The sequence below is a fragment of the Salipiger sp. ABF4_146 genome (assembly GCF_056161345.1).
This window is the reverse complement of record NZ_JBSWYX010000021.1, coordinates 1-57,671: the sequence shown is the minus strand read 5'-3', so window position 1 is coordinate 57,671 and position 57,671 is coordinate 1. Positions and strand designations below refer to the sequence as shown.

Annotated in this window: 48 protein-coding genes (1 of these 48 running past the window's edge); 26 read left to right on the top strand and 22 right to left on the bottom strand. The window is 66.5% G+C overall.

The window, feature by feature from the left end:
- The 8 genes from ACXAJT_RS22360 to ACXAJT_RS22325 form a co-directional block, all read right to left on the bottom strand.
- A protein-coding gene (locus ACXAJT_RS22360) for a TRAP transporter substrate-binding protein (protein WP_475239291.1) crosses the window boundary here: on the bottom strand, positions 1–737 show its 5' portion. 265 nt of this gene lie to the left of the window's left edge; the window shows 737 of its 1,002 coding nt (coding positions 1–737); the start codon lies at positions 735–737; the stop codon falls past the left edge of the window.
- A gap of 64 nt (positions 738–801) precedes the next feature.
- Entirely contained in the window at positions 802–1,611 is an 810-nt protein-coding gene (locus ACXAJT_RS22355) for a creatininase family protein (RefSeq protein ID WP_475239288.1), read from the bottom strand.
- A 300-nt stretch (positions 1,612–1,911) separates the two neighbouring features.
- On the bottom strand, positions 1,912–2,919 hold the full coding sequence (locus ACXAJT_RS22350; RefSeq protein WP_475239284.1) for an ABC transporter ATP-binding protein: 1,008 nt from the start codon (positions 2,917–2,919) through the stop codon (positions 1,912–1,914).
- The gene (locus ACXAJT_RS22345; protein WP_475239280.1) at positions 2,916–4,769 is read right to left on the bottom strand and encodes a dipeptide/oligopeptide/nickel ABC transporter permease/ATP-binding protein; all 1,854 of its coding nucleotides are present in this window, start codon (positions 4,767–4,769) and stop codon (positions 2,916–2,918) included. Before ACXAJT_RS22345 ends, ACXAJT_RS22350 begins: the two co-directional genes overlap by 4 nt.
- A complete protein-coding gene (locus ACXAJT_RS22340; protein ID WP_475239276.1) occupies positions 4,769–5,725 on the bottom strand; it encodes an ABC transporter permease in 957 nt (318 codons plus the stop codon). Before ACXAJT_RS22340 ends, ACXAJT_RS22345 begins: the two co-directional genes overlap by 1 nt.
- A gap of 10 nt (positions 5,726–5,735) precedes the next feature.
- Entirely contained in the window at positions 5,736–7,265 is a 1,530-nt protein-coding gene (locus ACXAJT_RS22335; RefSeq protein WP_475239273.1) for an ABC transporter substrate-binding protein, read from the bottom strand.
- 68 nt (positions 7,266–7,333) lie between these two features.
- Entirely contained in the window at positions 7,334–8,941 is a 1,608-nt protein-coding gene (locus ACXAJT_RS22330) for a hydantoinase B/oxoprolinase family protein (RefSeq protein ID WP_475239270.1), read from the bottom strand.
- Complete coding sequence (locus ACXAJT_RS22325) at positions 8,938–11,037, bottom strand: hydantoinase/oxoprolinase family protein (RefSeq protein WP_475239266.1); 2,100 nt, start codon at positions 11,035–11,037, stop codon at positions 8,938–8,940. Before ACXAJT_RS22325 ends, ACXAJT_RS22330 begins: the two co-directional genes overlap by 4 nt.
- Positions 11,038–11,156: 119 nt before the next feature.
- On the opposite strand from ACXAJT_RS22325, the gene ACXAJT_RS22320 reads away from it, so the two are divergent.
- The 7 genes from ACXAJT_RS22320 (at position 11,157) to ACXAJT_RS22290 (ending at position 20,162) form a co-directional block, all read left to right on the top strand.
- Positions 11,157–11,834 (top strand): GntR family transcriptional regulator, encoded by a 678-nt coding sequence (locus ACXAJT_RS22320; protein WP_475239264.1) that lies wholly within the window; start codon positions 11,157–11,159, stop codon positions 11,832–11,834.
- Positions 11,835–12,382: 548 nt separating this feature from the next.
- Complete coding sequence (locus ACXAJT_RS22315) at positions 12,383–13,495, top strand: NAD(P)/FAD-dependent oxidoreductase (RefSeq protein WP_475239261.1); 1,113 nt, start codon at positions 12,383–12,385, stop codon at positions 13,493–13,495.
- A gap of 28 nt (positions 13,496–13,523) precedes the next feature.
- Positions 13,524–14,519 carry a TRAP transporter substrate-binding protein gene (locus ACXAJT_RS22310; RefSeq protein WP_475239259.1) on the top strand — a complete coding sequence of 332 codons (996 nt, stop codon included), beginning with the start codon at positions 13,524–13,526 and terminating at the stop codon, positions 14,517–14,519.
- A 70-nt stretch (positions 14,520–14,589) separates the two neighbouring features.
- Positions 14,590–15,087, top strand: a complete 498-nt coding sequence (locus ACXAJT_RS22305) for a TRAP transporter small permease (protein ID WP_475239257.1) — start codon at positions 14,590–14,592, stop codon at positions 15,085–15,087.
- Positions 15,084–16,373, top strand: coding sequence for a TRAP transporter large permease (locus tag ACXAJT_RS22300; protein ID WP_475239255.1), 1,290 nt, complete (start codon positions 15,084–15,086; stop codon positions 16,371–16,373). Before ACXAJT_RS22305 ends, ACXAJT_RS22300 begins: the two co-directional genes overlap by 4 nt.
- A 27-nt stretch (positions 16,374–16,400) precedes the next feature.
- Positions 16,401–18,425: a hydantoinase/oxoprolinase family protein gene (locus tag ACXAJT_RS22295; protein ID WP_475239252.1), complete on the top strand. Its 2,025-nt coding sequence runs from the start codon at positions 16,401–16,403 to the stop codon at positions 18,423–18,425.
- A gap of 3 nt (positions 18,426–18,428) precedes the next feature.
- Positions 18,429–20,162 carry a hydantoinase B/oxoprolinase family protein gene (locus ACXAJT_RS22290; RefSeq protein WP_475239249.1) on the top strand — a complete coding sequence of 578 codons (1,734 nt, stop codon included), beginning with the start codon at positions 18,429–18,431 and terminating at the stop codon, positions 20,160–20,162.
- A 164-nt stretch (positions 20,163–20,326) separates the two neighbouring features.
- Here ACXAJT_RS22290 and ACXAJT_RS22285 read toward each other — a convergent pair whose 3' ends face one another.
- The 4 genes from ACXAJT_RS22285 to ACXAJT_RS22270 are packed head-to-tail and all read right to left on the bottom strand — an operon-like array spanning position 20,327 to position 23,473.
- Positions 20,327–20,671: a RidA family protein gene (locus tag ACXAJT_RS22285; RefSeq protein WP_475239247.1), complete on the bottom strand. Its 345-nt coding sequence runs from the start codon at positions 20,669–20,671 to the stop codon at positions 20,327–20,329.
- Positions 20,668–21,819, bottom strand: a complete 1,152-nt coding sequence (locus tag ACXAJT_RS22280; protein ID WP_475239245.1) for an NAD(P)/FAD-dependent oxidoreductase — start codon at positions 21,817–21,819, stop codon at positions 20,668–20,670. Before ACXAJT_RS22280 ends, ACXAJT_RS22285 begins: the two co-directional genes overlap by 4 nt.
- Positions 21,816–23,195, bottom strand: a complete 1,380-nt coding sequence (locus tag ACXAJT_RS22275; protein WP_475239242.1) for an FAD-dependent oxidoreductase — start codon at positions 23,193–23,195, stop codon at positions 21,816–21,818. Before ACXAJT_RS22275 ends, ACXAJT_RS22280 begins: the two co-directional genes overlap by 4 nt.
- Positions 23,192–23,473 carry a (2Fe-2S)-binding protein gene (locus tag ACXAJT_RS22270; protein ID WP_475239239.1) on the bottom strand — a complete coding sequence of 94 codons (282 nt, stop codon included), beginning with the start codon at positions 23,471–23,473 and terminating at the stop codon, positions 23,192–23,194. Before ACXAJT_RS22270 ends, ACXAJT_RS22275 begins: the two co-directional genes overlap by 4 nt.
- A 118-nt stretch (positions 23,474–23,591) precedes the next feature.
- Between ACXAJT_RS22270 and ACXAJT_RS22265 the strand changes: the two genes are divergently transcribed.
- Positions 23,592–24,485 (top strand): LysR substrate-binding domain-containing protein, encoded by an 894-nt coding sequence (locus ACXAJT_RS22265; RefSeq protein WP_475239237.1) that lies wholly within the window; start codon positions 23,592–23,594, stop codon positions 24,483–24,485.
- A 25-nt stretch (positions 24,486–24,510) separates the two neighbouring features.
- On the opposite strand, the gene ACXAJT_RS22260 is transcribed toward ACXAJT_RS22265, so the two are convergent.
- From ACXAJT_RS22260 to ACXAJT_RS22235, 6 genes are all read right to left on the bottom strand, one after another.
- Positions 24,511–24,747, bottom strand: coding sequence for a hypothetical protein (locus tag ACXAJT_RS22260; protein ID WP_475239342.1), 237 nt, complete (start codon positions 24,745–24,747; stop codon positions 24,511–24,513).
- A 30-nt stretch (positions 24,748–24,777) separates the two neighbouring features.
- Positions 24,778–25,800 carry an ABC transporter ATP-binding protein gene (locus tag ACXAJT_RS22255; RefSeq protein ID WP_475239235.1) on the bottom strand — a complete coding sequence of 341 codons (1,023 nt, stop codon included), beginning with the start codon at positions 25,798–25,800 and terminating at the stop codon, positions 24,778–24,780.
- Positions 25,797–26,762 (bottom strand): ABC transporter ATP-binding protein, encoded by a 966-nt coding sequence (locus ACXAJT_RS22250; protein WP_475239233.1) that lies wholly within the window; start codon positions 26,760–26,762, stop codon positions 25,797–25,799. The genes ACXAJT_RS22255 and ACXAJT_RS22250 overlap by 4 nt, the downstream gene beginning before the upstream one ends.
- The gene (locus ACXAJT_RS22245) at positions 26,759–27,697 is read right to left on the bottom strand and encodes an ABC transporter permease (RefSeq protein WP_475239231.1); all 939 of its coding nucleotides are present in this window, start codon (positions 27,695–27,697) and stop codon (positions 26,759–26,761) included. The genes ACXAJT_RS22250 and ACXAJT_RS22245 overlap by 4 nt, the downstream gene beginning before the upstream one ends.
- Positions 27,697–28,671, bottom strand: coding sequence for an ABC transporter permease (locus tag ACXAJT_RS22240; protein WP_475239228.1), 975 nt, complete (start codon positions 28,669–28,671; stop codon positions 27,697–27,699). The genes ACXAJT_RS22245 and ACXAJT_RS22240 overlap by 1 nt, the downstream gene beginning before the upstream one ends.
- Before the next feature lie 88 nt (positions 28,672–28,759).
- Positions 28,760–30,331, bottom strand: a complete 1,572-nt coding sequence (locus ACXAJT_RS22235) for an ABC transporter substrate-binding protein (protein ID WP_475239226.1) — start codon at positions 30,329–30,331, stop codon at positions 28,760–28,762.
- A gap of 169 nt (positions 30,332–30,500) precedes the next feature.
- Between ACXAJT_RS22235 and ACXAJT_RS22230 the strand changes: the two genes are divergently transcribed.
- From ACXAJT_RS22230 to ACXAJT_RS22205, 6 genes are read left to right on the top strand one after another with little or no spacing between them, the layout of a single operon-like run.
- Complete coding sequence (locus tag ACXAJT_RS22230) at positions 30,501–31,496, top strand: GntR family transcriptional regulator (RefSeq protein ID WP_475239222.1); 996 nt, start codon at positions 30,501–30,503, stop codon at positions 31,494–31,496.
- Between the two features lies 1 nt (position 31,497).
- Positions 31,498–32,199, top strand: a complete 702-nt coding sequence (locus ACXAJT_RS22225; RefSeq protein ID WP_475239220.1) for a creatininase family protein — start codon at positions 31,498–31,500, stop codon at positions 32,197–32,199.
- Positions 32,196–33,215 carry a ketopantoate reductase family protein gene (locus tag ACXAJT_RS22220; protein WP_475239217.1) on the top strand — a complete coding sequence of 340 codons (1,020 nt, stop codon included), beginning with the start codon at positions 32,196–32,198 and terminating at the stop codon, positions 33,213–33,215. The genes ACXAJT_RS22225 and ACXAJT_RS22220 overlap by 4 nt, the downstream gene beginning before the upstream one ends.
- The gene (locus tag ACXAJT_RS22215; protein ID WP_475239214.1) at positions 33,206–33,958 is read left to right on the top strand and encodes an SDR family NAD(P)-dependent oxidoreductase; all 753 of its coding nucleotides are present in this window, start codon (positions 33,206–33,208) and stop codon (positions 33,956–33,958) included. Before ACXAJT_RS22220 ends, ACXAJT_RS22215 begins: the two co-directional genes overlap by 10 nt.
- On the top strand, positions 33,955–34,854 hold the full coding sequence (locus ACXAJT_RS22210; RefSeq protein ID WP_475239211.1) for a polysaccharide deacetylase family protein: 900 nt from the start codon (positions 33,955–33,957) through the stop codon (positions 34,852–34,854). The genes ACXAJT_RS22215 and ACXAJT_RS22210 overlap by 4 nt, the downstream gene beginning before the upstream one ends.
- Positions 34,851–35,783 carry an isoaspartyl peptidase/L-asparaginase family protein gene (locus ACXAJT_RS22205; protein ID WP_475239209.1) on the top strand — a complete coding sequence of 311 codons (933 nt, stop codon included), beginning with the start codon at positions 34,851–34,853 and terminating at the stop codon, positions 35,781–35,783. The genes ACXAJT_RS22210 and ACXAJT_RS22205 overlap by 4 nt, the downstream gene beginning before the upstream one ends.
- Before the next feature lie 253 nt (positions 35,784–36,036).
- Here the strand turns inward: ACXAJT_RS22205 and ACXAJT_RS22200 are convergent, their stop codons facing one another.
- Positions 36,037–37,224, bottom strand: coding sequence for an APC family permease (locus ACXAJT_RS22200; protein ID WP_475239207.1), 1,188 nt, complete (start codon positions 37,222–37,224; stop codon positions 36,037–36,039).
- 126 nt (positions 37,225–37,350) lie between these two features.
- Between ACXAJT_RS22200 and ybgC the strand changes: the two genes are divergently transcribed.
- Positions 37,351–37,740 (top strand): tol-pal system-associated acyl-CoA thioesterase, encoded by a 390-nt coding sequence (gene ybgC / locus ACXAJT_RS22195; protein ID WP_475239204.1) that lies wholly within the window; start codon positions 37,351–37,353, stop codon positions 37,738–37,740.
- A gap of 223 nt (positions 37,741–37,963) precedes the next feature.
- A complete protein-coding gene (locus ACXAJT_RS22190) occupies positions 37,964–38,170 on the top strand; it encodes a SlyX family protein (protein ID WP_475239202.1) in 207 nt (68 codons plus the stop codon).
- Positions 38,171–38,189: 19 nt separating this feature from the next.
- Here ACXAJT_RS22190 and ACXAJT_RS22185 read toward each other — a convergent pair whose 3' ends face one another.
- Positions 38,190–38,963: a hypothetical protein gene (locus ACXAJT_RS22185; protein WP_475239199.1), complete on the bottom strand. Its 774-nt coding sequence runs from the start codon at positions 38,961–38,963 to the stop codon at positions 38,190–38,192.
- Positions 38,964–39,104: 141 nt separating this feature from the next.
- Positions 39,105–42,602, bottom strand: coding sequence for a DNA polymerase III subunit alpha (dnaE, locus tag ACXAJT_RS22180; RefSeq protein WP_475239198.1), 3,498 nt, complete (start codon positions 42,600–42,602; stop codon positions 39,105–39,107).
- A 242-nt stretch (positions 42,603–42,844) separates the two neighbouring features.
- Between dnaE and ACXAJT_RS22175 the strand changes: the two genes are divergently transcribed.
- From ACXAJT_RS22175 to ACXAJT_RS22135, 9 genes are all read left to right on the top strand, one after another.
- Entirely contained in the window at positions 42,845–43,747 is a 903-nt protein-coding gene (locus ACXAJT_RS22175; RefSeq protein ID WP_475239196.1) for an alpha/beta fold hydrolase, read from the top strand.
- 237 nt (positions 43,748–43,984) lie between these two features.
- Positions 43,985–45,397 carry a xanthine dehydrogenase small subunit gene (gene xdhA, locus ACXAJT_RS22170; protein WP_475239194.1) on the top strand — a complete coding sequence of 471 codons (1,413 nt, stop codon included), beginning with the start codon at positions 43,985–43,987 and terminating at the stop codon, positions 45,395–45,397.
- Positions 45,394–47,820 carry a xanthine dehydrogenase molybdopterin binding subunit gene (gene xdhB / locus ACXAJT_RS22165; protein ID WP_475239192.1) on the top strand — a complete coding sequence of 809 codons (2,427 nt, stop codon included), beginning with the start codon at positions 45,394–45,396 and terminating at the stop codon, positions 47,818–47,820. The genes xdhA and xdhB overlap by 4 nt, the downstream gene beginning before the upstream one ends.
- Complete coding sequence (xdhC, locus tag ACXAJT_RS22160) at positions 47,810–48,760, top strand: xanthine dehydrogenase accessory protein XdhC (RefSeq protein ID WP_475239190.1); 951 nt, start codon at positions 47,810–47,812, stop codon at positions 48,758–48,760. The genes xdhB and xdhC overlap by 11 nt, the downstream gene beginning before the upstream one ends.
- Positions 48,727–50,250 carry an ABC transporter ATP-binding protein gene (locus ACXAJT_RS22155; protein ID WP_475239188.1) on the top strand — a complete coding sequence of 508 codons (1,524 nt, stop codon included), beginning with the start codon at positions 48,727–48,729 and terminating at the stop codon, positions 50,248–50,250. Before xdhC ends, ACXAJT_RS22155 begins: the two co-directional genes overlap by 34 nt.
- Positions 50,251–50,409: 159 nt before the next feature.
- Entirely contained in the window at positions 50,410–51,495 is a 1,086-nt protein-coding gene (locus ACXAJT_RS22150) for an ABC transporter permease (RefSeq protein ID WP_475239186.1), read from the top strand.
- Positions 51,495–52,403: an ABC transporter permease gene (locus ACXAJT_RS22145; RefSeq protein ID WP_475239184.1), complete on the top strand. Its 909-nt coding sequence runs from the start codon at positions 51,495–51,497 to the stop codon at positions 52,401–52,403. Before ACXAJT_RS22150 ends, ACXAJT_RS22145 begins: the two co-directional genes overlap by 1 nt.
- Positions 52,404–52,475: 72 nt before the next feature.
- A complete protein-coding gene (locus ACXAJT_RS22140; RefSeq protein WP_475239182.1) occupies positions 52,476–53,549 on the top strand; it encodes a BMP family ABC transporter substrate-binding protein in 1,074 nt (357 codons plus the stop codon).
- Positions 53,550–53,711: 162 nt separating this feature from the next.
- Positions 53,712–54,215 (top strand): YdcF family protein, encoded by a 504-nt coding sequence (locus ACXAJT_RS22135; RefSeq protein ID WP_475239179.1) that lies wholly within the window; start codon positions 53,712–53,714, stop codon positions 54,213–54,215.
- A 4-nt stretch (positions 54,216–54,219) separates the two neighbouring features.
- Here ACXAJT_RS22135 and ACXAJT_RS22130 read toward each other — a convergent pair whose 3' ends face one another.
- Positions 54,220–54,651, bottom strand: coding sequence for a DUF1489 family protein (locus ACXAJT_RS22130; protein WP_475239177.1), 432 nt, complete (start codon positions 54,649–54,651; stop codon positions 54,220–54,222).
- Between the two features lie 222 nt (positions 54,652–54,873).
- Between ACXAJT_RS22130 and ACXAJT_RS22125 the strand changes: the two genes are divergently transcribed.
- Positions 54,874–57,162, top strand: coding sequence for an adenosylcobalamin-dependent ribonucleoside-diphosphate reductase (locus tag ACXAJT_RS22125; RefSeq protein WP_475239175.1), 2,289 nt, complete (start codon positions 54,874–54,876; stop codon positions 57,160–57,162).
- The last annotated feature ends 509 nt before the right edge of the window (positions 57,163–57,671 follow it).

Here is a 57,671-nt window from a genome sequence, read left to right as displayed (position 1 = left end):
CTTTCGTTGACCATGAACCCGACCGACTGCCAGTATTCATCCATCCGCGCGATATAGGGGGCGACCTCGTTGAAGCGCATGGATTCGACCAGCGCGATGGGCGAGTTCACCGCCTGCACGATGCCCTTCGAGATACTCTGGTAGACTTCGGTCCAGGGCAGGGTGATCACCTCGGCACCAAGACGGTCCCAGGTGTCGATTGCCACCTTGTTCTCGTGCATGCGCATTTTGAGGCCTTCGTAGTCGGCGGCGGTCTCGACCGGGGTGTTCGACACGGTCACCCGGAACGGGCCGCGCAGCACGAGGGTCGGATCGCCCAGCGGGCGCACACCGGATTGCGCAGCGGCATTGTCGAACCAGCCGGTCACGGTGTCGGAGTTCATGAAGCGCTGCCAGTGGGCAAAATCGTCAAAGGCGTAGGGACCGGCCAGCCAGCCAAGCGCGGGCTCCCACTTCTTCATGTAGCCAAAGCCTTCGGCGTAGATTTGCACGATGTTGGCCTGAAGCTGCTCGAGAACGGCGTTCTCTTTGCCGAGCTGCTCGTTGGGGTAAACGGTGATCTTCAGTTCGCCGTCCGTGTATTCTTCGGTCAGTTCAGCGAATTTCTGAAAGACCTGACCTTCGGGGCTGTCCACCGGCATCTTGGTGGCCATTTTCCAAGTGGTTTCGGCATAGGCGGAGGAGCCGAGCACCAGCGCGAGGCCGGTGGCGAGGCCGAGGAAGGTTCTTTTTTTCATGGATCATTCTCCGTGTTGGGGGAAATGGCCGGGTTGTCCCGGCTCATTGTTTTGAATGCGGGGATCAGTCGTGCAGGCCCTTGGCGACATGGTCACGCACGAGGCCAGCGCCAATCTCGGCCAGCCGCGCCACAAGCACATCGCCGGTTTCAGCCGAGCACAGGGTCGGGTCGCAGGCGTAGGCGCCGGTCTCGGTGGCTTCCAGCGCTTCGATCGGCGCTTGGATTTTGGCGCCGTCGTAGACCACCGACGAGAAGCCGCCGATGTCCATGCCCTTGATGGTGCTGCCGGTGGGCGCTTCGCGGACAAGGTCCTTGCGGATCAGGTCGGGGTAGAAATGCAGGCCGACCGAGGTCAGCGGGTCGCCGCCGTGACCGGAGGACGCCTTGGCTTTTTCTGCGCCGATCAGCGCCGGCAACTGGCCGTAGGCGACCTGCCACAGATACATCGACGGCACGAACATTCCGGCCTTCTGGCGCCAGCGCAGCGCGACCTCGGTGATCGCGGGGACGTTGCCGCCGTGGCCGTTGACGATCATCAGCTTGCGGATGCCGTGACGGTTCAGGCAGGCGAACATGTCATCGAGGATGCCGCAGAGCGTCGCATGGCTGATCGAGATGCCGCCGTGGCTCGACTCGAAGTAGTCCTTGCCGCCAAATGGGATCACCGGGGCCACGAAGGTCGGCACTCCGTCGGCGCGCGCGGCCTTGGCGATCTCCATCGCCATCAGGTCGGCGGCAAGGTAATCGCCCATCGGCGCGTGGATGCCTTGGTCTTCCAGCGAGCCCATGGGCAGCAGCACCACGGCCTCGGAGGTCAGTTCCTGGCGGGCCTCTTCCGAAGTCAGCTCGGCAATGCGGATCTTCTCGATCATTTGGGGAGGTTCCTGTCGTTTAGGTCTCGTTTGACGTAGATGAAGCCGTGTCTGGCCGGAGGCGTCCAATTCATTCGGATTGCCTGCCCATAGAGAAAATTTTTCAATTTTCGCATGGTCTTGGGTGCGGTTTGGCACGGCTCCGCCACAGCGGTCACGCAGGGCGCGCCGCAGCGGTTGATGGGGCGTTGCCCGGCCCCTTCGACGGATCGGATCAGGGCCGGAAAACGCGGTCGCGTTGAGTTTTGGCGGTGGGGCGAAGGCGTTGAAGTCTCTCCGCCCCGGTGCCGGGGTGCGGGCTTAGCCCGTGGTCGTCTGGGGCAGGGGCCCCGCTTTGATACAGGCGGCGCGCCAGCCGGTGCCCACGGGCTCCAGCGGGGGCACCGCTGCGGCGCAGGCCTCTTCGGCCATCGGGCACCGCGTGCGGAACGGACAGCCGGAGGGCGGGTTCGCCGGGCTCGGCAGTTCGCCTTCCAGCACCTTGTCGCGCTCTTCCTCGCCGCGTGCTTCGAGCGAGGGCGTCGCCGCCAGCAGGGCGCGGGTGTAGGGATGCGCGGGGGTGCCGAACACCTTCTCTGCCGGGCCTTCCTCGACGATCCGGCCGAGGTACATCACCACGATGCGGTTGCACAGGTGGCGCACCACGTGCAGGTCGTGGCTGATGAACAGCATCGCAAGGTCGAGATCGCGGCGCAGGTCCATCAGCAGGTTCACCACCTGCGCCTGGATCGACACGTCGAGCGCCGAGACCGGCTCGTCGGCGACGATGAAATCGGGACGGGTCGACAACGCTCGGGCCACGGCGATGCGCTGCCGCTGTCCGCCCGAGAACTGATGCGGACGACGCTGCGCCGCCGAGGCTGGCAGGCCGACCTGTTCGAGCAGGCGCCCGACCTCGGCGTCGACCTCTTGCGCCGGCACGATATTGTGGGTGCGCAGCCCATCGGCGATCTGCGCGCCGACGGAGCGACGCGGATCGAGCGAGCCGAAGGGATCCTGAAACACCATTTGCATGCGCCGCGACAGGCGGCGGCGGTCCGCACCGCTGATGCCCGAGAGGTCGCGGCCATCGAAGGTCACCGCACCTGTCGTCGGCGCATCGAGCCCCAGCATCATTCGGCCCAGGGTGGATTTCCCGCAGCCAGACTCGCCGACCACGCCGACGGTTTCGCCGGGCGAGACGGTCAGGCTGACGCCGTTGGCCGCCCAGACGTCCTTTTTCTGTCCCAGCAGGCCCTTGCGCGTCGGGAAGTTGCGGCCAAGGTCCTTTGCCTCGACCAGCGGTGCGGTGGGTACGTCATGGATCAAGAGACATCCTCCCAGCGGAAGCAGCGTGTCAGCCGGTCTGCAGTGGGCTCTGCAGCCGTCGGTGCGTGGTCGATGCAGCTGGGCAGCGCATAAGAGCAGCGCGGTGCAAAGCGGCAGCCAGTGGGCATGGCGCGGGGCGAGGGCACGGCGCCGGGGATGGCGACGAGCCGTTCGGACCCACCCTCGGGAACCGAGGCGATCAGCGCCTGCGTGTAAGGGTGCTTGGGTGCGGCGAAGACCTCGGCGACCGGGCCTTCCTCGACCACTTCGCCGGCGTACATCACGGTCACCCGGTCGGCGATCTCGGCCACCACGGCAAGGTCGTGCGTGACAAAGATCATCCCCATCTCGGGCGTCTCTTCCTTGAGCCGCGCAAACAGCTGCAGGATCTGCGCCTGGATCGTCGGATCGAGTGCCGTGGTCGGTTCGTCGGCGATCAGCAGCCGCGGGTTGTTGGCCACGGCAACGGCGATCATCGCGCGCTGCCGCTGTCCGCCCGACAGTTCGTGCGGATAGGCCGAGGCGCGGCTTTCCGGATCGGGGATGCCGACATGGCGCAGCAGTTCAACCACACGGGTTTTCAACGCGGCATCGTCGATGTCGTGATGCGCCCGGATCGCCTCGCCCACCTGTTCGCCAACGCGCAGCACCGGGTTGAGCGCCGCGGCGGCGTCTTGGAAGACCATCGAAATGTCCTCTCCGCGCAGGGCGCGGAAGCCGTCTTCGTCCAGCCCGGTCAGATCGATCGCGTCGCCGTTGCGTGCGCGGTAGACCGCAGAGCCGCCGGTGATGCGCAGCGTGTCGGCCAGCAGCCCGGTCATCGCAAGCCCGGTCAGGGTCTTGCCCGAGCCGCTCTCGCCGACCAGCGCCACGGTTTCGCCGGGGCGCACGGTCAGACCGACGCGGCGGACCAGTTCGAGGTTGTGCGCGGCAATGGACAGATCCTTGATCTCCAGCAGCGGCGCGTCATCCTTGAGCGTTTTGGCGGGCGTCTTGGCCTTGTGCTTGTTGCGCGGACGCAGCCAGAGGGCGCCACCTGCGGTAAAGCTGCGCGGATCGAGCGCCGACTGCAGCCGGTCGCAGAGCAGGTTGAAGGTCAGAATCGTGCCAGCCAGCGCAAGCGACGGCCAGACCAGCAGCAGCGGGGCCACCTCCATGGCGCCACGCGCCGAGCGGATCATCAGGCCCCAAGACGGGGTGGGGGGCACCACGCCGAGGCCAAGGAAGCTCAGCCCGCTTTCGATGACGATGGCTGAGGCGACGACCAGCGACATCTGTACCAGCAGCGGCGGCAGCACGTTGGGCAGGATGGTCCGCACGAGAATGCGCAGCGGATGCGTGCCCATGGCGCGCTGTGCGGTGACAAAGTCGAGACCCCGCACCTGCTGCGTGGCGGCATAGACCACACGGGCGTAATTGGGCGTGTAGAGGATGGTCAGCGCGATGATCAGCGGCCATGTCCCGGCGCCGAGGATCGCCACCACCAGCAGAGCAAGCAGCAACGGCGGCAGGCACAGGATGATCTCGGCGGCGCGCACGGTCAGCAGTTCGACGACGCCGCGGAAATAGCCGCCGAGCAGGCCCAGCGTGGTGCCGATGGCTGCGGCGAAGAGCGCCGAGCCGACGGCGATGAAGAGCGAAGCGCGGGCACCCCAGATGAGGCGCGAGAGCACATCGCGGCCGAAGTCGTCCTGTCCCAGCCAGTGCTCGGCTGAAGGCGGTGAGAAACGGTTCGGGATGTCCATGCCGCGCACGTCCTGCAGCGGCAGCACGGGGGCCAGCAGCACCGTCGCGACGATCAGCGCGATGATGGTGCCGGGCAGGATAAGTTTGCGTGTTGTCCGGCTCATCAGCGCACCAGTGAAATACGGGGGTCCAGCATGGCGTTCACCACGTCGACCACGAGATTGAGAAGGACGAAGAGCACCGAGATCGTCATCACGATCCCCACCACTTCGGGATAGTCGCGCGCGTCGACGGCGGTCACGAGGTAGCCCGATAGCCCGGGCCAGTTGAAGACGAATTCCACCAAGACGGTGCCTCCGATCAGCGTGCCCAGCTCGAGGCCGAGGATGGTCAGCACCGGGATCAGCGCGTTGCGCACCACGTGGCGGCGCAGGATACGCGCGCGGCTGACACCCTTGGCCCGCGCGGTGCGCACGTAGTCACGCTCGAGCACCTCGAGCACGGAGGCGCGGCTCATGCGGGTGATCACCGCAAGCAGCGACAGCGCCACGGTGCCGGCGGGCAACAGGAGTAGTTTCAGATGTTCGACCGGATCTTCGGTGAAGGGCACGAAGCCCCCTGCCGGCAGCCATTGCAGCTGCTGCGCGAAGATCAGGATGACCACCGAGCCGACCACGAAGACAGGCGTGGAGAGCGCGGCGGAGGCAAAGAACGAGATCACGGCGTCGGCCCGGCCATCGGCGCGGATTGCCGCGAAGGTGCCCAGCGGGACGCCGATCGCAGAAGCGATCAGCGCGGCCGCCACGATGACCTCAAGGGTCCGGGGCAGGCGCAGCCCGATCTGTTCGATCACCGGCGCGCCGTCGCGGAACGACGCGCCGAGATCTCCGGTGAAGATACCGGTGACATGGTCAAGATACTGCTGCCAGAGCGGGGCGTTGAGCCCCATCTTCTCGCGCAGGGCGAGGACCGCGTTGGGATCGGCCGGAATATTGCCCTGACTCAGCAGAAGTTCCGCGGGATCACCGGGGATCAGGTGCAGGAGCAAGAAGACGACGGTAACCACGATCCAGACGAGGAACAGGGCCACCAGGCTACGGAAGGCGATGTATCTCAACATGGGTCTGCGATCAGCCGAGCATCGCTTCTTCCAGCGTGAAGCCGGAGTGGAAGGTCAGCTGTCCGGGCAGGTTGCTGAAGCCCGAAACATTGGCGGCCATACCGTAGCCCTGTTCGCGCCAGCACAGGCCCATGATCGGCGCGGTCTCGATGGCGACGCGCTCAAGTTCCTTGTAGATCGCCTTGCGCTCTTCGATGTCGAAGCTGGCGCGGCCTTTGGAGAACGCCTCGGTGATCTCGGGGGTTTCCATGCCGAAGCTGCGGGCATAGCTCGGGCTCAGCGAGCCGTCGAGCACGGTGGCCAGACCATCGGGGTCGTTGTTCGACGCTGCGGTGCCCATGACGGCGAGGTCGTAGGTGCCCTCGTTGCCCTTCTGCACGCGGGTCGACCATTCCGGCAGGTCGAGCGTGACGTTGACGCCGATCATCGACAGGTAGGCCTGACAGACCTCGGCGGTGGACTGGTGCATGCCGTACTGCGCGGTCGACAGCATGGTGCAGTCGAAGCCGTCGGGGTAGCCCGCCTCGGCGAGCAGCGCTTGGGCCTTCTCGGGATCGTAGTTCCATTCGTTGGCCAGCTCGGGGTTGTAGAACTCCGACGCATCCGGCAGCGGCAGGTGCTCGAGCGGCGCGCCGCGCTCGTAGAAGGCCGCTGCCGCGATGTCCTCGCGCTTGATCGCGTGGCCGATGGCGCGGCGCACCAGCGGGTTGTCGAACGGCGGCTTGGTGGCGTTGAAGGTCAGATACATGAACGGGCCGAAAGTGGTGTCGAGTTGCAGCGCGTCGTTTTCAGCGACCTGCTCCATCGCCTGCCACGGCACGTATTCCACGATGTCCACGTCACCGGCTTCCAGCGCCGCGACACGCAGGTTCTCGTCAGCGTAGACGATTGCCTCGATGGTGCTGACCTTGGGCAGACCTTCTTTGTAGTAATCGGGATTGGCCTCGACGGTGACCGACACACCACGGTCCATCGACACGATCTTGAACGGGCCAGCGCCCATCAGGCTGTCGCGTTCCGAGCCTTTTTTCATGATCGACATGTTGTAGTTGGCGAACCAGCCCGGCAGCACGGCCTGCGGCTCGTCGGTCTTCATCACCACGGTTTTCTCGTCGGGGGTTTCGACGGTGGTGATGGTCGCGAGGCTGGACTGCATGTAGGCGGCCGAGTCCGGCTTTTGTGCCTCGGTCACGGTCCATGCCACGTCTTCTGCGGTGACCGGGGTGCCGTCATGCCACAGCGCGTCGCGCAGCTTGAAAGTCCAGGTGCCGTCTTCGGCCACGTCCCAGCTTTCTGCCAGTTCGCCGCGGATGGCGCCGTCTTTATCGTAGCTCAGCAGGCCGCGGTGGCAGAGCACCTTGATGGTGCCGGCCGATGTGCCGTTCGAAGTCCAGACGTCGAAGCTGGGCGGGTAGGTCGACAGACCGAAGCGCAGCGTGCCGTTGTCCTGCGCGCGCAGCACCTTCGGGCCGAGGAAAGTCAGTGCGCCCGCGGCGCCCGTGGTGGCCAGAAAGCCCCGGCGGTTCATTTGGTTCTTCATCGTGTGGACTCCATGTTGAGGAAGATGGGCTCTTGTCGGCCCTTGAATGAGGTTTGGTGTCTGCCGCGTCATTCTGCGGCAAGATGCGCGGTATCGGTCCCGCTGTCTTCTTCGGGCGTGCCGTAGCCGCCGCCGCCCGGGGTCACGACCTCGAGCCACTCGCCCGCGCGCAGTACGCCGCTGCCGCGGTCGAAGGCTTCGGTCTCGGGGCTGGTGACATAGCTGCCGTGGCCGCCTTCACCGCCGCCCTGCAGGCCCCACGAGCGGGACTGGTTGCGCGAGATGTCGACGCGCACCATGCAGTCTTCGGTGGCGCGGTAGACCCGGCGCAGGCCCATGCCGCCGCGATGCTTGCCGGCTCCTGCCGAGCCGTCGACCAGTTCGTAACGCTCCAGAAGCAGGGGATATTCCAGCTCCAGCGCCTCGACCGGCAGGTTCGAGGTGTTGGTGGCATGCACGTGGATGCCGTCGAGCCCTTCGGCGTGCGGACGGGCACCGCCGCCGCCGCCGATGGTTTCAAGATAGACCCAGTAGTTGCCCGCCTCGGGGCCGGACTGCCGGGTGCCCGAGAACAGCGCGACGGTGCAACTGGAGTTGGTGCAGGCCGAGACGCGCTCGGGCACCGCCTGTGCGAAGGCGCCGATGATCAGGTCTGCGACGCGCTGGCAGGTCTGCACGCGGCCGTTCACCGCGGCGGGGTGGGCGCAGTTGAGCACCGAGCCATGCGGCGCGTTGACGGTGATCGGACGGGCGAGACCGGCGTTGGGCAGCACCGTCGGATCGATCACCGATTTCACGATGTAATAGACCGTGGCGAGCAGCGCCGTGCGCGTCATGTTGATCCCGGCGCGCAGTTGCGGCGGCGTCTCGAAATCCAGCGTGATCTCGTCGCCCGCGACGGTGACGGTGACCGCCAGCGGCAGCGGCGCGTCCAGATCAAGGTTGTCGAAGACGTCCTCGAACCGCCAGCTGCCGTCGGGCAGCGCGGCAATGCCGGCGCGCATCTTGCGTTCGGCGTAATCCAGCAGCGCCTCGCCCGAGGCCAGCACCGTGTCCACGCTATGACGCTCGCAAAGTTCCTGAAAACGCTGCACGCCGACGCGGTTGGCCGCCATCTGTGCGCGCAGGTCCGACAGGCGTTCGCGCGGGACCTGACAATTGAGCAAGATCAGCTCCTGCACGTCCTTTTGCAGTTTGCCAGCGCGGTATAGGCGGATCGGCGGGATGCGCAGACCCTCTTGATAGATGTGCGCATGTGCCCGGTCGACGAAATCCGAATGATGCGCAAGGTTGACTGTCCACGCGACCAGTTCGCCGGCAACAAAGATCGGCTCGGCCAGCACGATGTCGGGCAGGTGGGTGCCGCCACCGCGGTAGGCGTCGTTGCCGACGAACACATCGCCAGGCTGCATCTCGTCCGGGTCGTGATCGGCCAGCACCATCGGGATGAAGTCGAGGAAGCTGCCCAGGTGCACGGGGATGTGCTCGGCCTGACACAGCGTGCGCCCCTCGCGGTCGAAGAGGGCGGTGGAACAGTCGCGGCGCTCCTTGATGTTGGTCGAGTAGGAGGCGCGCACCAGCGCCTCGCCGGTCTCTTCCACGATCGAAGAAAGCGCCGCACCGATGACCTCGACCGTGATCGGATCGAGTGTGTGAGTGGTGGCGTTCTGGGTCATCGGGTTACCTCCAGAATGAGGTTTTCGGTTTTGTCCACCTTGGCGCGTACCCCCGGGGGGACCAGCGTCGTGGTGTCCATCTGCTCGACGATCGCCGGGCCCTCGAAGGTCATGCCGGGGGCGAGGCGGTCGCGGGCGTAGAGTGTTGTCTTGGTGAAGTCGCGGGTCTCGGGGTACCAGACATCGCGGCTGCCGATGATGGCGCCCGAGGCATCGGCGTCGCCGAGCGGGCGCTCGGGCAGGGCGGCCTTTTGCACAAGCCCCAGCGCCTCGGCGCGGAAGGTGACGCAGAGAATGCGCTCGCCCTCGACGGCAAAACCGTAGAGCCGGGTATGAGCCTCGGTGAAGCGCTCTTCGAGAAGCTTCAGTGCCGCCGCGTCGAGCGGACCTTCGGGCACCGGGATCGACAGCTCGTAGTTCTGGCCTTCGTAGCGCATGTCGATGCGGCGGGTGCTGCGGCGCTTGTCGGCTGCGATCGCCTCTCCCTCGAACCATGCGCCAGCTTCCGCCTCGACCTCGGCGAGCGCCTCGGCGATTGGCGCGAGGCTGGCGTCCTCAAGCGGAAGAATGCGGGTGGACGAAAAGTCGGCGCGCAGATCGGTCAGCAGCAGGCCCATGGCGCAGAGCGTTCCGGGCGTGCGCGGAATGATCACGCGCGCCATGCCCAGTTCCTGCGCCAGACGCACCGCATGCAGCGGCCCTGCGCCGCCGAAGGCCATCAGGGCATAGCCGCGCGGATCGTGCCCGCGCTGCACCGAAATCACCCGGATCGCCTTGGCCATATTGGCGGTGACCACCGAGATGATACCCTGCGCCACGTCCATGGTTTCCATGCCAAGCTGGTCAGCCATGCGGCCAAGCGCCTCGACGGCCAGATCGCGGCGCACCTCCATACGACCGTCGAGCAGATGGGTGGGGTTGAGCACCTGCAGCACGATGTTGGCATCGGTGACCGTGGGCTCGGTGGCGCCGCGGCCATAGCACACCGGGCCGGGATCGGCGCCCGCGCTTTCCGGGCCAACTTTCAGCAGGCCGCCGCTGTCGATCGCGGCGATGGACCCGCCACCCGCGCCGACGGTGTGGATGTCGAGCATCGGTGCCTTGATCGGATAGCCGTGCACGATGCTTTCGTTGGTCTGGGTGGTCTGCCCCGCGGCCATCAGCGCCACGTCGGACGAGGTGCCGCCCATGTCGAAGGTGATGATGTCGTCATACCCGGCGCTGCTGCCGATCACTTGCGCTGCGACAACGCCGGTGGACGGGCCCGACAGCACGGCACGCACCGGCGTCAGGGCGGCAGCCTCGAAGCGGACCACACCGCCGTTGGACTGCGTGAGGTGCGGCGGGATCGGCAGCCCAAGGTCCTTCAGGCGCGGCGACAGGCGGCTGATGTAACGGTGCATGATCGGCCCGAGGTAGGCATTGACCGTGGCGGTCGAGAGGCGCTCGAACTCGCGGAATTCCGGCGCGATCTCGTGGCTGGCGCAGATGAAGGCGTCGGGCAGTTCTTCCTCGACGATGCGCCGGGCGATGCGCTCGTGCTCGGGGTTCACAAAGGCATAGAGGAAGCTGATCGCCACGGCCTCGACGCCTGCTGCCTTCAGCGCTTGCGCGGCCTTGCGGACGGCGGTCTCATCAAGCGGCTTGTGCACTTCGCCGGTGTGCAGCATGCGCTCGGGCAATTCAAAGCGCAACTCGCGCGGCACCAGCGTCTGCGGCTTTTCCGCGAAGAGATCATAAAGGTCTGGCCGCTTTTGGCGGCCGATTTCCAGCAGATCGCGGAAGCCTTCGGTGGTCAGCAGACCGACGCGGGCACCGCGGTGGGTGATCAGCGCATTGGTTGCCACGGTGGTGCCATGGCCAAGATACGCGATCGCCGACGCGGGGTCGGCCCCGCCACCGGCGCGCTCGCGCATACCTTCCTCGACGCCTTGGGCAATGCCGCGCGACGGGTCATCGGGCGTGGACGAGACCTTCCAGATGGCGATCTCGCCGCTGCCCTCGTTGAACATGCACACGTCGGTGAAGGTGCCCCCCGAGTCGACCCCGACCCGCCACGTTGCGTCGGTTCCAGAATCTGCCGCTACGTCCTTCATGACTGGGGTGCCTTTCTTGCGTGTACTTCACGTATACATAGAGAAGTGATTGGTTCCGCCTGTCGAGACTGTTCGGGCGAAAGATGTCCTGTTCGGGCATTTTCTGAGGGGAGAGATGAATGAACAGACATTCTGTTGCAGGAAACCGCAAGGAGGCCGAGCCGCTGCGCCTGTCGGCGCGCGATCACGCTTACGCCGCGATTCGCGCTGGCATCCTCAATGGAGATTTCCCGCCCGGTGGATTCGTTGAAGAGGCCATCGCCTGCGAGATGACCGGCGTGTCGCGCTCCCCGGTCCGAGAAGCGCTGAACCGTCTCGCCGCCGAAGGCTACATCGATCTGCACCGCCGGCGGGGCGCCATGGTCCGCTCGATGACACCGGCGGAACTGCGCGATCTGCACGAGGTTCGGCTGATGGTCGAGACGCAGGCGGTGATCAAGATTTGCCGCGAGCGGCGCAACGTGCCGGATCGGCTGGTCGAACTGTGCGACGCGCATGAAGCGACGCCCGCGACGGACCTGCTCGCTTGTCTCGAGAACAACCGGCTGTTTCATCAGACGCTGGTCGAGACGGCGGGCAACACGGTGCTCGCGTCGGTCTACGATGGTCTGCAGGCGCCGCTGTCGCGGCTGGCGATGCTGTCGCTGCGCAAGGGCTTCGGCAAGAGCGAGGCCATTGAGCGCGAGCATCGCGATCTGCTGGCGGCGCTGACCGACCATGACGAGCCGCGGGCTTTGTCCATTGTCGAGACGCATCTTTCCCTTATGCCGCGGCTGGCCAGCGTGCTGCCGGGCTGACGATGCCGGGGCTGACAATTCCGAGGCGGGTTCGCCGGTATGGTCGCGCTGGGGGAAGGGAAAGTTCATCTGTGCCTCTGGCTTCGGACGGTCAGGCCTGCTGCGGCTTCATGCGGACGAGTGTGAGCGGGGGGACCCCCGGCCCGTCCAATTCAAAAGTTTTTTGACACTAGAGATTTTTCTTATGGAGCGATGTGCGGCGCCGTCTTGGAGACGTTACGCTGGCACCAACGAAAAGCGCCCGCGCCCTGCGATATGCGTGGTCTTGCCCTTCGCGCTGCGGTTTGTGGGGGAAGGCCGCCTGCATCACGCGCGGTCATCGCGCATGGGATCGGGTTTCGCGGAATAGTTTTCCCCAAGCGATGCAGCTGCACGCAACTTGAGCAGATGCCGCCATTTGGCGTGGTACGAGGTGCGGCATTGGCTCTGCGTGCCATGAGCGCACTCAGACCGAGATATAACAAAAGTGGATCGCAATTGAAGGTATTGATATTTGTATTATGACGCGCGGCAACCCTTAATCCCCGGTGAACTCCGAGGGAACAGGTGTGCAAGACGTGAGAAATCTGGGCGATTGGGACATCATCGTGGTCGGCGGCGGCCTTGTCGGCACGGCTGCCGGGCTTGGCATGGCGCAAGACGGCGCGCGTGTGCTGATCCTCGATGCGTCTGACACCAGCTTTCGCGCCAGTCGCGGCAATTTCGGGCTTGTCTGGGCGCAGAGCAAGGGCGCGGGCAGCCGCGACTATGCCACGTGGACGCGGTCCGCCGTGCGGGCATGGCCGGACCTAGAAGAAGAACTGAAGACTCTCGCCGGGGTCGATACCCATTACGAACATGGTCTCGGGCTGCACCTTTGCCTGACCGAGCAGGAGTTTGCACAGCGTGCCGACACCGTTGCCCGCGTCGCGGCGCATGATCTGCCGGGGGACGACGTCCGGATGATCCGCCGCGATGAGCTGGCCGAGATCATGCCCGGCGTCGGGCCGGAAGTCTGCGGCGCGTCGATCTCATCGCTGGACGGCGCATGCCACTCGCTTTCGCTCTATCGCGGACTCAGCCTCGGGGCGCAGGCGGCGGGGGCGACGCTGCTGTCGAACGTGGCGGTGAGCGCGATCGACAGCACCGGCAGCGGGTACACGGTCACGGCGGAGGGGCTGACGGCGCGGGCGCCGCGTGTGCTGATCGCCGCCGGGCTGGCCACCAACGATTTGGCGCGGCCATTCGGCTTTCCCGACGTGGTGCGCCCGCAGAAGGGGCAGATCCTTGTCACCGAACGCAGCGCCCCGATCCTGCCGGCGCTGACCTCGGGCCTGCGGCAGACGCCCGAAGGCACCATCATGATCGGCGATACCAAAGAAGAGACCAGCGAGGATCAATCGACCGGCGCAGGCATCCGCCAGCTCGCAAGCCGGGCGGTGCGGCTGCTGCCGGCAATCAAAGACCTGCGGGTGGTCCGCAGCTGGGCCGCGCTGCGCGTCCTGACCCCTGACGGCAACCCCGTCTATGATGAATCTCCTACGCATCCGGGGATCTTCGTGGCCACGACCCATTCTGGCGTGACCTTGGCCCCGGCGCATCGCGGGCCGCTGGCGCAGTGGATCATGAACGGGCAAAGACCGCCTGAATTCAACAGCTTCACCGCGCAACGATTTGCATAAGAACTGAAAGTCCAACAGGAACGACCCCATGAAAAAAACAGCATTCTCCCTTCTCGCTCTCGCCGCCGCAGGTGTGGTTGGCGCCTCGGCAGCCAGCGCGCAGGTCAGCCTGACCTTCGGCGGCATCAACCCCCCGGGCGCCCCTGTGACGCAGGCATCCAAGCACTTTGCCGAACTGGTGAACGAACGCACCGAAGGCCGCGTCACCGTCGATTTCTACGAAGGTTCGCAGCTTGGCTCGGGCCCGGCACAGATCGAAGCGATGTCGGCCGGCGCGCAGGACGGCTACATCTCGTCGGGCTCGAACGCTTCGAACCTCGTGAAAGAGTTCGGCGTCGTCGACATTCCGTTCGTGTTCGAGAGCCAAGAGCACTTCCTGAAATTCATGGAAAGCGATCTGGCGCAGGGGCTCAATGACGAACTGCGCGATGATTTCAACGTGCGCATCCTCGCCACCAACTGGTTCCGCCTGCCGCGCGTCTTCCTGACCAAAGAGGCCTGCGTCGAAAGCCCTGAGGACATTGCTGGCCGGCGCGTCCGCGCGCCCGGTCTGCCGATGTTCATCGCTGGCTGGGAAGCCGTGGGCACCGTGCCGGTGACAATCTCTTATGGGGAAACCTACATGGGCCTCAGCCAAGGCGTTGCCGATATGGCCGAGAGCGCGGGTGAGCAGATCTATTCGTCCAAGTTCTACGAAGTGCTGCCCTATGTCACCGAAGCCGAAATGATGTACCCGCAGAACTCGGTCTACATCGCCGAAAGCTCGTTCCAGCAACTGTCGGACGAGGACAAGGCCATCGTCACGCAGGCGGCTGAGGACGCCGGGGATTATTTCGTCTCTCTGGTCGAAGAGCAGACCGCGCCGAACCGCGCGACCATGGAGGCCGAAGGCGTGACCTTCTGCGACATGTCCGCTGACACCCGCGCCGAGTTTGCCGCGAAGGTCGCGGAGTCGGTGCCGTCCTTCGAGGAAGAAGGGCTGCTGCCCGAAGGCTGGTGGGACCAGATTCAGGCGATGAAGTGATCCTCCGCAACGCCTGAAGTACCCTCGCGGGCCGAAGGCGGCCCGCGACCTCAACTCCCCGGACCCTGCCATGACCAAGCTATTTTCCGGTCTGCACCGGGCCACGCTGTGGCTCTGCGCGGCGCTGGCGGTGGCGATCATCGGGGCGCTCAGCGTCCAGATCGTCTCACGCTATGTGTTCAACGCGCCGGTGCATATGACCGACGACATCGCAGAGATCTCGCTGATCTGGATGACCTTTCTCGGGGCGGCTCTCGTCTACCGTGAAGGTGGCCACATCGGACTGGACGTGATGTCGAGCCTCCTTCCGCCCGCCGCACACAAGGTGCTGCGCGTGGTGCTGCACGTGCTGGTGATCGCCGTGCTGGCCTATGTGCTGACGCAAGTGCGCCAGTTGCAGCCGCTGATGTCGCGGCTCGAGTTCGGCACCGTGCCGAACGGGCCCCTCACTTCGAAATTCATGCTGATCCTTCTGCCCTTCGGGCTCGGTGCCGCCATGACGATCCTCTTCGCGCTTGAGGCGATCTGGGGCGAGTTGCGCGGTCGGAAGGTGGAGGCCGATACATGACCACCGCGATCTTTCTGATCCTCTTCTTCGGCCTGCTGATCCTCGGCCTGCCGGTCGCCTACACGATGCTTGTGACCTCGGCGATCTACATCCTGATGGCGGGCTTGCCCGAGATCCAGCTGACCATGCGCGCCTCGGGCGGCATTGAGAGTTTCTCGCTACTGGCGATCCCGATGTTCCTGCTGGCCGGCAACCTGATGAACGGTATGGGGGTCACCGAGCGCATCTTCACCTTCGCCGGGGTGCTGGTGCGCCACATCACCGGCGGTCTGGGGCATGTGAACGTGGTGGCCTCGATCCTCTTTGCCGGGATGTCGGGCTCGGCCGTGGCCGACGCTGGTGGCCTTGGCTCGGTCGAGATCAAGGCGATGGAGCAGGCGGGCTATTCCAAGCGCTTTTCTGCCGCGGTCACCGCCGCCTCGGCCACCATGGGGCCGATCATCCCGCCGTCGATCACGCTGGTTGTCTATGGCTTTCTCGCCGAGGAATCCGTTGGGCGGCTGTTTCTTGGTGGCGCGCTGCCGGGGCTGCTGACCGGCTTTGCCCTGATGGTGATCATCTTTGTCCTGGTGAAGACGGGACGCGAGGACGGGCCGCGCCTGCCGCGTGCCGGCTTCTCGGAAGTGGTTCATGCCTTCTGGCGCGCGCTTCCGGCGCTGATGGCCCCGGTGATCCTGCTCGGCGGCATCCTTGCCGGGGTGTTCACCCCGACCGAGGCGTCGGTTGTCGTGGTGCTCTACATTCTGGTGATCGGCTCGATCTCCATGGGGTTTGAGCGCGCGATGATCGTCGAGGCGCTGCTTGGCACCGTGCGCACCTCTGCCTCGACGCTGTTCATCATCGCGGTCTCGGCGGTGTTCGGGTGGATCATCTCGATCCAGCGCCTGCCGATTGAGCTGGTGAGCATGATGCAAGACCTCTTCGTGTCGAAGGCCGCGGCCATCGCACTGGTCATCGTGATCTTGCTGGTCGTCGGTATGTTCATGGAGGTGCTTGCGGCGCTGGTGCTGCTGGTGCCGACGCTGCTGGCCATCGCGAGCAGCTTCGACATCGACACCGTGCACCTCGGCGTCACCGTCGTTGTCACCATGATGATCGGCACCATCACGCCGCCTGTCGGCCTCGTGCTCTACACCGTGATGACGGTGGCGCGCGTCGGCATGGGCGAACTCACGAGATCTCTGGCCCCGTTCTATCTCGCGATGGTCGTGGTGGCGCTGCTTGTCGCCTTCGTGCCGCAGATCACGCTCTTCCTTCCCGACCTGCTGATGCCGACGGCTCAGTAAGGCGCAGATTGCAAAGGACCTAACCCAATGTACCGTATCGGCTTCGATGTGGGAGGCACCTTCACCGACTTCACGGCGCTTGAGACCGGAAGCGGCAAGGCCATCCACTTCAAAACCTCCTCCACCCCGCATGATCCCTCCGAGGCGATCGAAACCGGCCTGCGCCATTATGTCGAGGAACTGGGCGTCGCGCCCGAAGACTTCGAATTCGTCGGCCATGGTACCACCGTCGCCACCAACATGGTGATCGAGCGCCGCGGCGTGCCCACCGGGCTGATCACCACCAAGGGGGCACGTGATGTGCTCGAGATCGGGCGGCAGACCCGCCCGCATCTCTACGACTACGCGATCACCAAGCCCGAGCCGCTGGTCGAGCGCTACATGGCACTGGAAGTGACCGAGCGCCTGAACGCCGACGGCGAGGTGCTGCAGCAGCTTGATGAGGCCGAGGTGCGCACCGCCGCGGAAACGCTGCGCGACGCCGGGGCCGAGGCGGTGGCGATCTGCTTCCTGCACGCCTACCGCGATGGCCGCCACGAACGCCGCGCCGCCGAGATCGTGCGTGAGGTCCTGCCCGACGCCTATGTCTCGATTTCCTCCGAGGTGTTGCCCGAGTTCCGCGAGTTCGAGCGCTTCTCGACAACGGTGATCAACGCCTACGTCGGCCCGCGCATGGATCGCTATCTGGAACGCTTCCTGCAGCGCCTTGCCGACATCGGCATCAAGAACGCGCCGCGCACCATCCATTCCAACGGCGGGCTTATGTCGGTCGACACCGTGCGCAGCTTCCCCGTGCGCACCTGTCTGTCCGGTCCCGCGGCTGGCGTGGTCGGCGCGGCGAAGGTCGCGGGCATCTCGGGCTATCCGAACATCGTCACCTATGACGTTGGCGGCACCTCTACCGACGTGTCGCTGGTCGAAGGCGGACGTCCGGCCTTCACCACCTCGCGGCTGGTGGCCGACTACCCCGTGCGCTGCCCGATGCTCGACATCAACGTGATCGGCGCGGGCGGCGGCTCGATCGCCGGGCTCGACGATGCCGGTGCGCTGAAGGTGGGTCCGCGGTCTGCGGGCGCCTATCCGGGGCCGGTGGCCTACGGGCAGGGCGGCACCGAGCCGACCACCACGGACGCCAACCTCGTGCTTGGGCGGCTGGACAGCGACACGTTGCTGTCGGGCCGCATGCAGGTCGACAAGCAGGCGGCGCGCGATGCCATCGAAACACAGATCGCCAAGCCGCTGGGTCTGACCGTCGAAGAGGCCGCGCTGGGCATCCTGCGCATCGCCGTCGCGAACATGGGCCGCGCGATCCGCGCCGTGTCGACCGAAAAGGGCCACCGCCTGCAGGACTTCGCGCTCTTTGCCTACGGCGGCGCGGGCCCGCTGCACGCTGCTGCCGTGGCGGTGGAGACCGGCATGAAATCGGTGATCGTTCCGGCACAACCCGGCACCATGTGCGCCCGCGGCATTCTGCTGTCAGACGTCGGCTTTGATTTCGTGCGCACCGGCGTGTCCAACGCCACGCCGGAAAGCTGGCCCGCCATCGGCGCGGCGTTCAAGGAAATGCTGAAGGACGGCGAGGACTGGCTCACAGGCGAGGGCGTTCCGGAAGACCGCCGCTCGATGCAATATGTGGTCGACGCACGTTACGACGGGCAGAACCACGAGGTGCAGGTCACGCTGGAAGGTGCCGAGGCGGCCTATGACACCTTCCTCGAAGGGTTCCGCGCCGCGCACCGGCAGGAATACGGCTACGACATCGAGGACCGCGCGGTAGAGATCGTCAACCTGCGGCTTTCGGTGAAGGGCGCTTCGGCAGCCGCGCCGGATGCTGATTACGCCGCGACCGAGGGCGATCCGACGCTCGGCGCGCGGCAGGTGTATTTCGAGGGTGGCTGGTATGAGACCACCATCTACGAGCGCGCCCGCCTTCCGGTCGGCCCCTTTGTCGAGGGCCCGGCCATCATTCAGGAAATGTCCTCGACCACCATCGTGGAGCCCGGCCAGCGGCTGCGCGTGGACGGATCGGGCACCATGATCATCGAGGTCTGACCCATGAGCGACGCACCCAAAAGCGACACTGGCAAACCCGCCCTTTCCGACCCCATCGCCATGGAGGTCTTCACCAACCGGCTGCTCGCGGTCGCCGACGAGATCGGCACCTCGATGATCCGGGCCTCCTTCTCGTCCAACATCAAAGAGCGCAAGGACTGCTCGGTTGCGCTGTTCTCGGCGGATGGCCGGCTCATCGCGCAGGCCAGCCACATCCCGCTGCATCTCGGCTCCCTGATGGGCTCGGTGAACGCCGTTCTGGCGGCCTATCCGATCGAGAAAATGGTCGAGGGTGACGTCTTCATCTGCAACGATCCCTATGTTGCCGGGGGCACGCACACGCCCGACATCTCGGTGATCACCCCGGTGTTCGCGGGTGGGCGGCTGCGCTATTTCACCGCCAACATCGGCCACCACTCGGATGTCGGCGGCACGGTGCCGGGCTCGATCCACGGCGGCGCAACCTCGATCTTCGAAGAGGGCCTGCGCCTGCCGGTGATGAAGCTGTTCCGCGCGGGGGAGCTTGACGAAGACCTGCTGCGGATGATCTCGCTGAACTCGCGGTCTTCCGAGGAACGCTGGCTCGACATCAAGGTGCAGGCGGCAGCGAACGAGCGCGGCGCGCGGCTGATGCGCGAGCTGGCCGACACGCTGGGGGCCGACAAGGTCGACGCGCTGGTCGAAGACCTCTTCGCCTATACCGCGCAGCGCCTGCGCAACCGCATCTCTGAAATGGCCGATGGCACCGCCAGCTTCCACTCCAAGATCGAGAGCGACGGCATCGGCCCGGTCGAAGTGCCGATCCAGGCCAACGTCACCGTCAAGGGCGACCGGTTGATCGTCGATTTCGAAGGCACCGGCCCGCAGGCGCGCGGCGGCCTCAACGTGGTGGCCTCGGCGCTCAACGCGTCGGTCTACTATGTGGTGAAGACTCTGCTCGATCCCTACCTGCTGCCCAACTCGGGCATGTTCGACGGCGTCGAGATCTCGGCTCCCGAGGGCAGCCTGCTCAACCCGCGCCAGCCCGCGGCCACCGGCGCCCGCTCGATCACCTGCAACAAGGTGGTGCGCGCCCTCATCGGGGCCTTCTCGCAGCTACTGCCCGAAGATCGCGGACAGGCGGCGGGGCAGGACATCGTTCCGGTCATGGTCTTTGCCGGCAAGCGCCGGGGCCGCGACGAGGGCTATGTCTATCTTGAATCCATCGGCGGCGGCGCAGGCGCGCGGGCGCTCGGCAACGGCATGGACGGGGTGCACGTGCATGTCACCAACTCCTCGAACCTGCCGATCGAGCCGCTGGAGATCGAGTATGATCTGCTGGTCGATGAATACGCTCTGGTCGAGGACAGCTCGGGCGCAGGCCGCTATCGCGGGGGCATGGGCATCGCGCGGCAAATCTCGGCGCCGAATGGTGGGGTGATCTTCACCGCGCGCTCCGATGGCCACCGCGAGGGCGCTCCGGGGGCCAAGGGCGGCAGCGTCGGGCGCGAGGCGCATCTGGTGAAAAACCCCGGCAGCAACCACGCCGAGGAACTGAGCCCGATGATCGCCGGTCTCAGCCTTGGGACGGGCGAAAGCGTGCGGCTCGAGACGCCCGGCGGCGGCGGCTATGGCACTCCGGCCGAACGGGACCCGGCGGAGCTTGGCCGCGACCTGCGTGACGGGCGGATGAGCCCCGAAAAAGCCGAAGAGCTTTACGGCAAGGAGATGCTCGAAATGGCTCTGGGCCGCGTCTGAGGCAGCCTGCCCCGAGGGACAGTATGGCGCTCTCCGCTGCGGCGGAGGGCGTCTTTTTGTGCCGTGCCAAGCGTCGTCCACACCTCAGCGGGCGCGGGCGTGAGCACAAAAAAGGCCCCCCGCAGGGCGGGGGGCAGTTCAGGGAGGTAACTTTGGTGCGGCGCTTACTTCGCCGCGATGGTGGTGATCTCCACCAGAGTGCCCTTCGACAGCTCGGCGCCGCCGATGTAGGCGCGCACCGGGAAGCTCTCGGGCGACAGCCATTCGGTCCATGCCGCGTTGAAGGCGTCTTTCTGATCGAAGGCAGCGGAATGGATGGTCACCGACAGCAGCTTGTCCTTCGAGCTGCCAGCCTGTGCGAGCAGGTCTTCGAGCTTGCCGAAGATCTCTTCGGCTTGGCCCTTCATGTCCTTGCTTTTGTCGCTGGCCACGAGGCCGCCGATGTAGATGGTATCGCCGTGCTCGACGATGCGGTGGTGGATTTTACCCTGAATGTGACGGGTGATCATGCAAGTCTCCTTGGTTTTGGGTTTGTCTCGGCCGGGGCCGAAAAACGGGTGATATCGAAGGCGGCAAGCTCGGGGGCGCGCCGCCCTGTCTCGATCAGGTCTGCCATCAGCGCGCCGGTTGCCGGGCCAAGCTGGAAGCCGTGCGCTGAAAAGCCAAAAGCGTGAAAGGCACTCTCGCGCCGTGACGACCGCCCGATGATCGGCAGCCGGTCGGGCGTGCGCCCCTCGATGCCCGACCACGCGCGCTGCACCACGGCACCGCGCATGATCGGGAAAATCTCCTGCGCGGTGCGCGCCGTGAGGCGCAACTCGCGAAAGTCGATGTCGGTACGGTTGCGGGCGGGGTCGACGCGACCCAGCCGGGCGCCACCGATCACCACGGTGCCGTTGGCCATCTGCTTGAACGAGAGCTGCCGCCGCGCCACGCCGACGACCGCATCGCAAAAGCCGCGCATGCGCTGGGTGACGATCATCAGCGGCGCGATGGCTTCGACCGGGGCCGTCTCGCCGAGCTGCGCGGCGATCCCTCCGCCCCATGCGCCGCCGCAGTTGAGCAGCTTGGCGCCGGTGTGGCAGCCGGATTGTGTCTCGACGCGCCAGAGGCCGCGGCTGTGGGTGATCGTCTTTGCCGCCGCGCCCTCCCGGATGGTCACGCCAAGCGTACGGGCGCGGCGGGCAAAGGCGGCGGTGGTCTGGGCAGGCATGGCGAACCCGTCATCCGAGATCAGTCCGCCGGTGCAATGCGCGGACACCGCAGGCAGCAACGCGCGCAATTCCGCGCGGTCGACCAGCCGTTCATGCGTATGGCCCGCAGCGCGCATCCGCTGAACCCGGGCGGCGAGAAACTCCATGTCGGCGTCGCCTTCGGCGACTTTGACCTGCGGCACCGGCTGGAAACCGCAGTCGTCGCCGACAATCTCGGGCATCCGGTGCCACATCTGCATCGACAGGTTGGCCAGCGGCACTTCAGCCAGATCGCGCCAGAGGCGTCGCACCCCACCTGCATTCGCGCTCGAGGCATGACGGCCCACGCTGTCCTTCTCCAGAAGGGTCACGCGCAGGCCGCGCTCGGCCGCGAACATGGCGGCGGCGCAGCCGTGCAGCCCGCCGCCAATCACCAGCAGATCGGATGCCGCGCCCGACGTCATTCCGTGTCGGGCTCGAAAGCGGCGAGTTCTGACAGGGACAGCGGTTTCAGGGGGGGGCGGATGCGGAAATAGCCGGTCTCGTCGGGGCTGCGCCCCGAGGCTTCGGCAATAAGCCCGGTCACCGCCAGTCCGCACACGCGCCCCTGACAGGGGCCCATGCCGGTGCGCAGGAAGGATTTCACTTGGTTCGGACCGGGCGCATTGGCCTTCGCCGCGGCGCGAATTTGTCCGGCGGTCACCTCTTCGCAACGGCAGATCAGCGTGTCATCGCGCGGCGCGAACGCCTGCGCGGAGGGGGCATAGAGCGTCTCGAGGAAGGGCCGCACGGCGGCATCCTTCGCCAGTTCCTTCCGCAACCTTGGCAGGTCCGGAGACGCCGGATGCCCGGCTTTCTCGGCGACGCGCAGCGCGGCGATCCGGCCCGCCAGGGCGGCCGAGCGGGCGCCTCGGATGCTCGCGCCATCGCCCGCCACGTAAAGACCGGGCAGCGAGGTTTCGCCATAGCTGTCGGTGACAGGCTGAAAGGCGTGCTGCGCGGTATTCCAGACGTGCTTGCAGCGCATCAGCCGGGTGATTTGTTGGTTTGGGATCACACCGTGGTGCAGCCCGGCAGTTGTGGTCTCGATGCGCTGTTTGCGCCCTCCGGTCGTGAAGCTGACCGCCTCAAGCTGGTCTGTGCCCTCCAGCGAGATGTCCTGCACGTCGGTGTGGATCGGCACGCCCGCGGCGCGCACCTTGCGCAGCAGAGCCATGCCCTTGGTGAGATAGCCCACGCCGCGCAAGGCGCCGGGAAGCTGAGCGAGCGCGCGCAGGTAGTTTGACCTCGGCACTGTCTCGAGTATGGCGCGCGGCGGCTTGCCCGCGGCGACCATCTGCGCGGCGAGCAGCAACTGTAGCGGGCCGCAGCCGATCAGCACCACGTCCTCGGCGATGGTGCCCGCGGTCTTCAGCAGGATCTGCAGCGCGCCGGTGGTGGTGACGCCGGGCAGCGTCCAGCCGGGCAGGGGCATGGGCCGTTCGACGGCACCCGTGGCGACGATCAGCGCATCCGCGCGCAGCACCTGCGAAGCGCCGTTCTGCGAGTAGGACAGCGCGTAGCCCGCCGCGTCCTGCTCCACATGCCAGACGGTGGCGCTCGAAAGATACGTGCTGCCGCTGGCGGCGAACACGTTGGCCAGGGCGCGGCCTGCGGCATAGTCTGGGCCGAGGACTTTCAGCCGGGCGTCGTCCGCACGGGTGATATCGCGATAGATCTGCCCGCCGGGGCGTGGGGCCTCGTCGAGCACGGTGACCGAAAGCCCGGCCTGCCGCGCCGCAACCGCCGCGTCCATGCCGGCCGGGCCGGCACCGATGATGCAAAGGTTCTGACGGGTCATGCAGCCCCCTTCTGGCGGGACACCACCATGCCGTCGCGCACCTCGGTCATGCAGGCCTGCCGGTTGGGCACGCCGTCGACCGTCACCAGACAGTCAAAGCAGGTGCCCATCATGCAAAACGGCGCCCGGGGCGCGCCGCTCACGGGGGTATCGCGGAAGGATCCCACGTTCTCGGCCAGCAGGGCGGCGGCGAGGCTCTCACCAGCGTCAGCGCTGATCGATCGGCCCTCGAAGGTAAATGTGATCGGTGTCCTGACCGGCTCGGTTCGCATGTACATAAGCGGTTACGGGGCTCTTTCGGTGGCAGAAATATCTGTTTCGAGCGCCAGTTTCCTTGCATTCGACGTTATAAATCAAATAACAAATACAGCGACCTTCATCCGGAAATGTTATGCCATGCTGTCTCAACGCGCGCTCGAAGCCTTCAAAACCGTTCTCGAAAGCGGCAGCGTGTCGGGTGCTGCCGAGATCATGAACGTCTCGCAACCCGCGGTGAGCCGGCTGATCCGCGATCTCGAAGAGCGGACCGGGCTGCAACTCTTCACCCGCTTCGGCGGAAAGATCGTTCCGACGCCCGAGGCGCGGGAACTGGCGGTCGAAGTCGAGCGATCCTTTGTCGGCCTCGCGACGATCGAAAAGACCGCCACCGAGATCCGATTGGGCCGCCGCAGCACGGTTACGGTGGCGGCGATGCCCGCGCTGGCGCATTCATTGCTGCCCGATACTCTGGTTGATCTGCTGGTGAAGCGCCCGCAGTTCCGCGTGTCGCTGCAGTCGATGCAGACCCACAACGTGGTGCGGCAAGTCGCCTCGCGGCAGAGCCAGCTGGGCTTTACCTCCCCGACCCGGCACGAGCATGACATTGATCTGATCCGCACGGTTGAGCTGGAATATGTCTGCATCCTGCCGCCGGGCCACCCGCTTGGCGAAAAGGAGCTTTTGCGGCTCGAGGATTTCGCCGGGCAGTCGGTGGTTGGCTACAGCGCCAACACCGCCACGGGGTCCTTCCTGCAGCGCGAGTTCGGCAAGATGGTCGCGGCGCCGGAGGTCATCGTGGAATCGCATCTGTCGACGCTGGTATCGGCGCTGGTGCTGCGCGGGCTGGGTGTCTCGCTGGTCGATCCCTTTACCGCGAAGGCGCATGAGGCGCAGGGCGGCTTGGCGCGGCCCTTCGACACCGACGCACTGTTCCGCTTGGCGATCATCCGGCCACGCGGCATGTCGCTGGGGCCGGACCTTGAGGCGCTGCTCGAGGTTTTTGACGCGCAGGTCGGGCGCTACACCGGTTGAGGCGCGCAGTGACCGTCAGCCGAACCTATCCGGCAGGTAGGCCATACAGGCGCCGGGGTCCGAGGTTTACTGCCCGAGCGCGGCCAACAGGTCTGCACGGCTCTTGCGGCGCGCCGTCGTCCATCCGCGGATCGAGCAGCATCTCGCGAGCGATGCCCATCAGCGTGGCGATCTGTTGGCCGCGGCTTTCGGCGCCGCCGCGCGGCATCATCCCCCGTGCGTCCCAGTGCAGCGCATTGACGCTGCACAGCACATCATTCAGCCGCGCAACGCGGGCTGCGCGGTTGGGGGGTCATGCGGCGGCCTCGCTTGTGCCAGTGCCGCCAGCGTGCAGGTGGCAGGCCACCGAATGCGCCGCCTCTGGTTCGGTCAGGCGCGGGGTCTCGGTCTTGCAGCGGGGTCCGGCAAGCGGACAGCGGGGATGGAAGGCGCAGCCCTTCGGCGGATCAAGCGGCGAGGGGATCTCGCCCTTGATCGGATGGAAGGACGCGCGGCCGGTGCCCAGCGTCGGGACCGAGGCAAAGAGCGCCTTGGTGTAGGGGTGTAGCGGCTGCGCGTAGAGACGTGCCGCGCTGGTCAGTTCCACGACGCGGCCCAGATACATGATCGCCACCCGGTCGCAGACATGGCGGACCACCGAAAGGTCGTGGCTGATGAACAACGCGGTCAGGTCAAGCTCGCGCCGGAGATCGAGAAACAGGTTCAGCACCTGCGCCTGAATAGAGACGTCGAGCGAGGCCACCGCCTCGTCCAGCACCAGAAGCTCGGGTTGCATCGCCAGTGCGCGGGCGATGGCGATACGCTGGCGTTGCCCACCCGAGAACTGATGCGGCAGGCGCCCGGCGTAGGCGCCCTCCAGTCCCACCTGTTCGAGCAATTCGGAAACACGGGCGCGCAGATGCGCAGGCGCGACAATGCCATGCACGCGCGGTCCCTCCGAGATGGTCTCGCCCACCTTCATGCGCGGGTTCAGGCTGGCAAAAGGATCCTGATGGATCATCTGTACGCGGGTGGTCAGCTTTTCAATGTCGCGGTCACCGCCCTTGGCCACGGGCCGCCCGCCTAGGGTGACCGCGCCATCGGTGGGGGCGTAGATGCCCGAGACGATCCGCCCGAGTGTGGACTTACCGCAGCCGGACTCGCCGACAACACCCAGCACCTCGCCACGCGCGACCTCAAGCGAGACGTCGGTAAGCGCGTGCACGGTGCTTTCCGAGGTGCGACCCGACAGCCGTTCGATTCCGCGCCCCAGCAGACCGGGCTTGCGGCTGAACCGCTTCGAGACGTTTTCGATTTTCAGCAACGCGTCGTTCATTGGGCCTCCAGCGGGTGATGGCACAGCACGCGGCGGCCATCGGCCTCGTGCAGCTGCGGGGCGCTGGCACAGGCCTCGGTCGCGAAGGCGCAGCGCGGGCGGAACGAACAGCCCGAGGGAAGGTTGGACAGTTGCGGGGTGGAGCCGGGGATTTGCGGCAGCTTTCGGCCCGGCTCGTGCAGGCTCGGCACGCTTTCGATCAGGCCGCGCGTATAGGGGTGACGGGGCGCTTCGATCACCTGCTCGGCGGTGCCACTTTCGACGATGCGGCCCGCGTACATGACCGCGATGTCGTCGGCGAGCGAAGAGACCACGGCCAGATCATGCGTCACCCAGACGATCGCCGTGCCGGTCTCGTCGGCGAGGCGGCGCACTTCGGCGAGGATCTGCCCTTGGATCGACACATCTAGTGCCGTCGTGGGCTCGTCGGCGATGATCACCGCCGGTTGATGCAGCAATGCCATCGCGATGGCGACGCGTTGACGCATGCCGCCCGAGAGTTGGTGGGGATAGGCCTGCAGCCGCTCGGCGGGGGCGGGGATGCCCACCGTTTCGAGCGCTTGTCGCGCGCGCTCCCATGCCGCGCGTTTGCTCATCTTTGCGTGCACGCGGACGGCCATGGCCATCTGATCGCCAACGCGCAGCACCGGGTTCAGCGTCATCATCGGGTCCTGAAACACCATCGAGACCTTGCTGCCGCGCATCCGGCGCAGCGCGTTGGGCGGCAGGGCGCGCAGGTCCTGCCCCTCGACAAAGACCTCTCCGCCGGTGATCTCGCCCGGCGCGTCAACCAGCCCGAGCACGGAAAAGCCGGTCACGCTCTTGCCCGAGCCGCTTTCGCCGACCAGCCCCATGATGCGGCCCGGCGCGACCGAGAAGCTGACGTCGTTGACGGCGGTGACCGGGCCCTTGCGGGTGTCGAAGCGGGTGGTCAGCCCGCGCACGTCCAGCGCGGCACTCATCGCTGGCCTCGCGGGTCGAGCACGCTGCGCACCTGGTCTCCGACGAGGTTGATGGCAACCACGGTGATCATCAGGAAAATCCCCGGATAGATGGACAGCCAATAGCGGTCCGAATGGATGTACTTGAAGCCGTTCGAGATCAGCGAGCCCAGCGAGGGCTCGGTCAGCGGCAGGCCGACGCCGAGGAAGGATAGTGTCGCCTCCAGCGCAATGGCGCTGGCGACCTGCACCGTGGCCACCACGATCAGCGGCGGCAGCACATTCGGCAGCAGGTGGCGGAACAGCACACGGCAGGTCGGCAGTGGCGTCGAGCGGGCGGCTTCGATATAGTCTTTGCTGCGCTCGACGGTGGCAGCGCCGTGGGTGGTGCGAGCGAAATAGGCGTATTGCGCCACCACCAGCGCGAGGATGATCTGCCCGACGCCCTGTCCCAGCATGGCCACCAGCACCAGCGCCAGCAGGATCGCGGGCATCGACAATTGCAGATCGACGATGCGCATCAGCAGGCTCTCGATCCTGCCGCCAAAATAGGCGGCGGTGAGGCCGACACAAATGCCGACCAGCAGCGCCAACGCGCCCGCCGAGAGGCCGATCACGAAGCTGGTGCGCAGCCCGTAGAAGATCGCCGAGAGCATGTCGCGCCCGGCGTTGTCGGTGCCCAGAAGGTGGCTGTAGCCGCCCGAACCAGTCTCACCCGGGCGCAGGAAAGCGTCCATCCAGTCGAGCGCGGCCATGTCGTAGGGGTCCTGCGGCGACACCAGCGGCGCGCCGAAGGACACGAAAATCAGCGCGATGATTACGCCGAGAGAGGCCACGGCGACCGGCGAACGCCGGTAGTCGGCCCAGAAGTTGCGCAGGCGCTGGGCGCGGGTTTCGGCCCCGGGGCTTGCGGGCAGCGGCAGCGAGGGCTGGGCGAGGGGGGCGGTGTCGGACATCAGGCGTTCCCCTTCAGACGTACGCGCGGATCAAGGCGGGCGTAGACCAGATCGACCACGAGATTGATCAGCACGAAGAGGATCACCACGAGTACGAGGTAGGTGACCATCACCGGACGGTCGAGTTGCAGGATCGAGTCGATGATCAGCTTACCGACGCCGGGCCATGTGAAGACGCTCTCGGTAACCACGGCAAAGGCGAGGGTCGAGCCCAGTTCCAGCCCGAAGACAGTGACGATCGGGATCGAGATGTTGCGCAGCACGTGGCTGAAGACGATCTGCCGGTCGGGCAGGCCCTGCGCGCGGGCGAACTTCACGTAGTCGGTCTGCATGGCCTCGACCATGCCGGCGCGGGTGAGGCGGATCAGCAGTCCCATCTTGAACAGCGACAGGTTCAGCGCGGGCATGACCACATGCGTCCAGCCGTCGGCGGTGGCCAGCGAGGTGGGAATGCCGAAGAGGCTGCCCACGCCACCGCGTCCGCCCGACGGCAGCCAGCCGAGGTTCACCGCGAACGCCATGATCAGCAGCATGCCGATCCAGAAGGTGGGCACGGAAAAGCCCAGCACCGACAGCGCCATGATCGCTCGGGCGGCAAGGCTGCCCGGCTTGTAGCCTGCATAGAGGCCGGCCGGGATGCCGATGAACGTCGCGATACAGACCGAGACGAAGACCAACTCCAGCGTCGCGGGCAGGCGCGAGAAGACAAGGTCGATGACCGGAATGTTGTAGACCATCGAGGTGCCCAGATCGCCTTGGGCGACATTGGCGAGAAAGGTGAAATACTGGCGCCACAGCGGCTGGTCGAGCCCGTATTGGGCGATCAGCTTGGCGCGGATCTCCTGCGTGGCGCCGGGGTCGATCAGCACGTCGATCGGGTTGCCGATGGCATAGACGCCGACGAAGACGATGATCGACATGGCAAACACCACGACCACGGCCTGCGCAAGGCGCCTGACGAGATATCCTAGCATGTGGGCCTCTTGTCGAAGGAGACGCGCGGCTGCCGCAGCCGCCGCGCGGAAGGGGGCATGGGCGCCCCGCCGGGGCGCCCGCCGGCGGTCACTCCGCCGGTGTGATCTCGTAGGCGCGGGTCTCCTGATCGACGCGCGGCGCAAAGCTCAGCGTGCCTTCTTCCGCCGCCCAGACCGTCTGCAGGATAACCGTCGGGATTAGCGCGCGGTCTTCCATCGCGATGTAAGACGCCTGCTCGTAGAGCTTGCGGCGCTCTTCGGGGTCGAGCGTCTGCGCGCCCTTGTCGAAGACCTCGTCGAACTCGGGGTTGGAGTAGCCGGTGCGGTTGAAGTTGCCAAAGCCCTTTTCTTCATCCGGGGTGTGGGCCAGCGCGCCGTAGGTGTAGGCGGCCTCGCCGGTCAGCGTGCCCCAAGCAGACATGGCCATCGTGTATTCCTTGCGGGCGGCGGCGGGGAAGAACACCGTGCCGTTGAGCGCCTGCGCGTTCACCGTCAGGCCAAGACGCGACCACATCTGCGCCAGCGCCTCGCAGACCACGGCATCGCCGGGCACGCGGTTGTTCGTGCAGGTGAAGTCGATCTCGAACCCGTCGGGGTAGCCGGCCTCCTCCAGCAACGCTTTGGCCTGCTCGATGTCATACTCGCGCGCGCCAAGCTCGTCGGTGTAGCCAAAGAAACCTTCGGGCATCAACTGGTTGGCGGGGGTGCCCAGACCTTCGAGCACGACGTTGACCAGCACGTCGCGGTTGATCGCCAGATCGAGCGCCTTGCGCACGCGCACGTCCTGCAGCGGGTTGCCGTCGACCGGCTCGCCGTCGATGGTGATCGGCTGCGGCTCGTCGTCGACCACCGAGGGCTGCACGTTCAGGATGTAGACGGAGTCGGAGATGAAAGTCTCGAGATCGGAGTCGTTCTGCATCGCCAGATAGTCCGAGGCGGGCACGTAGTTGATCAGGTCGACCTCGCCCGAGCGCAGCGCCGCGACGCGGGCCGCATCATCGGGAATTTCCTTGCGCACGACGTTGTCCCAGACCGGCGCGCCGCCCCAGTAGTCGTCGAATTTCTCGAGCACGAGATCGCCCTTGGGTTGCCACGACACGAAGGTGTAGGGGCCGGTGCCGATCGCCTTGGCGCCCGAGTTGAATTCTTCGTTGCCCGCCTCCATGCCGGTTTCCGAGGGCACCACGAAAAGCCGGGTGAAATCGTTCGGCAGCGCCGGTGCGATGCCCTTGGTGTGGATGCGCAGCGTGTGGTCGTCGATCACCTCGGCGCTGTCCACGTATTTGGTGTAGAGCGTCATCGACATCGGGCCGGTGACCTCGGGGATGCGCTCGATCGAGAATTTCACGTCCTCGGCGGTGAAGTCGCTGCCGTCGTGGAATTTCACCCCTTCACGCAGCTTGAAGTCCCACGTGGTGTCATCGACCGCTTCCCACGACACGGCGAGGCCGGGCTTGAGTTGCAGGTTGTCGTCGACGTCGACCAGCGTGTCGTAGATATGGCGCAGCGCTTCGGCCTGACTGCCCAGCGTGGACCAATGCGGGTCGATGGAATCCGGGCCGGCGCGCAGGCCGATCACCAGATCTTCGGCCATCGCCATGGGGGCGGCGGCCAGCAGCGCCAGGGCCGCGACGGCGGACTTTAGGGTCGCTCTCGTCATGTGTTGAATTCCCTGTTGTGTTATTTGATAGAGTAACACTGTCGACGGAATCTGATACGGTCAAGATAATGTTGTGACGGATAGGTGCGGGTTTGACCGGCGGCTTCAATTTTAGGCGGGGCGACATATAGCACTTGGCAGTGTAAGTGTTCTAATGCATTGTCACGGCATGAATGGTAAACAGGCACAGCTCGATCAATCGCTGGAGCGGCTCGCCGAGGCGATCGACCGAAGGTCTTCGGTATCTGTATCGGTCCAATTGCGCGGCGCGCTGGAGTTCGGGATCGCCTCCGGCGAGCTACCCGCCGGGGCGCGTCTGCCCTCGGTTCGGGTGATGGCGGCCCGGCTCGGGATCTCGCCGGTCACTGTCAGTACCGTTTACGCCGCGCTGCAGGACGCCGGGCACATCGAGGGCAGGGTCGGCTCTGGTACCTTCGTGGCGCCTGGCGCCTCGGTGGGCAACGCGGCGCAACTGCGAAAGCTTGACGCGCTGATCGGCGATCTGCTCGCGGTCGGGCGTCAATGCGGTTTCAGCGCTGCGGATATCGCCACGCGGGTGGCCTCGGCCCAGTGCCGTCCGCGGCGCGCGCTGCGCTTGCTGATGCTGGGTAATTTTCACGATGCCACCGAAGCCTATGCCGCCGCGCTGCGTCCGAAGCTGGGCGAGGGCGACAAGTTGCGCGTCGCGGTGCTGTCGGAGGTGCGCAAGAGCGTGCCGCAGGCGGTCGATGTGGTCCTCGCGCCGCGAACATTGCTGAGCGCCGCGCGCGAGCTTTTCCCGCAGGCCGAGGTCTGTGGGCTGACGTTGATCCCCGACGAGGCAACGCGGGTGGCGCTGGCCTCGCTGCCCTCGGACGCCCGCGTGGTCGGCTATTCGTACTTCCCAGAGTTCGTCACCATCATGAAGGCGGGGATCCGGCGCTTTGCGCCGCATGTGTCCGATGTCTCCATGGCGGTGCGCGGCGAGCCGGGGGCCGAGGCGCTGATGGCGCGCGCCAGCGTGCTCGTCTACGCCACCGGCGCCGATTACGTGCGATCCGATCTGGCACCCGGACAGGCCGCGTTCGAGTACCGACATACCCCAGACAACCAGTCCGTGAAGGCCGAGCTCCTCCCAGCGATCGAGGCCGCCCGTCTGCGTCTGGGCGCACAGAAGGAAGAGTGACGTGAAGATTTCCGAAAGCAACTGGTTCGAGATCGAGAAATACCTCGAGACCGATGACCGCTGCGTGCTGCCGCTTGGCAGCACCGAGCAGCACGCCTACCTCAGCCTGTCGGTGGACTCGATCCTGTCGGAGAAGGTGGGCGCCGATGCCGCCGAGCCGCTGGGCGTGCCGGTATTTCCCGCTGTGGCCTACGGGCTGACGCCGTATTTCATGGCCTTTCCGGGCAGCGTCACGCTGAAGCTCTCGACCTATGCGGCGCTGCTGCGCGACATTCTCGACAGCCTATATGCCACGGGCTTTCGCCGCATCCTGATCGTCAACGGCCACGGCGGCAACAGCCCGGTCCAGCCGGTCACGATGGAGTGGATGGAAGCCAACCCCGGCGCCCGCTGCCGGTTCCATGACTGGTGGCGCGCACCCAAGACATGGGCCTGCGTGCAAGAGATCGATCCGGTGGCCAGCCACGCCAGCTGGATGGAGAACTTCCCGTGGACCCGCCTGCCGGGCCGCGATCTGCCAACCGAGCAGAAACCCTTCGTGCCCTTCGACCGGCTTCGCGACCGCAACGCCGCCGGCGTGCGCGCACTGATCGGCGATGGCAACTATGGCGGTGTCTACCAGAAACCCGAGGCCGACACCGACCGGCTCTGGGCCACCGCTGTGGCAGAGACCCGCGCGCTGCTGGAAGGGGACTGGGCATGAGCGATGATCCGATCCTGATCTGGGGCGCGGGCGCCATCGGCGGCATCATCGGCGCCTATCTCGCCCGCACCGGGCATGCGGTGCATATGGTGGATATCGTGCCCGCACACGTCGAGGCGATGCGCACCACCGGCCTGCACATCGAAGGCCCGGTCGAGACCTTCACGCAGGTTCTGCCCGCCAGCACCCCCGAAGACCTGACCGGGCGCTACAGCCGCATCATCCTTGCGGTGAAGGCGCATATCACCGAGGCGGCGCTCGACATGCTGATCCCGCATCTGGCACCGGGCGGCTATGTGGTTTCGGCGCAGAACGGTCTCAACGAGCGGGCCATCGCGGCGCGCATCGGGGCCGAGAACACCGTGGGCTGTTTCGTCAACTACGGCGCCGACTGGCTGGAGCCGGGGCGCATCCTGTTCGGCAATCGCGCCGCCGTGGCGGTGGGCGAGCTTGACGGGCAGATCACCGACCGGGCGCGCGAGGTGCATGCGCTGCTCTCGGTTCTGGAACCCGAGGCGGTGCTGACCGACAATATCTGGGGCTATCTCTGGGGCAAGATGGGCTATGGCGCGCTGCTCTTTTGCACCGCGCTGACCCCCGACAGCATGTCCGATGCCATGGCCCGCCCCGAGCACCGCGAGGTCTACGCGCGGCTTGGCCACGAGGTGATGTCGCTGGCCGCCGCCGAGGGGGTCACGCCGCTTGGCTTCAACGGGTTCGATCCCGATGCCTTCCGCCGCGCCGACCGTGCGGCGATCGACGCCTCGATGGACAAGATGGTGGCCCACAACCGCAAGACCGCCAAGACCCACTCCGGCATCTGGCGCGATCTGGCGGTGCGCAAGCGCCGCACCGAGGTGGATGCGCAGATCGGCATCATGGTCGAGCTGGGCCGGGCGCATGGCGTCGATGTCTCTGCCATCGCCCGCATGGTCGCGTTGATCCACGACATCGAAGAAGGCCGTCGCGCGCAATCGGCCGATCTGGTGACGGAGATGCTGCCGATATGCACCTGACTTTCGAAGGAAAGACCGTCGCCGTCACCGGCGCGGCGCAGGGCATCGGCGCGGCCATCGCACGGCGGTTCGCCGCCTCGGGCGCGACGGTGGCCGCGCTCGATATCGACATGGAGGGCATGGCGCCGCTCGAGGCTGACGGCATCAGTCGCCACGCCGCCGATCTGGGCAGCCGGGACAGTGCCGCCGCCGCCGTCGAGGCGGTGCTGGTGCAGCATGGAAAGATCGACGTTCTGATCACCTCGGCCGGCGGGGTGCGCGGACAGGTCGGCCGTCCGATCGACGAGATCGGCGAAGAGGACTGGCACGCGATCTTCGGCGCCAATGTCGATGCCGCCATGTGGTGCGCGCAGGCGGTGGTGCCGGGCATGCGGGCGCGCGGCAACGGGCGCATCATCACCATCTCGTCAGGCGCCGGGCTGCGCCCCAGCCTCACCGGCATTCAGGCCTACGCCTCGGCCAAACACGCGCTGGTCGGGCTGACCCGGCAACTGGCGCTGGAACTTGGGCCGCAGGGCATCACCGTCAATTCGGTGGCGCCGGGCTTCGTGCTGTCGAACCCCTCGACCGAGAAACAGTGGCAGGCGTTTGGCGAAGAGCGCCAGAACGCCGTGCTGAACGCAATTCACACCCGGCGCCTCGGGCGCCCGGACGATATCGCCAACGCCGTGGCCTTTCTGGCCTCGGACGCGGCGGAATGGATCAGCGGGCAGGTGCTGTCCGTGGACGGAGGTCACGCATGAGCGAGCCGTATGAATGGGAAGAAGCACAATGGCGCGACATGGTCGAACAGGTGCGGGCCGGGCGCAGCCTGCTGCCCGAAAGCTGGCCGGGCGGGGCGCGCTGCGCCGTGGCGTTCAGCTTCGACAGCGACCATGAGACCAACGAACTGCGCGACGGCGGCACCTCGATCGCCCGGCTGGGCTGGGGCGAATACGGTACCCGGCGCGGCATCCCGCGGATCAAGAAGGTACTCGACCGCTTCGACGTGAAGGCCAGCTTCTTCGTCCCTGCAGTGGCGGCGCTGCTGCATCCCGAAGAACAGCGCATGTTGGCGCAGGAGGGCCATGAGATCGGACTGCACGGGTGGATCCACGAGCGCAACACGCTGGTGCCGCCCGAGGCGGAACGCGACCTGATGCTGCGCTCGGCGGACACGCTGGAGAAGATCACCGGCACCCGCCCGGTCGGCATGCGCACACCGTCGTGGGACTATTCCGCCGTCACCCTGAAGATCGCGCGCGAGATGGGGCTGCTCTACGACAGTTCGCTGTTCAACGACGACGACCCGTTCGAGATCCTCGACGCGGGCGAGCCCACCGGCATCGTCGAATTGCCGGTGGAGTGGATCCGCGATGACGCGGTCTATTTCGTGATGAACCGCTTCGGTCCGCAGCGGCCCTATACGCCGCCGACGGATGTACTCGACATTTTCCGCCGCGAGTTCGATGGTGCCTACGCCGAAGGTGGCCTCTTTCTGCTGACCATGCACCCGCATGTGACCGGCTACCGCTCGCGCATCTTCATCCTCGAGCAACTGCTCGAGCATATCACCGCCAAGGGCGATTGCTGGATCGCCCCGCACGCCGAGATCGCCCGCTACTGCGCGGCGCAGGCCGGGCTGAAAGGAACGTCATGAGCACCTATTCGCTCGCCATCCACGGTGGGGCAGGCACCATCCTGCGCGCCCAGATGACCCCCGAGAAGGAAGCGGCCTACACGGCCGGTCTGGCGCGCGCGGTGGCTGCGGGGGAAGACGTGCTGCGGCAGGACGGCACGGCAATGGATGCGGTGACGGCCGCCGTCTGCGCGCTGGAGGATGAGCCACTGTTCAACGCCGGGCGCGGCGCGGTCTTCACCACCGATGGCGCGCAGGAAATGGACGCCTGCGTCATGGACGGGCGCGACCGCAGCGCCGGAGCGGTGGCAGGCCTCTTCGGCCCGCGCAACCCGGTGCGCGTGGCCCGCGCGGTGATGGAGACCACGCCGCATGTGCTGCTGATCGGCCCGATGGCGCTGCAGATCGCCCGCGACGCCGGGCTGCCCTTCGAAGACCGCGCGTATTTCTTCACCCAAGCACGCTGGGACGCGCTGCAGGAGACGCTTGAGATGCGCCGCAACGGCGAGGAAAGCGATGATCCGGCCCGCCGCCACGGCACCGTCGGCGCCGTCGCGCGGGACCGTTCTGGCAATCTCGCCGCCGCCACCTCGACAGGCGGAATGACCGCCAAACTGCCGGGTCGTGTTGGTGACACGCCGATGCCCGGTGCCGGAACCTTTGCCGACAATGCCACCTGTGCGGTATCGGGCACCGGCCACGGCGAGGTGTTCATCCGCTACACTGCCGGCAGCGAGATCGCCGCGCGCATGCGCTTCCTCGGCCAGTCGCTGCAAGAGGCGGCGCAGCACGTGGTGATGACGGATCTGCACGAACACGACGGCTCGGGCGGGGTGATCGCCATCGGGCACGACGGTGCGATCTCGATGCCATTCAATTGCGAGGGCATGTACCGGGGCTGCGTGCGCGAGGGCGAAGCGCCGCAGATCGCGATCTACCGCGACGCCTGAAGACACCCGAGAAGGTCTTTGAGCCGCCGGGCCTCTGGCCCGCGGCTATCCCCGGCTAGGCGCGCGGCTGTGTGGGTCTACCCGCCCGTCGCTGAGAGCACAGGCTTCTCTGGGGGCTCACAATCGCGCCGCCCCCGGGTTTGCAGGCTGTGGGTGCCAGCCGACCAGCGCCCGGAAGCGCAGCGACAAACGAGCAAGCTGCCAGTGCGGCTTGCCGGGATGGTCCGCCTCGCGGGGCAAAACACCGGGCGCCTCACTCCACCGGCGCGCCGAAAACCGCGATCACCAACCCCAGCAGCGCCAGCGCCTCGAACGCCAGCGCCTTGCCGCGGCGCCCGCTGCGCCGCGCTGCCAGCGCCGCGATGCCGCTTTGCAGCGCGTAGTAAAGCGCGAAGGCGCGGCTGGCGAAGGCGATGATCTCGAAGACGTCCAGCGTCCACGTCAGCAGCAGCCCGAGCGCGACCAGCAGCGCATAGGCGCTGCGCACCTTAATCCGCCGTCGCGTCAGCTCCTCGACCAGCCCGCCGGCGCCGCCGGTGTCGGCCACCGCCGCGCTGAACTGCGCCGCCAGCGCAGCGGCGGTCAGCATCAGCGGCAGGATCGGGGCCACCAGTCCCATCAGGCCGATGATCGCGGTCTCGCTCTGATCGCCGGTGCCGGGCGGGAAGACATAGGCGATGAGCCCGATATAGGCCATGTAGATCACCGCCGAGAGCGCCTGCGCCAGCTGCATCGCGCGGATGCGGGTGGGGGCGGTGTACTCGGCCCCCAGATACCGTGTGGTCTCGAACCCCTGCACCGTCACGATCAGCCCGAAACCGAGGCTGAGCGCGCCCCAGCCGGACATCCCGGGCGGGTTCGCCAGCAGCGCGCCAGCGCCGACCTTGTCGGCGAAATACAGCGCCAGCCCGGCCAGCAGCCCGGCGATGATCGCCAGCTTCAGCCCGACGGCGATCTGCTCCATCCGCTCCAGCGCGCCGAACCCGCGGGTCCAGCCCACCGCCAGCACGATCAGCAGCATGGCGCTGGTCAGCAGTTTGGCGTGCAGCGGATCGTTCCAAGGCGTCAGCCGGGTGCCGAAGGCGCCAAAGAGATTGAGGTAGTAGGCGACCGAGATCACATAGGCGAAGGCCAGCGCCCAGGAGGCAAAGGTCTCCAGCCGTTCCTCGGCGGCGCTGCGCGGCCCCTCGGCGCGGCGCGCGATATTGGTCCGCACGGCGGCGCCGAACAGCCACGCCCCGAGGCAGAGCGCCGCCATCACCGCCGGGGCCCAGACGCCATAGGCTGTCTCGAGGATCGGGCCCAGCACCAGAAAGCCGCTGCCGATGATCGACGCCAACGGCGTCACCGTGGCGCGCCACAGCGGCGCCTTTGCGAGCCGCGGCCAGAGCAGCAGCAGCGCCGTGCCGAGCGCCGCGCCAAGGATTGTGATCGTCATCATGGCGCGCAGGCTAATCCCATGTGCGGGCAATGGAAATGCGACACGGCTTGCGGCAATGTCGCACCCGCACTAGGGTCGCGCCGCAGGTCGAGGGGCGGCACGGTCGCCCGCAGCAGGGAGCGCCGCATGGCCCATGAATTTCCGGTGCGTGTCTACTATGAAGACACCGATATGGCGGGGATCGTCTATCACGCCAACTACCTCAAATATATCGAGCGCGCCCGCTCCGACTGGGTGCGCGCACGTGGCATCGACCAGAACGCCCTGCGCGAGGCCGAAGGCATCGTCTTCGTCGTGCGCCGGCTCGAGGCGGACTATCTGTCGCCGGCGCATTTTGACGAAGACCTCGTGGTGCGCACCGAGGTGAAATCCGTCTCCGGGGTGCGTCTGGGGCTCATTCAGGAGGTGCAGCGCGCAGGCAAGCCGCTGTTCCGCGCCGAGGTCACGCTGGTGGCGATCACCGCCGAGGGCCAGCCCGCCCGCCTGCCCGCCGCGATCCGCCAGCAAATGCACTGACCACCACTATTCTTCTCTTTGAAAATACGCCGGGGGTGAATTGGCCGTCAGGCCAAGAGGGGGCAGCGCCCCCTGAAATCCCATGCGCTTTGCCAGCAGGCGGCCCGGCTCCGACCATCAGGGCGCCGGGCCTGCCGATCTCTCCCCATGGACTCCGCGCGCCAGCCTGCCTATCTGCAGCCTAGAGCGAATTGCCACCAAGTTGCCCGAAGGAGGCGCTGCCATGCCGAGCGAGTTGGAAACCCTGCAGGAGCGCGTCGCGCATCTTCTGCGCGCGGTGGATGACCTGTCCGAAACCGTGGTGCGGCAGGACAAGGACATCGCCATGCTGCAGTACCGGGTGCAGATGCTCATGGAGCGCGAGGCGCAGCGTGAAAGCGACGGCGGCGGCGGGGTGATCCTCGGCGACGAGCGTCCGCCGCACTACTGAGGCGCGGGCTTGCTGCGCGTCAGTGCTGTTCGAGGGCGACCACCCGCCCGTCGTGCAAAAGCATGTTCACGTAAGCGGTGCTGCCGAAGCGCGGATAGACGCTGAGGAACGCGGTGTCGCGGGCAAGCCGGGTCATGGCGCGACCGCAGGGCCGACCGCTGGAGACGCGGCAGACCTCGGCCTTGACGGTCTCATAGGCGCCATCGACGGAACTGCGCGGCAGCGTCCGCCCCGCCAGCCCGTAGCGCAGCTGCTCGTGCATCTGCGGTGCGCCAAAAAGCGCCAGCGCGCCGGTGACCTGCCGGGCGCAGCCATCGTCGAAGCCGGTGATGTAAAGCGCCCGCGGCGCGGTCGTGCCGGGGCGACTGTCGTAGAGTACGTAGCCGCGCCGCTTTTCGGGGTATTGCGCGACCGGGGTGCCGAGGCGCCGGTCGGGCACGCCGCAGACGCGGGCGATCTCGCCGTAGGGCAGCGCGGTGCCGAAAGGCACCTGCCGGGCATCGGGACCGTTGCTCGCCTTGGCGGTGCCCGCCTGTCCGTTCAGCCAGCCCAAAAGCCCGCCCTGCGGCGCCGTGTCGGCGCGCCGCGCCGGGGTCTCGGTGCTTTCGAGAAAGCCGCCCTCTTCCGAGAGTTCGGCCTCCGAGGGCAGCGCCGCGCTCTGACCGGCGTTCTCGGCCAGCTCAACCTCGGACAGACGTGGCACGTCGCGCGGCGCGCTGCAGGCCGCCAGCATGGCCAGTACGAGGCCGCAGGCAAGGCGGCGGATCGGCGGTGTCGGGGCAGGGCGGCGCAACAACAGGGCTCCGGGCGAAGGGTGCGGCGCGCGTTTCGCCCGCCGCCTTGAGTGACCTTCGTTTAACCCTTTGCCGGACGGGAATCCACAACCCCTTCGCAGGGCGGGGAAAACCGGCGGCAGCGCGCCGAAACGTGGCGCTTAGAAGTCCTCGACCGCCAGCACCCCGCCCAGCGATTTCACCGCGCCCTTGATCTCTGGGGTCACCGGAAACTCCTGCTGCAGATCCATCTCGACCTCGCCCGGCAGCCCGTGGTCGGCAAGGCAGAGCCGCACCGGGCCGCGCCCGGCCTTCGGCATCTGCTCGGCGGCGCGGCTGAGCACCGAGGCGATCTGGTTGATCGCGCTGGCGCCCTCGATCCAGATCTTCAGGCCCGACGCGCCGGCCCCCGCAACCACCTGCTCCACCGGCCCGACGGACCGCGCCAGCAGCTTGAGCTGGTCGCTTTCCATGGTCGCCTCGACGGTGATCACCACCTTCGAGCCGGTCTCGAGGAACTCGCGGCTCTTCTCCAGCGTCTCCGAGAACAGCGTCACCTCGTAAGCGCCGGTCGGGTCCGAAAGCTGGGCGAAGGCAAAGCGGTTGCCCTTGGCCGACTTGCGCTCCTGCCGTCCCGCAACGACGCCCGCCAGCTTGGCGATGCACGGTCCGCCGCGCGCCTTGTTGGTGGCGTCCTCAAGCGTCATCACGTCGCGCCGCTTCAGCGCGGGCATGTAATCGTCAAGCGGGTGGCCCGAGAGGTAAAAGCCGATTGCCTTGAATTCCTCCGACAGCCGCTCGGCGGGCAACCAGTCCGGCACCGGCGAGAGCCGGGGTTCGGGCAGATCGTCACCGGCCTCGCCAAAGAGCGACACCTGCGCGCTGGCCTTCTGTTCGTGGATCGCGGCGGAATAGGCGACCAGCGCGTCGAGGCTGTCGAACACCCGGCGGCGGTTCTTGTCGAGCAGATCGAAGACACCGGCGCGCGCCATCATCTCCAGCGGGCGCTTGCCGACGCGCTTGAGATCGACCCGGCGGGCAACGTCATAAAGCGTGGTGAACGGCGTGTCGCCGCGCCCTTCGACCACCAGCCGCATGGCATCCAGACCGACGTTCTTGAGCGCGCCAAGCGCGTAGACCAGTTCGCCGTCGACGACGTCGAAGCTCGCCTGCGAGCGGTTGATGCAGGGTGGCACATAGGGCAGTTTCAGCCCGTTCTTCAGCTCGTCGAAATAGACCGCGAGCTTGTCGGTCAGGTGAATATCGCAGTTCATGACGCCGGCCATGAACTCCACCGCGTGGTTCGCCTTGAGCCATGCGGTCTGATAGGACACCACCGCGTAGGCCGCCGCGTGCGATTTGTTGAAGCCGTAGTTGGCGAATTTCTCCAGAAGGTCGAAGACCTCGGTGGCCTTCTTCTTCTCGACGCCATTGGCCGCCGCGCCCTGCTCGAACTTCGGGCGCTCGGCGTCCATCGCCTCCTTGATCTTCTTGCCCATGGCGCGGCGCAGCAGGTCGGCGCCGCCGAGCGAGTAGCCCGCCATTTCCTGCGCGATCTGCATCACCTGTTCCTGATAGACGATGATGCCCTGCGTCTCTTCGAGGATGTGGTCGATCAGCGGGTGCACAGAGGTGATCTCGCGCAGGCCGTTCTTCACCTCGCAATAGACCGGGATGTTCTCCATCGGGCCGGGGCGGTAGAGCGCCACCAGCGCCACGATGTCCTCGATGCAGGTGGGCTTCATGCGCTTGAGCGCATCCATCATGCCCGAGCTTTCCACCTGGAACACCGCCACCGTCTTGGCCGCCGAGTAGAGCTCGTAAGTCTTCTCGTCATCCAGCGGGATGAGGTTCATCTGGTTCTCGCCGCCCTCGGGCGGATCGTAAAGCTCGGTGCCGTCGGCGGCGACATGGATCGGGCGCCCGGACTTCAGGATCAGGTTCACCGCGTTCTGAATGACCGTCAGCGTCTTCAGTCCCAGAAAGTCGAACTTCACCAGACCGGCCTGTTCCACCCATTTCATATTGAACTGGGTCGCCGGCATGTCCGAGCGCGGATCCTGATAGAGCGGCACCAGCGCATCCAGCGGCCGGTCACCGATCACCACGCCCGCGGCGTGGGTCGAGGCGTTGCGCAGCAGCCCTTCGACCTGCTGGCCATAGGTCAGCAGCCGGTCGACGACCTCTTCGTTGCGCGCCTCCTCGCGCAGCCGCGGCTCGTCCTGCAGGGCCTTTTCGATGGAGACGGGCTTCACCCCCTCCACCGGGATCATCTTCGACAGCCGGTCGACTTGGCCGTAAGGCATCTGCAGCACCCGGCCCACGTCGCGCACGGCGGCCTTCGACAGCAGCGCGCCGAAGGTGATGATCTGCCCCACCTTGTCGCGCCCGTATTTCTCCTGCACGTAGCGGATCGTTTCCTCGCGCCGGTCCATGCAGAAGTCGATGTCGAAGTCGGGCATCGACACACGTTCGGGGTTCAGGAAGCGTTCGAACAGCAGCGAGTAGCGCAGCGGGTCAAGGTCGGTGATGGTCAGCGCGTAGGCCACGAGGCTGCCCGCGCCCGAGCCCCGGCCCGGGCCGATGGGAATGTCATGTTCCTTTGACCACTTGATGAAGTCGGCAACGATCAGGAAGTAGCCGGGAAAGCCCATGCCCTCGATGATGCCAAGCTCGAAGTCGAGCCGCTTCTGGTATTCCTCGACCGAGACCGCATGCGGGATCACCGCCAGACGCGCCTGCAGGCCCTCGTTGGCCTGACGGCGCAGTTCCTCGACCTCGTCGTCGGCGAACTTCGGCAGGATCGGATCGCGGCGATAGGCCATGAAGGCGCAGCGCTTGGCGATCTCTACGGTGTTCTCGATCGCCTCGGGCAGATCGGCAAACAGCGTTGCCATCTCTTGCGGGCTCTTGAGGTAGTGCTGCGAGGTCAGCCGGCGGCGCGGCTCCTGCTGGTCGACATACGCGCCTTCCGAGATACAGATCAGCGCGTCATGCGCCTCGTACATCTCGGCCTTGGGGAAGTAGACGTCATTGGTGGCGACCAGCGGGATGCCCATCTCGTAGGCCATCTCCACATGGCCGCGCTCGGCGATGCGCTCCTCGGGCGGCAGGCCGTTCTCGCCGGGATGGCGCTGCAACTCGACGTAAAGCCGGTCGTCGTAGATCTGATGCAGGCGTGTCAGCAGGGTCTGCGCCGCGGCGCGGTGGTTCTCGCGCAGGTGCCGCCCGATAGGTCCATCCGGCCCGCCCGACAGGCAGATCAGCCCGGCGCCATAGGTCTCCAGTTCATCCAACGTGACATGCGCCTCCTGCCCGTCGCCGCGCAGGTAGAGGCAGGAGTTGAGCTTCATCAGGTTCTCGTAGCCCTGCTCGTTCTGCGCCAGCAGCACGATGGGGGCGGGGGCCTTGGGCTTTTCGCCGGGCACCGGCTCGACGTAGCGCAGATCGACCTGACAGCCGATGATCGGCTGCACCCCCGCACCGCTGGCGGTCACCGAAAATTCCAGCGCCGAGAAAAGATTGTTGGTGTCCGTCACCGCCACGGCGGGCATCTCCATAGACTCGCAGAGGCCCGGCAGCTTCTTCAGCCGCACGGCCCCTTCCAGAAGGGAGTATTCGGTATGGACGCGGAGGTGGATGAATCGGGGATCACTCATGCCGGCCAGAGTATTGCGCCCGCGCGCCGCGCGAAAGAGCCGCCGTGCCTCGGTGGATGAATTTGGCGGGCGAATGTTGTCGCGGCGGGCCGCAAGTCCAAAGTGCCGGGGTTTCGCGCGCAACGTCGCAGTTGCGTAAATTTTCTGCCTTCATTCCAAAGAATTGATTTGCGACCGCCGCAGTGTTGGCGCAATCAAATTGCACGCAACTTTTGGTGAGTAACGGGCCGGGTAGAGACGTGATGGCAGGGTATGAGGCGCAGACCGCAGAGGCGTCGCCGCGCTCCGGCGATGCAGCCGCCGTTGCCCCCTCTGTGCCGGGGCCGGGTCGGCGGCGTCAGGCGCTGGCTCTGGCTGCGCGGCTCATGCCGCGCCTGACCGGGCGCTTCCTCGCCGGGCGTTACATGAGTTCCCCGTCGTTTCTGGACCCTGCCAAGACCCGGCGTGATGCACGGTTGTTGCCGCTCGGCGACGACATGGCGGTGCTGCGCTATCCCGCGGCGGGTGCGGTTGAGGGCGCTTCAGCGCGGCGCGTGCTCATCGTGCCGGGGCACGACGGCCACGCGCGGCAGTTCGTGCGCCTCATCGCAAGCCTGCGCCGAGAGGGCGCTCAGGTCGATCTTCTGGTACTGCCCGGCCACCTGCGCGAAGGCCGGACGCGCTGCGGCTTGGTCGAAATCGTGCGGGCGATCCACGCCTGCGGCGACAGCTTCGGGCCCTACGATGCGGTGGCAGCGCATTGCGTGTCGGCCAGCGGGCTCCTCTTTGCCATGCACGAAGGCTTCTCCTGCCCGCGCTTCGCGGTCATCTCGACCCCGGTCGATCTGATGAAGCTGATGCGGCTCGGCACCAGCCAATACGGCATTTCCGGGCGATGCCTCGCGGCCTTCGAGCAGCGGGTCAGCGATCTGTGCGCGCCCTATCGGCCCGAGGTGCCATGGCGCCCCTTGGCCGAGGCCCGCCCCGAGCCCGCGCTGGTGCTGCATGCCCGCCACGATTTTGCCGCCCCGGCCCGCGATGTCCGCCAGCTTGCGCAGGCCTTGCCCGGAGGTCGGCTGGAAATTCTCGAGCAGGGCGACCACAACTCGATCCTTGGCATGACCTCGGCGATCCGCGCCCTGACCGGCTTTTTGACGGCGGCGTGAGGCGCGCTGCCGCCCTCCGCTCTGTGTGTGATCAACAATTGGGCAAGTTGACGCAACTGCCCCGTGATTTCCGGCCAATCGCGCGCCGCTGTGCCTCCGAAACGGGCAGTTTCCCCTTGCCAAGCGCGAAGCGGCCCGCCTAGCCTGTGTGCAAAGCGATAAAATCCGCGCGTTTTCTACGCCGCATCGAGAGCGCGCAGCGGGGATCTGATCATGGTAAGGCGGCGGGTCATCAACATGGAGATCTCCTTTCTTCTGAACGGGGAACAGGTGGTGCTGCGCGACGTGTGTCCGACGCGTACGGCGCTGGACTGGCTGCGCGAAGAGCGCGGCCTGCGCGGCACGAAGGAAGGCTGCAACGAAGGTGATTGCGGCGCCTGTACGGTGATGGTCACCGACGGGGCCGGCAGCCGCGCAGTCAACGCCTGCATCCTGTTCCTTCCGCAGTTGCACGGCAAGGCGCTGCGCACGGTCGAGGGGATCGCCGGGCCCGACGGCACGCCGCACCCGGTGCAGCAGGCGATGGTCGATCATCACGGCTCGCAATGCGGGTTCTGCACGCCGGGCTTCGTGGTGTCGATGGCCACCGCGCATCGCAACGGCGACACCGGCCATGACGACGCGCTCGCCGGCAACCTCTGCCGCTGCACCGGCTACGCGCCGATCATCCGCGCCGCCGAAGCCGCCGAGAGCGCGCCGGTGCCGCCTTGGATGCAGGACGCGCCGCTTCGCCTGACGGAAATATCCTCGGGGGGGCTCGGCGCCGCCGAGCGGGGGGCAGACAGCCCCCCTCCGACGCTGGCCGCGCCCGAGACGCTGGACGACCTCGCGCGCCTCTACGAACAGACCCCCGACGCCACCCTCGTGGCCGGTGCCACCGACGTCGGCCTCTGGGTCACCAAGCAGCTGCGCGAACTGGATCAGGTGATCTTCCTGAACCGCTGCACCGATCTGCAGCAGATCGAGGTCAGCGACGAGAGCATCCGCATCGGCGCCGGGGTGACCATGGATCGCGTGCTGACGCTGATGAAAGAGCACTTCCCCAGCTACGCCGAAATGCTGCGCCGCTATGGATCGGCGCAGGTGCGGGCGGCGGCCACGATCGGCGGCAATATCGCCAATGGCTCGCCGATCGGGGACAATCCGCCGGTGCTCATCGCGCTTGGCGCCACGCTGCATCTTCGCAAGGGCGAGACCCGGCGTGATCTGCCGATCGAGGATTTCTTTCTCGCGTACGGCAAACAGGACCGGGCGCCCGGCGAATTTGTCGAGGCGGTGAGCATTCCGCGGCAAGACGACCGGCTGCGCGTCTACAAGCTGTCGAAACGCTTCGATCAGGATATCTCGGCGGCCTGCGGTGCCTTCGTGATCCGCACCGAGGGCGGCGTGGTCACCGAGGCGCGCATCGCCTTTGGCGGTCTGGCGGGCATCCCCAAGCGCGCCGCCCACGTCGAGGCGGCGCTGATCGGCCAGCCGTGGAGCGATGACGCGGTGGTTGCCGCGTGGGAGGCTTGGACGCAGGACTACCAGCCGATGTCCGACATGCGCGCCAGCGCCGAGTATCGCCTCAACGCCGCGCGCAACATGCTGACGCGCTACCTGCTGTCCGATCTCGGCGCGGCCACCGACGTGCGCGAGGTGACCGCATGAGCGTGACCAAACCCCTGCCGCACGACGCGGCGCCGCTGCATGTCTCGGGCAAGGCGCGCTACATCGACGATATCCCGCTGCCCGCCGATTGCCTGCATCTGGCCTTCGGCCTGTCGACCATCGCCGCCGGCAAGATCACAGATATCGACCTTTCTGCGGTGCGCGCCGCGCCGGGCGTGGTGAAGGTCTGGCAGGCGAAGGACCTGCCGTCCGAATGTGACTGCTCGCCCTCGCTGCACGACGAGCCGCTGCTGTCGGACGGCACCATTCACTATCTGGGACAGCAGATCTTCCTTGTTGCCGCCACCAGCCATCTTGCGGCGCGCAAGGCGGCGCGGCTGGCCAAGATCACCTATGACGAACGTGAGCCCATCCTGACCATCGCGCAGGCGCTGGCGGCAAACAGCCGGTTCGAGCAGGGGCCGATCCTCTGGGAGAAAGGCGACACTGCCGAAGCGCTGGAGGCGGCGCCGATCACCCTCAAGGGCTCGCTCGAGATGGGCGGGCAGGAGCATTTCTACCTCGAAGGGCAGGCGGCGCTGGCGCTGCCGCAGGAGAACGGCGATCTGCTCGTCTCCAGTTCCACCCAGCACCCCACCGAGATTCAGCACAAGGTCGCCCATGCCCTGCACCTGCCGATGCATGCGGTGCGGGTCGAGACGCGGCGGATGGGCGGCGGCTTTGGCGGCAAGGAGAGCCAAGGCAACGCGCTGGCCATCGCCTGCGCTGTGGCGGCGCATGAGACCGGCCGCCCGGCCAAGCTGCGCTATGACCGCGACGACGACATGATGATCACCGGCAAGCGCCATGACTTCCGGATCGACTACACCGTCGGTTTCGACAAAGAAGGGCGTCTGCGGGCGGTGGATTTCACCCAGTACACCCGCTGCGGATGGGCGCAGGACCTGTCGCTGGCCGTGGCCGATCGCGCCATGCTGCATGCCGACAACGCCTATGACATCCCGGCCATGCGGGTCGAGAGCCACCGGCTCAAGACCAATATGCAAAGCGCCACCGCCTATCGCGGTTTTGGCGGACCGCAGGGCATGTTCGGCATTGAACGGGTGATGGACCACGTGGCGCATCACCTGAGGATGGACCCCGCAGAACTGCGCCGCCGCAACTACTACGCCGACCTCGTCCCCGCGGGGACGGCGGCGGAAACTGTCCCCGCGGGGACAGAGCCGCTGGCACATGACGACAGCGACGATCTGGCCTCGCGCGGGGCGCTCCCCGGCACCGACGCGGGGGATGCCCCGCAGCACAAGGCGCGCGTGCCTGAGGCCCCTCAGCTAACCCACTACGGCCAGCCGGTCGAGGATTTCATCCTCGGCGCGCTGACCGAGAAGCTGGAGCAGAGCAGCGACTATGCCGCGCGCCGCGCCGCCATTGCCGAGTGGAACAAGGCCAGCCCGCTGTTGAAGAAGGGCATTGCGATCTCGCCGGTGAAATTCGGCATCTCCTTCACGCTCACCCATCTCAATCAGGCCGGGGCGCTGGTGCATGTCTATCAGGACGGCTCGATCCAGCTGAACCACGGCGGCACCGAGATGGGGCAGGGGCTCTTTCAGAAGGTTGCGCAGGTGGCCGCCGCGCGCTTTGGCGTGCCGCTGGAGATGGTGAAGATCACCGCAACCGACACCGGCAAAGTGCCCAACACCTCGGCCACCGCGGCCTCTTCGGGCTCGGATCTCAACGGCATGGCGGTGAAGGCCGCCTGCGACACCATCCGCGAGCGCATGGCCGCGCATCTGGCCGAACTGCATCAGGACCAGCCCCAGAACGTCCGTTTCGAGGGCGGCAAGGTGCATGTCGGCGGCACCGACCTGACGTTCGAGGAAGCGGCGGTGCTGTGCTATCAGGGCCGCGTGTCGCTGTCGTCGACCGGGTATTACAAGACCCCCAAGGTTGACTGGGACCGTATCCGCGGACAGGGGCGGCCGTTCTTTTACTTCGCCTACGGCGCGGCGGTGACCGAAGTGGTGATCGATACGCTGACCGGCGAGTACCGCATCCTGCGCACCGACATTCTGCACGACTGCGGCGCCTCGCTGAACCCGGCGCTGGACATCGGCCAGATCGAGGGCGGCTATGTGCAGGGCGCTGGCTGGCTGACCACCGAGGAACTGGTCTGGGACGGCAAGGGCGCGCTGCGCACCCACGCCCCCTCGACCTACAAGATCCCCGCCTGTTCGGACCGGCCGGATGTGTTCAACGTCGCGCTCTGGGACGGCCGCAACATCGAGGAAACCATCTACCGCTCCAAAGCGGTGGGCGAGCCGCCCTTCATGCTGGGTATCTCGGCCTTCCTTGCGCTGTCGGACGCCGTGGCGGCGTGTGGCGAGGCCTATCCCGATCTGCGCGCCCCGGCGACGCCCGAAGCGGTGCTGGACGCGGTGCGGAGCGTGCAGAATGGGGTTTGACCTAGAAGCGCTGCGCGCGGCGGTGGCGGCGCATGGCCGCGTCGCCCGCGTGGTGATCGCCGAGGTCGCAGGCTCGGCCCCGCGCGAAGTGGGCTGCGCCATGCTGGTCTGGCAAGAGGATGGCCAGCTGCGGCAAAGCGGCACCATCGGCGGCGGTGCGCTGGAGTTGATGGCGGCAGAGCAGGCGTTGCGCGCGCCCGGCCTCAGTCGCCACCCGCTCGGCCCGAACCTCGGGCAATGCTGCGGCGGCGCGGTGACGCTCTGGACCGAAGTGTTCGATGCGGCCGCGCTGGCGGCGCTCGAAGGCGCGGACATTGTTGCGCGGGGGCCGGGCGCGCGTCCGCTGGCGGTGCAACGGCTGATCGACCGCGCGCGCGGGCAGGGCAAGGCGCCCGTGCCGCAGCTGGTGCAGGGATGGATGGTAGAGCCGTTGGCGCGCCCGGCGCGGCAGCTGTGGATCTGGGGTGCGGGGCACGTGGGCCGCGCCATGGTGGCTGTGATGGCGCCGCTGCCCGATCTGGCGATCACATGGGCCGACACCGCGCTTGCGCGCTTCCCCGCCACGGTGCCCGAGGGCGTGCGCGTTCTGCCCGCCGCCGACCCGGCGCTGGCGGTGCCGCATGCGCCCAAGGACGCCGATCACCTGATCCTGACCTACAGCCACGAGATGGATCTCGCGCTGTGCCACGCGCTGCTGACCCACGGGTTCGGCTTTGCCGGGCTGATCGGGTCCGACACCAAATGGGCGCGCTTTCGCAAGCGGCTGCAGGGGCTTGGGCATGGCGATGCGCAAATCTCACGCATAACTTGTCCAATTGGTCAAAAAATCTACGGACGGCACCCGCAGGCGATTGCCATCGGCGTTGCCGGGCAGCTATTGGGGCAGAAAAAAGGGGAGGGGACGGCGTGCAAGACACACTTCTCAGCATCCGGGGGCTGACCAAGGCCTATCCCGGTGTCGTCGCCAATGACGATGTCTCCTTCGACATCGGCAAGGGCGAGATCCACGCGCTGCTTGGCGAGAATGGCGCGGGCAAGTCGACGCTGGTGAAGATGATCTTCGGGCTGGTGAAACCCGACAGCGGCGAGATGCTGATGGACGGCGCTGCCTACGCGCCCGGCAAACCCTCGGACGCGCGCCGCGCGGGCGTCGCCATGGTGTTCCAGCACTTCTCGCTGTTCGAGGCGCTGGACGTGGCCGAGAATGTCGAGCTTGGCATGGAAAACCCGCCGAAAGCCCGCGATCTGGCGCGGCAAATCCGCGAGGTGTCGGAAACCTACGGGCTGCCGCTCGATCCCTCGCGCACCGTCGGCACGCTGTCGGCGGGCGAGCGCCAGCGCGTCGAGATCATCCGCTGCCTGCTGCAGAACCCACGCCTTCTGATCATGGACGAGCCGACCTCGGTGCTGACGCCGCAGGAGGTGGAGATCCTTTTCGAGACCCTGCGCAAGCTGAAGTCCGAAGGCACGTCGATCCTCTACATCTCGCACAAGCTCGAGGAAATCCGCACGCTCTGCGACGAGGCCACGGTGCTGCGCCTCGGCAAGAACGTCGGCACCTGCACCCCGCGCGAGGTGACCGCCCGGCAGATGGCGGAGCTGATGGTGGGGTCCAGCTTCAGCACCCCCGAGGCACGTGCGGGCGACAAGGGCGCGGTGCTGCTGCGCACCGACAAGCTGTCGCTGCCCGCGCCCGGCGCCTTCGGCACGCCGCTGCGCGAGGTCTCGCTCGAGGTGCGCGCGGGCGAGGTGCTGGGCATCGGCGGCGTCGCCGGGAACGGTCAGGACGAGCTTTTGATGGCGCTGTCGGGAGAGCGGCTGGCACCCGCGGGGGCGATCTTTTTCAAGGGCGAGGACATCAGCCGCAGCGGCCCCATCGGGCGCCGCGATGCGGGGCTGCTGTCGGGCCCCGAAGAGCGCCTCGGCCACGCCGCCGCGCCCAATATGAGCCTGACCGAAAACGCGGTGCTCACCGCCGCGCGGCGCGAGACGCTGGTGCAGCGCGGGCTGATCGACTGGAGCCGCGCGAAGGCCTTTGCCGAGGAGGTGATCGAACGCTTCGACGTGCGCACCCCGGGCGCCGGCACCGCCGCGCGGGCGCTGTCGGGCGGCAACCTGCAGAAATTCGTCGTCGGGCGCGAGATCGCGCAGAATCCCGAGGTCTTTGTGGTCAACCAGCCCACATGGGGCGTGGATGCCGCCGCCGCCGCGGCGATCCGTCAGGCGCTGCTCGATCTGGCCGCCAAGGGCGCGGCGATCATCGTGATCTCCCAAGACCTCGACGAGTTGATGGAGATCTCCGATCGGTTCGCCGCGCTGAACGAAGGACGGCTCTCGCCGGCGCGCGCGGTGACCGACCTCGACATCGAGAAAATCGGCCTGATGATGGGCGGTGCGCATGACATGGAGGTGGCCCATGTGGACGCCTGATCCCCGCCGCAGCACCGGCCGGCCGGTCTCGCAGATGCGTATTTTTGAAGAGAAGAAGCCCGGAGTTTCGCTCTTCCGCACCGAGCCTGCCGCTTCTTCTCTTTCCAAATACGCACGGCGCGCCGATGACATCTGCGCCGCGCCGGTGGGAGACCTTGCATGATCCGCCTCGAAAAACGCCCGCAGCCGTCGCGGCTGTGGACCATCCTCACGCCGCTGCTGGCCGTGGTGCTGACCATGGTGGTCGGCGGCATCATGTTCGCGCTGCTCGGCAAGCCGCCGCTGGAGGCGATCCGCACCATCTTCTGGGATCCGCTGTTCCACCCGCAGTTTGCCGCCTATTCGCGGCCGCAGTTGCTGGTGAAGGCCGGACCGCTGATCCTCATCGCCATCGGCCTGTCGATCGGCTTCAAGGCAGGCATCTGGAACATTGGCGCCGAGGGGCAGTACATCATGGGCGCGGTGACCGGCGCCGCGGTGGGGCTGGCCTTCTACCCGTCCGAGAGCGCGCTGCTGTTCCCGCTCATGGTGCTGGCGGGCGCGCTCGGCGGCTGGGCCTGGGGGATGATCCCGGCGGTGTTGAAGACCAAGTTCGGCACCAATGAAATCCTCGTGTCGCTGATGCTGGTCTATGTGGCCGAGAACATCCTCGCCTCGGCCTCGGCGGGCTGGCTGCGCAGCCCCGAAGGCATGGGCTTTCCCGGCTCGCGCAACTTCAAGCAATGGCCGGCGGTGTTCAATGACGAGCTGATCGCGGGCACCGGCCTGCATTGGGGCGTGGTGAGCGCGTTCATCGCGGTCATCGCCGCCTATGTGCTGATGGCGCGGCATATTCAGGGCTTCAACATCCGGCTGACCGGCGAGGCACCGCGGGCGGCGCGGTTCTCGGGCGTCAGCCCGGCGCGGATCGTGTTTCTCTGCCTTGGCATCTCGGGGGCGCTGGCGGGCATGGCGGGGCTGTTTGAGGTCACCGGTCCGGCAGGGCAGATCACCATCGACTTCAACTCGGGATACGGCTTCACCGCGATCATCGTCGCCTTCCTCGGGCGGCTGCATCCGGTGGGCATCCTGCTGGCGGGGCTGCTCATGGCGCTGACCTATATCGGCGGCGAACTGGCGCAGCTTATGCTCGGGCTGCCGGGGGCGTCGATCCAGCTGTTTCAGGGCATGCTGCTGTTCTTCCTGCTGGCCACAGACGTCTTCACCAATTACCGCATCCGCTTTGCCAAGAGGGAGCTGGCCTGATGGATCCCGTACTTCTTGTGGCCTCGATCATGGTCTCTGCAACGCCGATCCTGCTGGCTGCGATCGGCGAAATGGTGGTGGAAAAGGCCGGGGTGCTGAACCTCGGGGTCGAGGGCATGATGATCACCGGCGCGGTGATCGGCTTTGCCGCGGCGGTGAGCACCGGCTCGCCGGTGCTGGGCTTTGCCGCGGCGGCGCTCGGCGCGGCGGTGCTCTCGCTCAGCTTCGGCTTTCTCACCCAGTACCTGCTGTCGAACCAAGTGGCGACGGGCCTCGGCCTGACGCTGGTCGGGCTGGGGCTCTCGGCCCTCGTCGGCGCCGGGTTCGAGGGGGTGCGGGCGCCCGGGCCGGGCAAGCTGTGGATCCCGGGACTGGCCGAGATCCCGCTGCTTGGACCGATGTTCTTCCGCCACGATTTCATGGTGTACGTGAGCCTTTTGCTGGTGGCGGGGGTCTGGGCCTTCCTCAAGTACACCCGTGCCGGGTTGATCCTGCGGGCGGTAGGCGAGGACCACGAGAGCGCCCATGCGCTTGGCTACAAGGTGGTGCGCGTGCGCATGGCGGCGATCTTTTTTGGCGGGGCCTGCGCGGGTCTTGGCGGCGCCTACGTCAGCCTCGTGCGCGTCCCGCAGTGGACCGAGGGCATGACCGCGGGCGCGGGCTGGATCGCGCTGGCGATCGTGGTCTTTGCCAGCTGGCGGCCGCTTGGGGTGCTGATTGGCGCCTATCTCTTTGGCGGCGTCACCGTGCTGCAGCTGAACCTGCAGGCGGCGGGCACGAATGTGCCGGTCGAGCTGCTGTCGATGTCGCCGTATCTGATCACCATCCTCGTGCTGGTGGTGATCTCGGCCCGCGGGGTGCATGGCGCGCCCGGCTCGCTGGGCCGCTCTTTCCACGCATCTGCCTGAGCGGGGCGGGGACCAATTCCGGGACAGCCGGACAGTGTTGAACACGATATGATCACAGGGAGACTGATCACAATGAAACGCAGAACGCTTCTTGCCTCCGCCGCGATGGGCCTCGCGCTCGCCGGTGCCCCGGCCTTCGCCCAGGACGTGCCGAAGATCGGCTTTGTCTACGTCGGCCCGGTGAACGACGGCGGCTGGTCGCAGCACCACCACGAATCCGCAATGAAGATGAAAGAGCACTTCGGCGATCAGATCGAGCTGATCGAGCAGGAAAGCGTGCCCGAGGGGGCCGACGCCGAGCGCGTGCTGACCCAGATGGCGCTGTCGGGCGCGGATCTGATCTTCACCACCTCCTTTGGGTACATGGACCCGACGATCAACGTCGCCGAGAAGTTCCCGGACGTGAAGTTCGAACACGCCACTGGCTACAAGACCGCCGACAACGTCTCGGCCTATTCGGCGCGCTTTTACGAAGGCCGCGCGGTGACCGGCTATCTGGCCGGGGCGATGACCGAGAGCAACAAGATCGGCTACATCGGTTCGTTCCCGATCCCGGAAGTGATCCGCGGCATCAACTCGTCGTTCCTGCATGCCAAGAAGGCCAACCCCGACGTCGAGATGTCGGTGGTCTGGCTGTCGACCTGGTTCGACCCGGCGAAAGAAGCGGACGCCACGCAGGCGCTTCTCGATCAGGGCGTCGACGTGGTGCTGGCACACACCGACTCAACCGCGCCGCTGTCGGTGCTGGAGAAGGCCGGCGGCTACGGCTTCGGTCAGGCGGCGGACATGTATGACTACGCGCCCGAGCCGCGTCTGTCGTCGATCATCGACGATTGGGCGCCCTATTACATCGACCGCGTGCAGGCGATCGTCGACGGCACCTGGGAGAGCCACAACGTCTGGCAGGGCATCGGTGACGGCATGGTCGGCATCGGCGAGATCACCGGCCCGGTGCCGGAGGACGTGAAAGCGACCGCCGAGCAGATGAAGGCCGACATCGCGGCGGGTGACTACCACCCGTTCACCGGCCCGATCAACAAGCAGGACGGGTCGGTCTGGCTTGCAGAGGGCGAAGTGGCCGACGACGGCGTGCTGGCCGGCATGGACTTCTACGTCGAAGGCCTGACGGGCGAGATCCCGAACTGATCGCTTACGAGCGCGCAGGCATGACGCCGCCGGGGCTCCTCCCCGGCGGCGTTTTCGTTTGAATGGCGTGGGTGGCGTGTTTCATTGTTCCACAAATACGCTTGGCTCGGGGCGTTGGGCAGCCTCCGGCGGGCGTATTTGGGAAGAGAAGAAGGGGCCGGGATGACGGTGCAGGAGGGCGGACCGCGCGTGGCGCTGGTGCTTGGCGCGGCGGTCTGGGCCGGCGGGCGTCCGTCGCCGACGCTGGAGCGGCGGGCGCGGCATGCGGCGGCGCTTTGGCGGCGCGGCGAAGTGTCGGTGATCCTCGGCTCGGGCGGTGTCGGACGGCATGCCCCCTCGGAGGCGGAGGTGATCGCCCGCATCTGCCGTGCCGAAGGTGTGCCCGAGGCGGCGTTGCTGCGCGAGGAGCGCGCCACCAGCACCGAGGAGAACCTGCGCTTCTCGCTGCCCCTGCTGCGCGCGCTGGGGGCCGGGGAGGTGGTGATCGTCACCGACGGCTTCCACGCGCCGCGCGCCAAGCTGGCGGCGCGGCGGCTGGGGGTGATGCAGGAGGGGTGGGCGCTGCGCAGCGCCGGGCCGAAGGTGCCGCTGTCGGGGCGGCGCGTGCGTGCCGGTCTGCGCGAGGTGCCGGCCTACCTGTGGTACGCGCTGCGGCTGCGGCGATGAGGCGTCAGAGAATCCCGATTTCGGCCAGCGCACCGGCCAGTTCCGGCGGCAGCTCGTCATCGTCGGCGCGGGTCTCGGTCAGGTCGGGCGGCGCGTCGTCGGGCGAGAGGTAGCGCCAGCCCTGAAACGGGCGGCGCGGCGCGGCGGCAACGCGATGAATCTCTGGGTCGAGCACCAAGGCGCAATGCCGGGTGCCGTCGCTGCCGGTCACCTCATCGAGCCGCAGGATGCGCTGCCGGCACTGGATCATCCGCTTGAAAACCCAGTAGATCGAGCCGCCGCTCAGCAGTTCGGCCTCGCGCTTGGGCCACATGCGCGTGACGTGGCAGGGCAGGCCGTCGGCGGTTTGCGCGGCGCGGCCCGATTGCCACGCCGCCAGCGTTTTGACGCTTTCGGTGCCGACGCTGAGCTTGATGAGATGGATGTGCTGAGCCACGGTGTGTTCCACAGAGTCGTGAAAAAGTTGGATATATATTGTAGTCTTTGCGCGGCGGGCTTCAAGCAGTGGTAGGACTGCGGCGCAAAAACGTGTAGTCTTTGACTTCAAGCGTTCTTGCATCGGCCGGGCGCTGCGGATAGTGCCTCCGGCCTGCCACCTGCTGCGCGACTCTGCCGCCGCGCCACCACATCCGACGAGCCAAAAAGGAAGTCTGCTGCCATGACTCGCTTTGCCGCCCCCATCGCCGAACAGATCTGGGACATGAAATACCGCTTCAAGGAAGCGGACGGGACCCCGATTGACCAGAGCATCGAGGACAGCTGGCGCCGCATCGCCCGCGCGCTTGCCTCGGTCGAGACGGACGCGGACGCGTGGGAAGAGAAGTTCTATGGCGCGCTCGAGGATTTCCAGTACCTGCCCGCCGGCCGGATCACCGCCGGTGCAGGCACCGCGCGTCAGGTGACGCTGTTCAACTGCTTTGTCATGGGCACCATTCCCGACAGCATGTCGGGCATCTTCGACATGCTCAAAGAAGCCGCGCTGACCATGCAGCAGGGTGGGGGGATCGGCTATGACTTCTCGACCATCCGCCCCAAGGGCGCGCATGTGGCCGGCGTCGCCGCCGACGCCTCTGGTCCGCTGTCGTTCATGGATGTCTGGGACGCCATGTGCCGCACCATCATGTCCGCCGGCAGCCGCCGCGGCGCGATGATGGCGACCATGCGCTGCGATCACCCGGATGTGGAGCAGTTCATCTCGGCCAAGGCCGACAGCGCGCGGCTGCGCATGTTCAACCTCTCGGTTCTAGTGACGGACGATTTCATGGAAGCGGTGAAAGCCGATGGCCCGTGGGACCTGCAGTTCGACGGCAAGGTCTACCACACGGTCAAGGCGCGCGATCTGTGGAACAAGATCATGAAGGCGACCTACGATTATGCCGAGCCGGGCGTGATCTTCATCGACCGCATCAACAAGTCCAACAACCTCAGCTACGTCGAGCAGATCGCGGCAACCAACCCTTGCGGCGAGCAGCCGCTGCCGCCCTATGGCGCTTGCCTGCTGGGGTCGATCAACCTCGCGCGTCTGGTCGACACGCCCTTCGAGAGCGGTGCCGAGATCCCCGAGGCGAAGCTCGACGAGCTGGTCGCGCTGGCGATCCGCATGATGGACAATGTGGTTGACGCCTCGAACTTCCCGCTGCCGCAGCAGGCCGAGGAAGCGCAGAACAAGCGCCGCATCGGCCTTGGCGTCACCGGCCTAGCCGACGCGCTGCTGATGATGGGCCTGCGCTATGGATCGGAAGAGGCCGCCGCGCAGACCGAGAAGTGGCTGGGGCGCATCGCGCGCGCCTCCTATCTCGCCTCGGTCGAACTGGCCAAGGAGAAGGGCGCTTTCCCGCTGTTCGACGCCGAGAAATACCTTGCCTCGGGCAATATGATGCAGATGGACGACGACGTGCGCGAGGCGATCCGCACGCACGGCATCCGCAACGCGCTGCTGACCTCGATCGCGCCCACCGGCACGATCTCGCTTTACGCGGGCAACGTCTCTTCGGGCATCGAGCCGGTGTTCGCCTATGCTTACACCCGCAAGGTGCTGCAGAAAGACGGCACCCGCACCGAGGAAGAGGTGGTCGACTACGCCGTGCAGATGTGGCGCGACAAGTTCGGCGACGCGGAGTTGCCCGACTATTTCGTCAACGCCCAGACGCTGGCTCCGCTGGAGCACGTGCGCATGCAGGCGGCGGCGCAGAAGTGGATCGACAGCTCGATCTCCAAGACGATCAACTGCCCCGAGGACATCTCCTTCGAGGGCTTCAAGGACGTCTACATGGAGGCCTATGAGACCGGCTGCAAAGGCTGCACCACCTACCGTCCGAACGACGTGACCGGCTCGGTGCTGTCGGTGTCGGAAAGCGCCGACAAGACCCCGGCGGAAAGCCCCTCGGTGGCCACCGAGACCGACGAGAGCAGCGCCGAGGTGGTCTATATGTCCGAGCCGCTGGACCGGCCGCAATCGCTCGAAGGGCACACCTACAAGCTCAAGTGGCCCGATAGCGAGCACGCCATTTACCTCACGATCAACGACATTATCGTCGGCGGCCACCGCCGTCCGTTCGAGGTGTTCATCAACTCCAAGAACATGGAGCATTACGCTTGGACCGTGGCGCTGACGCGGATGATCTCGGCGGTGTTCCGGCGCGGCGGCGACGTGTCCTTCGTGGTCGAGGAACTCAAGGCGGTGTTCGATCCCCGCGGCGGGGCGTGGGTGCAGGGCAAGTACATTCCCTCCATCCTTGCGGCGATCGGCGGGGTGATCGAGAAGCACCTCATCGCCACCGGTTTCCTCGAAGGTGAAGGAGCGGGGCTGAAGGCGGACCCGACGGCGAAGGTCGTGGGGCTGGACGCTCCGCGAGGCAAAGCCTGCCCGTCCTGCGGCCAGTTCTCGATGATGATGGTCGAAGGCTGCATGACCTGCTCGAGTTGCGGACACTCTAAATGTGGGTGAGGGGCTGAGGGGCTTTAGCCAGTGTGGCGCATCACGCGACATGACCTAACCGTCTCACAAGGTCATTATGACTGAGAAAGTAGACAAACGGCCTCGGGTGTACCCGAGGCCGTTTGCGTGTCTGGTTGTGGCGGTGTCTTGCGAGGGCGGCATGCCGAGTAGGGCAGCCGAACTTCATTGCGCGTGGTGTGATCGTATGAGGGAAGGCAGGCGTAGTAAGTGGATGCGATTCCGTGAACATCCGATCTCACTTCGCTAGGAGATTTGGGACCATAGTTGCCATCGACCTCTTGCACCAAGCGCTTCGGCTGCAGCCCGCTTAACAGACATTCGCCGCGCGGACTGGTCGAGGTCGCGATGCAGACTGTCGGGGTAATGAGATCGAACGACGAACACAGCAGGTGCCATTCGCATTGAGCTAGGCTCAGGACTCGTTCTCCTTCAAAGCCAGAAGATTACGGTCGCAGCGAGTGCGATTGCTGAGAAGAAGGCTTGTGGGCAGCGGTCGT

Bases quoted from the DNA above. Each gene is read 5' to 3' on its own strand.
- ACXAJT_RS22200 (WP_475239207.1), bottom strand. From the start codon at position 37,224: ATGATGACGATCACAATCCTTGGCGCGGCGCTCGGCACGGCGCTGCTG.
- ACXAJT_RS22265 (WP_475239237.1), top strand. From the start codon at position 23,592: ATGCTGTCTCAACGCGCGCTCGAAGCCTTCAAAACCGTTCTCGAAAGC.
- ACXAJT_RS22140 (WP_475239182.1), top strand. From the start codon at position 52,476: ATGAAACGCAGAACGCTTCTTGCCTCCGCCGCGATGGGCCTCGCGCTC.
- ACXAJT_RS22135 (WP_475239179.1), top strand. From the start codon at position 53,712: ATGACGGTGCAGGAGGGCGGACCGCGCGTGGCGCTGGTGCTTGGCGCG.
- ACXAJT_RS22270 (WP_475239239.1), bottom strand. From the start codon at position 23,473: ATGTACATGCGAACCGAGCCGGTCAGGACACCGATCACATTTACCTTC.
- ACXAJT_RS22250 (WP_475239233.1), bottom strand. From the start codon at position 26,762: ATGAGTGCCGCGCTGGACGTGCGCGGGCTGACCACCCGCTTCGACACC.
- ACXAJT_RS22355 (WP_475239288.1), bottom strand. From the start codon at position 1,611: ATGATCGAGAAGATCCGCATTGCCGAGCTGACTTCGGAAGAGGCCCGC.
- ACXAJT_RS22275 (WP_475239242.1), bottom strand. From the start codon at position 23,195: ATGACCCGTCAGAACCTTTGCATCATCGGTGCCGGCCCGGCCGGCATG.
- ACXAJT_RS22345 (WP_475239280.1), bottom strand. From the start codon at position 4,769: ATGAGCCGGACAACACGCAAACTTATCCTGCCCGGCACCATCATCGCG.
- dnaE (WP_475239198.1), bottom strand. From the start codon at position 42,602: ATGAGTGATCCCCGATTCATCCACCTCCGCGTCCATACCGAATACTCC.
- ACXAJT_RS22150 (WP_475239186.1), top strand. From the start codon at position 50,410: ATGATCCGCCTCGAAAAACGCCCGCAGCCGTCGCGGCTGTGGACCATC.
- ACXAJT_RS22330 (WP_475239270.1), bottom strand. From the start codon at position 8,941: ATGACCCAGAACGCCACCACTCACACACTCGATCCGATCACGGTCGAG.
- ACXAJT_RS22175 (WP_475239196.1), top strand. From the start codon at position 42,845: ATGGCAGGGTATGAGGCGCAGACCGCAGAGGCGTCGCCGCGCTCCGGC.
- xdhC (WP_475239190.1), top strand. From the start codon at position 47,810: ATGGGGTTTGACCTAGAAGCGCTGCGCGCGGCGGTGGCGGCGCATGGC.
- ACXAJT_RS22340 (WP_475239276.1), bottom strand. From the start codon at position 5,725: ATGTTGAGATACATCGCCTTCCGTAGCCTGGTGGCCCTGTTCCTCGTC.
- ACXAJT_RS22320 (WP_475239264.1), top strand. From the start codon at position 11,157: ATGAACAGACATTCTGTTGCAGGAAACCGCAAGGAGGCCGAGCCGCTG.
- ACXAJT_RS22255 (WP_475239235.1), bottom strand. From the start codon at position 25,800: ATGAACGACGCGTTGCTGAAAATCGAAAACGTCTCGAAGCGGTTCAGC.
- ACXAJT_RS22210 (WP_475239211.1), top strand. From the start codon at position 33,955: ATGAGCGAGCCGTATGAATGGGAAGAAGCACAATGGCGCGACATGGTC.
- ybgC (WP_475239204.1), top strand. From the start codon at position 37,351: ATGGCCCATGAATTTCCGGTGCGTGTCTACTATGAAGACACCGATATG.
- ACXAJT_RS22325 (WP_475239266.1), bottom strand. From the start codon at position 11,037: ATGAAGGACGTAGCGGCAGATTCTGGAACCGACGCAACGTGGCGGGTC.
- ACXAJT_RS22310 (WP_475239259.1), top strand. From the start codon at position 13,524: ATGAAAAAAACAGCATTCTCCCTTCTCGCTCTCGCCGCCGCAGGTGTG.
- ACXAJT_RS22215 (WP_475239214.1), top strand. From the start codon at position 33,206: ATGCACCTGACTTTCGAAGGAAAGACCGTCGCCGTCACCGGCGCGGCG.
- ACXAJT_RS22335 (WP_475239273.1), bottom strand. From the start codon at position 7,265: ATGAAGAACCAAATGAACCGCCGGGGCTTTCTGGCCACCACGGGCGCC.
- ACXAJT_RS22125 (WP_475239175.1), top strand. From the start codon at position 54,874: ATGACTCGCTTTGCCGCCCCCATCGCCGAACAGATCTGGGACATGAAA.
- ACXAJT_RS22300 (WP_475239255.1), top strand. From the start codon at position 15,084: ATGACCACCGCGATCTTTCTGATCCTCTTCTTCGGCCTGCTGATCCTC.
- ACXAJT_RS22245 (WP_475239231.1), bottom strand. From the start codon at position 27,697: ATGTCCGACACCGCCCCCCTCGCCCAGCCCTCGCTGCCGCTGCCCGCA.
- ACXAJT_RS22205 (WP_475239209.1), top strand. From the start codon at position 34,851: ATGAGCACCTATTCGCTCGCCATCCACGGTGGGGCAGGCACCATCCTG.
- ACXAJT_RS22285 (WP_475239247.1), bottom strand. From the start codon at position 20,671: ATGATCACCCGTCACATTCAGGGTAAAATCCACCACCGCATCGTCGAG.
- ACXAJT_RS22220 (WP_475239217.1), top strand. From the start codon at position 32,196: ATGAGCGATGATCCGATCCTGATCTGGGGCGCGGGCGCCATCGGCGGC.
- ACXAJT_RS22235 (WP_475239226.1), bottom strand. From the start codon at position 30,331: ATGACGAGAGCGACCCTAAAGTCCGCCGTCGCGGCCCTGGCGCTGCTG.
- ACXAJT_RS22280 (WP_475239245.1), bottom strand. From the start codon at position 21,819: ATGACGTCGGGCGCGGCATCCGATCTGCTGGTGATTGGCGGCGGGCTG.
- ACXAJT_RS22240 (WP_475239228.1), bottom strand. From the start codon at position 28,671: ATGCTAGGATATCTCGTCAGGCGCCTTGCGCAGGCCGTGGTCGTGGTG.
- xdhB (WP_475239192.1), top strand. From the start codon at position 45,394: ATGAGCGTGACCAAACCCCTGCCGCACGACGCGGCGCCGCTGCATGTC.
- ACXAJT_RS22230 (WP_475239222.1), top strand. From the start codon at position 30,501: ATGAATGGTAAACAGGCACAGCTCGATCAATCGCTGGAGCGGCTCGCC.
- ACXAJT_RS22145 (WP_475239184.1), top strand. From the start codon at position 51,495: ATGGATCCCGTACTTCTTGTGGCCTCGATCATGGTCTCTGCAACGCCG.
- ACXAJT_RS22295 (WP_475239252.1), top strand. From the start codon at position 16,401: ATGTACCGTATCGGCTTCGATGTGGGAGGCACCTTCACCGACTTCACG.
- ACXAJT_RS22305 (WP_475239257.1), top strand. From the start codon at position 14,590: ATGACCAAGCTATTTTCCGGTCTGCACCGGGCCACGCTGTGGCTCTGC.
- ACXAJT_RS22290 (WP_475239249.1), top strand. From the start codon at position 18,429: ATGAGCGACGCACCCAAAAGCGACACTGGCAAACCCGCCCTTTCCGAC.
- xdhA (WP_475239194.1), top strand. From the start codon at position 43,985: ATGGAGATCTCCTTTCTTCTGAACGGGGAACAGGTGGTGCTGCGCGAC.
- ACXAJT_RS22190 (WP_475239202.1), top strand. From the start codon at position 37,964: ATGCCGAGCGAGTTGGAAACCCTGCAGGAGCGCGTCGCGCATCTTCTG.